Below are 57,671 nucleotides of genomic sequence, written 5' to 3'. Positions count from 1 at the left end.
CTAAAGAGATTGCCGATGTTGCTCACTTACCAGATTATGCTAAAGAGCGTTTTGAGATTGTTACTGTGAGCAAAGAAGAGCTTGACGGTGCAAAAATTAGTTCGACACGGATTCGTGAATTAATGGAAGCTGGCAAGATGGAGGAGGTCACTGAGTTATTAGGTTACGTCTATGAAACAGACGGAACGGTTGTTCACGGTGATGCTAGAGGTCGTTTATTAGGATTTCCTACTGCAAATATCAAGGTGAAAAGTACTGTGCGCCTGCCGCGAATCGGTGTTTATGCTGTGCAAATTCAAATAGGCAATAAATGGTATGTTGGTATGGGATCGATTGGGCATAATGACACGTTTGGTGATGGTCGTGATCTCACAGTTGAAGTATATATTTTAGATTTTCATCAAGATATATATGGGGAACAGGTCACTGTTAGGTGGACTCATTATTTACGCGATCAGGTTAAATTTGATGGAGCAGAAAGTTTGATTGTACAGCTGAAACAAGATGAACAAGATGCAGCAAATTATTTTTTATAAGCTTTTAGAGACTGGTTTAATATTTACCAGTTTTAAATAAAAAGACTAAATAGTCAGCCGATTTTCAAGGCTAACTATTTAGTCTTTTAGTTTACATTAGTGATAATGAGCTGAACAATGTAGAACTTGTTTCTTTTTGTTTTGTTCGTTGACAAGAGATGTTAGTTAGTGATGATAGAATTTTCTGTAAATGAGAAGACATATACGTATTTTAGGAATAAATAGACATGACTCGAAGTGGGAGGCTTTACAAAAGTAACCCCTGATCAAAAAAAAAAAAATCGTTAAAGCGTTGAAAAGAATGAACAAACAGTTGGCTTTATGGGAGACGGAATCAATGATGCTGGAGCGATGAAAGTGTCAGATGTTATTGTATTACAAAAAGACTTGATGGTTTTAAAAAAGGTATTATATCAGGTCGACGAGTCTTCAGCAATACAATGAAATATATCAAAATAACCGCAAGTTCTAATTTTGGTAATGTGTTTTTTGTTATTCCAGCAAGTATCTTTTTACCGTTTCTACCAGTAGCACCAATCCAATCACTCTTTTTAAATTTGGTTCATAATACGTCAGACATGTGTGGTCCGTGGGATATTGCGGGTGCTAAGTATGTAGAAAAAACTAAAAAATGGGAAGCTAAATCGATGGGTTCATTCATGAGATGGTTTGGCCGGACAAGTTCGATTTTTGAAATCGTAACGTATTTATTTTTAGTCAGATTGGTCAAAAAAATCTATATGAAAAAATATCGAAAATTGTTATAGAAAAAATAATGTTTATTTGCAAAATAGTATAACGAATGAATGGCATTTTGAGCTCTTTAAAGAATTAAATTGCCATTTTGTTTGTCTCTAATGGGTAATGAGTGATTATTGACTCAATTTAAACTATTTTATGGCTGAATATGTTAAGATAAGAGGCGTCTTCTATAGAATAGTCTAAAAATTAGAGGACTTGTAAATTGGAGGAATAAAAATTGAAAAACAAAAATACAAAGATTTCAGCTTATATACATATCCCGTTTTGTGAACATATCTGTTTCTACTGCGATTTTAATAAAGTTTTTCTGGAAGGTCAACCAGTTGATGAATATATCCAAAGCCTTTTGAAAGAGATTCGTCTGACCAAAGAGCAATATCCCAGCAAAACGACCGAAACGATTTACATAGGAGGCGGTACGCCAACTTCTTTATCAGCTAAACAGTTAGATGTATTATTAAAAGGTGTTCGTGAATTACTGCCGATCGACCCAGCAAATGAATTTACTATAGAAGCTAATCCAGGTGATCTAACCCAAGAAAAGCTACAAGTGATGAAAGAATATGGGGTAAATCGGTTATCCATGGGGGTTCAAACTTTTGATAATCAGCTGTTGAAAAAAATTGGACGCAAACATACTGCAGAAGATGTCTATGAGACTATGAAATTTTTAGAAAAAGAAGATTTTTTAAATGTGAGTATCGATTTGATCTATGCCTTACCTGGTCAAACGCTAGAAGGTTTTCAAGATACCTTGAAGCGGGCAATCGAACTTGACTTACCACACTATTCACTTTACTCTTTGATTTTGGAAAATAAAACAATGTTTATGAATTGGGTTCGCCAAGGTCGCCTACAGTTGCCAGATCAAGATGTGGAAGCCCAAATGTTTGAAGAAACAATCATTGCTATGGAAAAGGCCGGACGTCATCAATATGAAGTAAGCAATTTTGCTTTGAAAGGCCAGGAAAGTCAGCATAATTTAGTTTATTGGAATAATGATCACTACTATGGTTTTGGCGCAGGAGCAAGCGGCTACTTAGGTCATACTCGTTATCGAAATCATGGACCGATTCAGCATTATTTAAAACCATTAAAAGCAAACCAGCTACCCACTGTTGAAACAGAAATCCTGACATTGAATAATCAAATGGAAGAAGAGCTGTTCTTGGGTTTGCGAAAAATGAATGGTGTGTCAAAGAGAAAATTTGAAGAAAAATTTGGACGAGCGTTAAATCAAGTCTACAAAAAGACGATTCCTGACTTGGTTCAAAAAGGTTTGTTGCTGGAAAGTGACGGACATATCAAATTGACTGAACAAGGGCTTTTCATAGGGAATGACGTATTTGAAGCATTTCTTATTGATAAAGAAGAATAAGCTTAAGCTGTATGTTTAAGAACGAAACTAAGCATTAGTCTGCTTTAGTTTCGTTCTTTTTACGGTTTTTAGCACTCGTATACAAAGAGTGCTAAAAAATGTGTTTTTCTCTTGACAATTCTAACAGAACTTGCTATATTAATAATTGTATTAGCACTTGAATAACATGAGTGCTAATGAAGGGTGGTAACTATGATAACAGATAGACAAAAGAATATTTTGCGACTTATCATCCAAGAATACACGAATACAGGGACACCTGTAGGATCAAAGAAGTTGATGGAAGAAGGAATCAAGTCAAGTTCTGCAACGATCCGCAATGACATGAAAGCCTTGGAAGAACATGGGTTGCTATTAAAAACACATTCTTCTTCAGGTAGAATACCTTCAATGGATGGTTATCGCTACTATGTGGATCATCTACTAAGTCCGACAGAAGTTGAGCATGATGAATTAGAAACGATTCGTCATTCTTTTGGAAGAGAGTTTCATGAGATCAATGATATCATTGAGCAATCTGCTGAAATTCTTTCTAATTTGACTAGTTATACCGCTTTTTCTTTAGGACCAGAAGTGAAAGAACGAAAGCTAACAGGTTTTCGAATTGTTCCGCTGAATGAGCGGCAAATCATTGCGGTGATTGTCACAGATAAAGGCAATGTTGAAAGCCAAGTATTTGCAATTCCAGCATCAGTCTCCAGTCAAGATTTGGAAAAAATGACGCAAATTATCAATGATAAGCTTGTTGGTCAGCCTTTACTGACCGTATATCATCGTTTGCGAACGGAAATCCCGATGATTTTACATCGTTATTTTCAAACACCAGACGGCATGATGCGTTTATTCGATGCAATGTTAGGTCATGCATTTGAAGAAAAAGTATTTGTTAGCGGACGCATGAACGTGCTAGATTTTGGTTTAAAAGAAGACATCAATCAATTAAAGTCAGTTTACTCATTTATGAAAAATACAGATGCGCTTACACATTTGTTAACGACTGAAGATCAAGAGGATTCAGCGATTGCTATTCGAATCGGATCGGAAATCGGAAATGATTTACTGGATAACATGAGTATGATCACGGCGACATATGAAGTATCTGGACACGGTAAAGGAACGATTGCTCTATTAGGTCCAACAAGTATGCCATATTCAAAAATATTTAGTTTAGTGGATGTATTCCGCGATGAGCTAGCTTCAAAACTTGGTGCTTATTATCGTTTCCTTGATGAATAGCCATAAGTTGAAAATATAGAATTCTAATTAATTCTACGAAATTGAGAAGGGAAGTTGCCAGAGTGAGTAATAAAGAAGAAACGAATGAGGAATTACAGGAAGAACACATGGAAGCAATCGATGATTCCGGTGTTTCAGAGGTAGAAGCCGAAATGACAGAGTTAGAGAATGCCAAAGCAGAATTTTCTGAAATGGAAGATAAATTCTTAAGAGCGCGTGCCGAAATTGCTAATATGAGCAATCGTTTCAAAAATGAGCGTGAACTTTTAGTTCGCTATCGTTCACAAGATTTAGGTAAAAAATTATTACCTTCACTTGATAATTTAGAACGTGCGATGGCAATCGAAGTTGATGATGAACAAGGTGCAAGCCTGAAAAAAGGCATCTCGATGGTTTTAGAAAGTGTACAGGCTGCTTTGAAAGAAGAAGGCATCGAAGAAATTCCAACGATGGGTGAAGTTTTCGATCCTAATTTACATCAGGCAGTTCAAACGATTCCAGCGAGTGATGAAACACCAGCTGATACAATCGTTGAAGTCTTACAAAAAGGCTACAAATTACATGACCGCGTTTTACGAGCAAGCATGGTAATTGTTGCGCAGTAAACAACAAGATAAAATGCTTGTATTATATAAATTGAAAAATCAAAAATTAAAATGAAGATAGGAGATCATTAATTATGAGTAAAATTATTGGTATTGACTTAGGAACAACAAACTCAGCAGTTGCAGTATTAGAAGGCGGAGAAGCAAAAATCATTGCAAATCCAGAAGGAAATCGTACGACACCTTCAGTCGTATCATTCAAAAATGGTGAAATCCAAGTTGGTGAAGTCGCAAAACGTCAAGCCGTGACAAATCCACATACAATTGCCTCAATCAAACGTCATATGGGCGAAGCTGGCTATAAGGTAGAAGCTGATGGCAAATCTTATACACCGCAAGAAATTTCTGCAATGATCTTGCAATATTTAAAAGGGTTCGCAGAAGATTATCTTGGTGAAAAAGTGGATAAAGCCGTTATCACAGTTCCAGCTTACTTCAACGATGCACAACGTCAAGCAACAAAAGACGCTGGTAAAATCGCTGGTCTAGAAGTAGAACGTATCGTAAACGAACCAACAGCTGCTGCATTAGCATATGGTTTAGACAAAACAGATAAAGACGAAAAAGTATTAGTATTTGACCTTGGTGGTGGTACATTTGACGTATCGATCCTTGAATTAGGGGATGGCGTATTCGACGTATTATCAACTGCCGGAGATAATGAATTAGGTGGAGATGACTTTGACAACAAAATCATCGACTATATGGTAGCAGAATTCAAAAAAGAAAACGGTGTTGACTTATCTAAAGATAAAATGGCTGTTCAACGTTTGAAAGATGCTGCTGAAAAAGCGAAAAAAGATTTATCAGGTGTAACATCAACACAAATCAGCTTACCATTTATCACAGCAGGAGATGCTGGTCCATTGCACTTAGAAATGAACTTAACTCGTGCGAAATTCGATGAATTAACAAGTGATTTAGTAGAACGTACAAAAACTCCAGTACGCCAAGCGTTGAAAGATGCTGGTTTGAACCCATCTGAAATTGACGAAGTAATCTTGGTTGGTGGATCTACACGTATCCCGGCTGTTGTAGAAGCTGTACGTAAAGAAACAAACAAAGAACCAAACAAATCAGTAAACCCAGATGAAGTAGTTGCAATGGGAGCTGCGATCCAAGGTGGGGTTATTACAGGTGATGTGAAAGACGTTGTATTATTAGACGTAACACCATTATCATTAGGTATCGAAACAATGGGTGGCGTATTTACTAAGTTGATCGATCGTAATACAACGATCCCAACAAGTAAATCACAAGTATTTTCAACAGCAGCGGACAATCAACCAGCTGTAGATATTCATGTATTACAAGGTGAACGTCCAATGGCTGCGGACAATAAAACATTAGGTCGTTTCCAATTGACAGATATTCCAGCGGCTCCTCGTGGTGTGCCTCAAATCGAAGTAAGTTTTGATATCGATAAAAATGGTATCGTAAACGTACGTGCAAAAGATTTAGGAACGCAAAAAGAGCAAACAATCACAATCAAATCTTCTTCAGGTTTATCAGACGATGAAATCGAACGTATGGTGAAAGATGCTGAATCAAATGCTGAAGCTGATAAAGCACGTAAAGAAGAAGTTGATTTACGTAACGACGTTGACGCTTTATTATTCACTGTTGATAAAACATTGAAAGAATTAGAAGGTAAAGTAGACGCAGACGAAGTGAAAAAAGCAGAAGATGCTCGTGATGAGTTAAAAGCAGCTGTTGAAGCAAACGATATCGAACAAATGAAAGAAAAACGTGATTCATTAAACGAGATCGTTCAAAACTTAACTGTAAAACTTTATGAACAAGCAGCGCAACAACAAGCAGAAGAAAATCCAGAAGCTGCACAAGGTGGAGCAGACGATGTTGTAGATGCTGACTTTGAAGAAGTAGAAGGCGACGACAAATAATCCTTGATCGTTAACAAGCTGGCAAAGACCAAAGTCATCGCTTTGGTCTTTGCCTATCTTTATTTCTAGATAAAGATAGGCAAATCAAGGGAAGCTATTTTGCTTTTACTTAATTTGTGGTATGATTACAACGATGTTTTTATACAAATAAGTTGGCGTCGATCCTATTTTAGAATAAATGAAATAATAGTTGGAGGGGAACTAATGGCTACGAAAAGAGATTATTATGAAGTGCTTGGCCTTGCCAAAGGCGCTTCAGATGATGAAATAAAAAAAGCGTATCGTAAGCTTTCAAAACAATATCACCCAGATATCAATAAAGAAGCAGATGCAGAAGAAAAATTCAAAGAAGTTTCAGAAGCCTATGAAGTATTAAGTGATCCACAAAAAAAATCAGCCTACGATCAATATGGACATGCAGGCACTGATCCCAATTATGGCGGTGGCGCTGGTGGTTTTGGTGGTTTTGGCGGCGGCGGATTCAGTGGTGGCGGTGGTTTTGGTGGTTTTGAAGATATCTTCGATTCTTTCTTTGGCGGTGGCTCACGTAGTGTCGATCCAACTGCACCAAGACAAGGGGCTGATTTACAATATACTGTCAACCTTAAGTTTGAAGAAGCGATATTTGGTGTTGAAAAAGAAATCAAATATAACCGTGAAGATAACTGTGAAACCTGTGGAGGAAATGGTGCCAAACCAGGAACTCATCCTGAAACTTGCCACAAGTGTCATGGTTCTGGCTCGATCAATGTGGAACGTCAAACTCCACTTGGCCGAGTGATGAGTCGTCAAACCTGTGATGTGTGTCATGGTACTGGAAAAGAAATCAAAGATCCTTGCCCAACCTGTCACGGAACGGGACATGAGAAAAAAGCGCATAAAGTCAAAGTTAATGTTCCAGCTGGAGTAGAAGATGGACAACAAATGCGTTTAGCTAATCAAGGAGAAGCTGGTGTAAATGGCGGACCTTACGGGGATCTTTATGTTGTATTCAGCGTAGAAGATAGCAACATTTTTGACCGTGAAGGCTCAGAGATTTACTATGATTTACCATTAAGCTTTGTTCAAGCAGCACTTGGTGATGAAATCAAAGTACCAACTGTTCACGGAGATGTAAAATTAAAAATCCCTGCTGGTACTCAAACAGAAACGAATTTCCGTTTACGCGGTAAAGGGGCACCGCGCTTACGTGGCGGAGCTAATGGTGACCAGCATGTCAAGGTTAAAATCATTACGCCGAAAAACTTAAATGAGGAACAAAAAGAAGCCTTACGCACATTTGCTAAAGCTGGCGGTCAAACTGTAAGTGAGCAGCAAGAAGAAGGTTTCTTTGATAAAATGAAAGATGCCTTTGGCGGAAAGAAAAAAAAATAAAATAAAAGACTTCTCAACTTGTACTAGAGTAGTATAGGTTGAGAAGCCTTTTTGCTTATAATGATTATGCTTGATACTGCTCCAGTAACTTTTCAATCCGCCTTTTCAGTTCTGCTCTAACATGAATCGGGGCAAGACACTCACACTGGTTGCCAAAGCCTAAAAGTAAATTGTACCCAAACTCATCTTCCATAAAAGGAAAGTGAACGATTTGTTTATCAGGATCATTTGAAGGAGAAAAGGTCAGCTGCCCAAATTTGTCTATTAATTGTTCTTTGACTTTATGCGTCACTTTTAAAGTTGTAAGTGTAAAGTCACTACCGAAAAACGGCTCTTTCCCTAATGGTTTTGCTTGGAAGGCTCTAGGAATAAACGCTTCAGTCGATAACTGCAAATCAACTATTCTAGAAATCTTAAATATTCTGAAATCATTTTTGTTTAAACAGTAGGCTTGTAAATACCAACTGATCTCTTTTAAAACAAGACGATACGGTTCTACATACCGTTTAGTCTTTCGTCCCAGATTGTCTTCATACTCGAAATAAAGTAATCGTTGTTGATCCATAGCTGTCTTGATGATTTCCAAAAATGGCTGCAAGGTATGATTACTAGTCCAAGGTGTTAAATCAATTACAATTTGATTTGTTTTAAACTGAATCTCTTCTGAAAATTGAGTTGGAACAAGAGTTTTTATTTTTTCAACTGTTTGGCTAATCTGAATCGGAGAGATGGTGTTAGACAAACTTTCTAATGCAATCAACAAAGCAGTAATATCAGATGAAGTAAAAAATTGTTTATCTATTTTATAATTATCCATGATTTGGATGCCACCATTGACACCAGGAGATGAAGTTACGGGTATTCCCGCTTCGCTTAATGAGTTAATGTCTCGATAAATAGTCCGAACAGAGACCTCTAGTATGTTGGCTAATCTTGAAGCGCTAATTTGTTTTCGATCTAATAAGATCATGATGATTGCAAGTAGTCGTTCTGTTTTCATAAAAGCACCTTCTTTGATTTTCATTGGGAGTTAATTATCTTATTATAACGAAAAATGGGATCGCTTTGTGAAAATGAACAAAAATTATGTTGAATAATGTTGTAAAATTCCAAATTTTTGAATGATTGACTTTAGTAATTTTGGTTTATATAATGTTACTGTTGCGTAAAAACGTGCTAATTAATTGAGAGTTTGTACTAATATTTAAAATTGGCAAATGATGATAGCAACTATTTTTATTAATCTAATGTAAAAATTTAGTTGAGAAAGGAAGTCTAATATGCATCCATCTTTTTTTAGACAAACTCATCCGTTTGCTACGTCCAGTTATTATATAGCGGCATTATTAATCGTTATGAGTACAACAAACCCTGTGATCATTACTTGCTTTTTTTTGAGTAATGTATTACTTCGGCTACTTGACTTAAATGGTAAATCGAAAAAGTCGATGTTGTATCCGTTGTTTTTTATAGGAATGATCACTGTGACGAATCCACTATTTGTTCATAGAGGAGCCACAGTTATTTTCTTTTTTCTGAATAAGCCGATTACTGTGGAAGCTTTTATTTATGGTTTTTTTATGGGAATGACGATTGCTACAGTGATTTATTTATTTCAAAATTTTCAAAAGGCTGTTGACTCAGAACAGTTTTTTTACCTTTTTGGTAAACGATTTCCAAAATCTGGGTTGATTTTAGTATTGGTTTTGCGCTTGCTCCCCTTACTACAAAAATACCATCAAGAGTTGAATCAGATACAAAAAAATTTTCAGCAAACACATAGGCGGTATTTTTTTGAGCGCGCTAGGTATGGGTTAGATTTATTTGGTCATTTATTTTCATGGTCGTTGGAAAATGCGATGGACACAGCCGATTCGATGAGAGCACGCGGTTATGGTGTTTCTACTAGAAGCAGTTGTTTAACCTATCGTTGGCAGAAAAAAGATACCTTATTTTTGACAGCGATTGTCCTAGCATGCCTTTTTTTTATGGTTAGTATGATAAAAGGATTTTATCAGTTTAATTATTATCCTTATCACGATAACGTTTATAGACTGATGCAAAAAAATTGGTTGAGTTACTTATTTCTTTTTGGAGTAGCATGGCTCCCCTTATTGAAGCGCTTAAAGGAGGTAATAGTATGGAATATCTTGAAATCAAAGATCTAACATTTCAATATGCCGGAAGCAATAACTTGGTTTTGGACAACCTGTCGTTATCAATCACTCAAGGTGAATTTATTTTGATTTGCGGCACTTCTGGTAGTGGAAAGTCCACGTTATTGAAATTATTAAAGCCACAATTGGCACCAAACGGGAAGCAGACTGGGACGATTTATCTAAATAATAAATCAATCGACGCACTGCCAGCAGACTTTTCGACTGGTAAAATCGGCTATGTTATGCAAAATCCTGAAAACCAGATCGTGACGGAAAGTGTTTGGCAGGAATTAGCTTTTGGGCTAGAAAATCTAGGCACTCCTCCTTCAGAAATCAAGAGTCGGATTGCAGAAATGGTTAATTTTCTAGGTATTGAGGAACTGCTAGAACATCAAACGAGTGAATTATCTGGTGGTCAAATGCAGTTATTAAATCTAACTTCAGTTTTGCTCATGAAACCAGATATCTTGATTTTGGATGAACCGACAACACAGCTTGATCCGATAACTTCACAAAAATTTATCGATCTAATAGTACGATTAAATCGAGAAATGGGTCTCACCATTTTATTAGTTGAACATAGCTTAGAATCAGTATTTGCTTTGGCTGATCAAGTCATTATTTTGGATGATGGACAAGTGATTTTTGCGGGTGAGCCAAGGTCTATTTCTAATGGAATGAAGAAGAACAAAAACGTTGACCGTTTTGTTTATAGTCTACCCAGTGCTGTCCAAATATATCTCAATAGTAGCGTAGATGATGACTGCCCGCTAACTGTGGTTGAAGGGAAACGATTTTTGGCGCGTTATTTTCCATCCAGATCTTTTTTGCAGAAAGAAACCTTAACCAAAAAGAAAATGGTAAAAAGTATTCAGTTAAAAAACTGCTGGTTCCGTTATGAAAAAAAGAGTCGAGATATTTTAGCTGGCATTGATTTTGAGGTGTATACAGGAGAAATTTTTTCTTTAGTTGGAGGAAATGGGTCAGGGAAGACGACATTATTGAAAGTAATCGCTGGTATTTTGGACTGTTACCACGGGAAACTCTCACTTTTTGAGCAATCGTTTAAAAAGAATAAGGGAGTAGTAGGGTATTTACCGCAAGAGTCTCAAATGCTTTTTCTGAAAGACTCGGTAATTGAAGAGTACAAAATGTATTTACAGAGCCAAAATGTGGCTGAGGAAGACCAAAAAATACGCATTAAAAACGTTACAACGCTACTTGATTTAACGAAGATTTTAACGCAACATCCACTAGATTTAAGTGGAGGGGAGTGTCAAAGGGCAGCATTAGGGAAATTACTTTTAACTGATTCAAAAATTTTATTATTAGATGAACCAACAAAAGGCATCGATAATTTTGGGAAGAAGCAACTGATAAAATTATTAAAGGAGCTATCAAAACAAGGGAAAACTATTTTAGTCGTAACCCACGATTTAGATTTTGCTGCAGAATTATCAGACCGCTGCGGGTTATTGTTCCAAAATAAGTTAGTGACGACAGCCGAACCAACAGCATTTTTTAGTCATCATACATTTTACACAACGGCAGCTAGTCGCATATCACGGGATAATTTTGAGGGCTTAGTCACGACTGAGCAAGTTATCAAGGCATGTAGGCTAGTCAAAGGAGCTTCAGATGAACCAAGAAGAGATTAAACGAGTTGTGTTTAGAATAGCGACTATGCTGTTCTTGTTGATTATTGGGCTTGTGCTATTTCAAGCGAGTCAATACCAGATAATTTCTATGCTGTTAGTGATAGCTGCTTGTTTGCCAATTTATTACCGATATGAAAGAAAGCAGATCAATATTAAAGAATTAGTCTTGATCGCTATATTAACAGCGCTTGCTGTGCTAGGTAGGTTTTTATTTTATATGATTCCGGCAGTCACCCCAATGACAGCGATTATCATAATTTCAGGTATTTGTTTAGGTGCTGAAGTCGGTTTTTTAGTAGGTTCATTGTCAGCAATCACCTCAAATATGTTATTTGGTCAAGGTCCGTGGACACCATTTCAAATGTTTTCTTGGGGACTAATTGGTCTGGTGGCTGGATTGCCTTGGATGCAAACCATACTAAAAAAAAGTTATTTGTTTTTAGTCCTTTATGGAATAGCAGCCGGTTTTTTCTTTTCCTTTTTCATGGATCTATGGACGGTCTTTTCCATCGATCGTTTTTTTTCCTGGCAAAGGTATCTGGCACTCCTATTAAGTGCTGCGCCCTATACAATTTCTTATTGTTTTTCAAATGCTTTTTTCTCATGTTTACTTTTTCGATCTATCCAAACAAAACTTCAACGGATTTTAATTAAGTATGATATAAAATAATTCAAATTAAAGGTGGAACTATTAATGAAAAAAATGATAAAAGCATCGCTGATAGTAATACTACTCTTTTTCTTAGGCGCTTGTGGTAAAATAACGGATAAAAAAAATACAACGAACACAAGTGAAGAATCAATTAAGGTGACGATCATTTTAAAAGAAGATGACAAAGAATTTGATAAAAAAGAATTGGACATAAAAAAATCTGAGTCACTTCAAACGGTCATGGAGACAAACTATACAATTGAAATGGAGAAAGATTTTATCAGTGGTATTGATGGTCACTTGCAAGATGCTAAAGACAGTAAATATTGGCTGTATGATGTTAATGGTAAACAACCAGATGTAGGTGCGGTCGAATATTTTCTGAAAAATGGCGATACTGTTACTTGGACATTGAATAAAATATAAACGAATGAAACAAACCCTGACAATCAGTTGTCAGGGTTTGTTTGTTAGAATGAATTTGTCAGATAAATAATTGAAAAATAAAGGAGCAGACAATGATGAAAACAACAGAAGCATTTAAGCAAATCATGAATGAACAAACAGAAATTGCCTTAGCAACAAGTGTAGAGGAAATGCCCAATGTCCGAATCGTTAACTTTATTTACGATGAAGCCAAGAAATGTCTATTTTTCTCAACATTTAAAGGAAACGACAAAATCATTGAGTTTCAAAAGAATTCAAACGTCTCATTTACAACGATTCCAAATAATAATACGAATCATGTTCGTGTTCACTATGCCAAAGTCAAAAAGAGTGACCTCACTGTATATGACGTTGCAGAACAATGGATTAAAAAAATTCCAAGTTATGAGGAAAATATTAGACAAGCAGGTCCAATGCTTGAGCTATACGAAATTCATTTTTCAAAAGTGATTGTGATTTTAGGTATGAATAGTAAAGAAACGCTCGAATTATACTGTTGAAAAGGAGAGGTTAATATGAATTATTGGATTGGTGTTGCATCTAAAGATCATGTAGAGCTTGGAGTAGCTGGAGGCTTTTGTCAGTTATGTCATGGTAAATCGGCACCTTTGAATAAAATGAAAGTAGGAGATTGGCTAATTTATTATGCGCCAAAGCTGAGTTTACAAACAAGAGAAGCATGCCAGGAATTCATTGCAATCGGTCAGGTTTTACCAGGAGATACGTATTCATTTGAAATGGCACCAGGTTTTGTCCCTTTTAGAAAAGACATAGCTTTTTTAAAAAATATCAGATCGGTTCCATTACGTATTGTATCAGAGTTTCCCTTGTGGCAGAAGTATAGATCTCGTTTAAGATTTGGTCATTTTCAAATTCCAAAAGAGTTGTTTGAATTTATTGCTTCCAGTATGAAACAATCAGATTAAATAAAAAATCAGGACTAGAAGAAATGTTCTTTGTCCTGATTTTTTCGTACCCTAATTTGACTAATTACTCGTAACGTAATGCTTCAATAGGATCAAGTTTAGCCGCTTTTCGTGCGGGATAAACACCAAAGAATATCCCAATAGCACTAGAAAATAAGAGAACAGCTAAAATTGAACTTAATGTAAATTGAGCGGAAATATCTAACGCACTAGCAACACCTAGGGCCAAGAGTGCACCCAATGTCAGACCAATCAAGCCGCCGATCAAACATAAAATCACAGATTCTGTTAGGAATTGGAATAAAATATTACTGTCTGTTGCGCCCAAGGCCTTTCTTGTGCCGATTTCCCTTGTTCGTTCTGTAACTGAAACGAGCATAATGTTCATCACGCCTATTCCCCCTACAAGTAGCGCAATTGCGGCAACAGCAGCTATGAAGTTGATAAATAAGCCTAAAACATTATTTACTTGATCAAGTGCTTGTAAAAAGTTTGTTGCGGTATAAACTTTTTCACCAACAGCGTTATGACGTACAGAAAGAATATTGACGATTTGCTTAGAAACAGAGTCGATATCATCTTTTGATTTAGCAATGACGGTCAAACTAGTGATTTTAGTTGCATCCGGATTTAGATTGTTCGCTGTTGTGAGTGGAATCGAGATATACCCCATCATTTCCTCTTCGTCAAAGGAGCCGACCATTTTTTCTACAGTACTTTTGGTAACACCGATGATTCTTACGCTGATTTGCCCTTTTTGCCCACGTAAATTTATCTTCTCGCCAACCACATTTTCACGTCCATTAAAAAAATAACGCGCTGTATCAGCACTGATGACAGCGACTTTACTGCCTTCTGAATATTCAGTTGTATTAAAATAACGCCCATAAACGATCGCTTTATCCATTGTTTGATTCGTATATTGCAAATCTGGAGTTCCAGCCATGATCAAAGTTGCTTTGGATTTTTCATTGGCTGCGCCAACAGCTTGAATCGAAACAACAGGTGAAAGATGATCAATTTGCGGGATACCATCTTTTAAAGCTTTGATATCTTGACTCGTGATTTTTTGGCTATCTGTTGCATCTCGACTGGTTGAAACGGAAATCGTGGAAGCCCCTAAATCACTAAAAGTACCAGTAATTTGGCTCGTTGCACCATTCCCCACAGCTAAAATAGCAATAACGGCGGCAATTCCGATAATGATTCCCAGCATGGTTAGAAATGAACGCATTTTATTGGCTAAAATACTATCGATCGCCATTTTGAAACTTTCAATAATGCCCATAAGAAGGCTCCTTTCTAGACTGTTTTTCGGTCAGTTACAGGCTGATCATTAATGATCTCACCATCTTTAAAAGACACGATTCGTTTTGTATATTGCGCCACATCTGGTTCGTGAGTAACCATTACAACAGTTGTGCCTGCATCATTTAAATCTTGGAAGATTTTCATGATCTCCAAGGTTGTTTTTGAATCTAAATTACCAGTAGGTTCATCTGCCATCAAAACAGCAGGATCATTCACTATGGCGCGAGCAATGGCCACACGTTGTTTTTGTCCGCCCGAAATAGCGTTTGGGCGATGGGTGACACGATCAGCCAAGCCAACTTTTTTTAAGGCTTCTAAAGCTCGCTCCTTCCGATCTTTTGCTGAGATACCAGAATAAACCATAGGCAACGCAACATTATCTAAAAGAGACATCCGCGGCATTAAGTTGAACGATTGAAAAACAAAACCTATTTCTTTATTTCTGACATGAGCACTTTCATTACTAGAAAGGTTAGTGACGTCTTTTCCATTTAAAAAATAAGTCCCTTCATCGAAACGATCCAATAAACCAAGAATATTCATCATTGTTGATTTACCAGAACCGCTAGGACCCATAATAGAAGTAAATTCTCCTTGGGCAATATGTAAAGAAATATTTTTTAAAGCGATCAACTCTTCGCCACCAGTCTGGTAAATTTTTACTACATTTTTTAAATCAATCATTGTTTCACCTTCTATTCTTTGGTTACTGCAGTATTGTTTTTGATATCAGAGCTAGGAGAGAGGATAACTGTTTCGCCTTCTTTTAGACCACTTTTGATTTCAATCAATTTATCCGATTGAATTCCAATAGTGATTTTTGTTTCTTTGGCTTTTCCATCCTTAATAAGATAGACTATGGGATCATTTTTACTATTGTACGTTAGTGCCTCAATTGGTAAAGCAAGTACATTCTCTGCGGTGTTTGTCGTGATATCAACATCAACATCGAATCCCGAAAACAGATTTTCAGGTGCTTGATCAAATGTCACAATTGCACCTAGACTAGTAGAGGTTCCTGCAGTTGACTGAGTGCTTAGTGCTACAGGATCTTTCTCAGCAACTTTCCCTGAAAATGTTTGATTGCCGCTTATAATGTTCGCTTTCTGATCGATCGTTACAGCAGAAGCTTCAGAATTTGTTAAGGATAATTGAACCTTTAAAGTAGAAAGGTCATCTAATTGAATAGAGGGTTTCCCTTGTTGGGCATTTGTATCCGCCTGTTTTGCGACAATATTAACTTGGGTAATGGTCCCGCTAAAAGCCGCCGTTAATTGCAATCCGTTATCATACGTTGCTAAAACTTTATCTTTGTCCACATGATCACCAACAGATACGCTGACTTCGATAACGTTGCCCGTCCCCATTAAAGATTGGGTTTGATTCGGAATCAAGGTGCCAGTTGTAGAAAGGGTCTCGACAATGGTTTCTGTTTTGACTTCACCAGTTCGGACTTTACTTGCATTCGTTTTTCCAGAATTTCCTTGAACGAACAAGAGAATAATGATCACAACAGCAAGAAGTGCAATGATACTAAAAATTGTTTTTTTCTTCATGAGTGTCAACTCTTTTCTATTAATTTTCTGACAAGATGTCATTTATGTAAGCTTACCCTTTTTTTTATGAAAAGTCTAAGATTTATTTCAATTTTTTATAAGCATTATCGAAAAAAACGAATAACTGGTCTTTTTTAACAGTCTTTACTATTTGCGTTATAATAAAGAAAAAAAGACTGTAAGGAGAGCTGATAATGAAAGACTATGTCTATGCAATCAGTGATATTCATGGGGAATATGATCTGTTCCAAGCGTTGACGCGATATTATGATCCAGCGCTGCATCAATTGGTATTGATCGGTGATCTTAATGACCGCGGACCAAAAACGAAAGAGTGTTTTCTATCAGGGAAAGAGCTGACTGAAAAATATGGTGCTGTGTATTTAAGAGGAAATCATGAAGAATACTTTCTGCGATTTTTGCAAAGTCCAGAAGATTGGTTTCCTAGTTATATTCGTAATGGAGGGAAAGAAACGCTTGAAAGTTTATTACATAAGGGGGCATTAGAGGAGTATTCCCCTACTGAAATGAGCATGATGATCCGTAGTCGATACAAAGAGTTGATTGATTTTTTAGTCGAACGTCCATTGTATTTTGAATGGGGGAAATACGTATTTGTTCATGCTGGAGTGGATTTAACCAAGAAGGATTGGCATCAAACAAGTCCTCATGATTTTATTTGGATTAGAGAAGCATTTCATCAAGAAAAAAATAATACAGGCAAAACAATCGTTTTTGGTCATACGATCACACCGATGCTTCATGGTGATATGGAGACAACTAATCTGTGGCTTTCAGATAATAAAATTGGGATTGATGGCGGTGCCGTGTTTGGTGGCTCTGTTCATGGCGTGATTTTTGATCAAAATGGTATTGTACAGGATATTGAATATCAAAATTTAACTGGGCCATGGCAGCCAGATTTTTAAACTGACGTGAATTTTATTTGTATCACAGGAATGTAAAGCCTTGTTTAAGCTTTTCCTCGTCCTATATTTCAAGTCAAAAATATGCTAAAATGAAAAGGTATGTTAATGAAAAGAGGTATCTATATATGGCAGAAGCTTATAGTCAAGAAGTAGTTGATTTACTTCAAAAAGAATTGACGGAATATCGTCCAAAACAACTAACGACAGTGCTGACTTTATTAAATGAAGGAAACACTGTTCCTTTTATTGCACGTTATCGTAAAGAAATGACAGGTAGTTTAGATGAGGTACAAATTCGTGAAATCGAAGAACGGTATACGTATTTAGGCAATCTAGAAAAACGTAAAGAAGAAGTTTTACGTTTGATCGAAGAACAAGATAAACTAACAGAAGACTTAGCCAAATCTATTCAAAAAGCCACCAAAATGCAGCAAGTAGAAGATTTATATCGTCCTTACAAACAAAAACGCCGGACCAAAGCAACCATTGCAAAAGAAAAAGGACTTGAACCTTTGGCAGATTGGCTACAAAGTTTTCCTGTAGAAGCAGATGTTATGTTAGAAGCAGAAAAATATATCGATTTGGAAAAAGAAGTCGCTTCCGCTGAGGCTGCACTCCAAGGGGCACATGAAATCATCGCAGAGCGTGTGAGCGACGAGCCTAAATTTAGAAGTTGGATCCGGGATTTTACGTTCAAGCAAGGACAATACATCAGCACAGTAAAAAATGAAGAAAAAGATGAAAAATCTGTTTATGAAATGTATTATGATTTTTCCGAACCGGTCAGCAAAATGGTTTCCCACAGAGTATTAGCCACAAATCGCGGTGAAAAAGAAGATATTTTAAAGGTAGCAATTTTAGTCGACGAGGAAAAAATCAGCTCTTATTTGGAACGTCAATTGATCGGGAACAATAAACAATCGTCTAGTGCGCCGTATGTTGAAGCTGCCTATTTAGATAGCTATAAACGCTTTATCGGTCCAGCCATCGAACGCGAAATTCGTAATGAATTAACTGAAAAAGCAGATGAACAAGCCATCAATATTTTTGGAGAAAACTTACGTAATCTATTACTGCAACCACCATTGAAAGGCAAAGTGGTTTTAGGATTTGACCCGGCCTATCGTACAGGCTGTAAATTAGCAATCGTTGATGCGACCGGAAAAGTTTTAGCCATCCAAGTGATTTATCCGCATAAACCAGCATCCGGAGAAAAACGTGCCGCAGCAGGACCTACTTTCAATAAATTGATCGAAGAGCATCAAGTTGAAATGGTAGCAATCGGAAATGGAACCGCTAGTCGTGAATCAGAATTATTTGTTGCTGAACAGCTCAAACAAATCAAACGAGAAGTTTTTTATGTGATCGTCAATGAAGCTGGAGCATCTGTTTATTCGGCAAGCGATGTAGCAAGAGCTGAATTTCCAGAACTACAAGTCGAAGAAAGAAGTGCCGTCAGCATCGCTCGCCGTTTGCAAGATCCTTTAGCTGAATTAGTAAAAATCGATCCTAAAGCCGTTGGTGTAGGTCAATACCAACATGATGTGTCACAAAAACGTTTAGCAGAACAATTGGATTTCGTTGTAGAAACGGCTGTGAACCAAGTTGGCGTCAACGTAAATACCGCTAGCCCACAATTATTGCAACACATCTCTGGGTTAAACAAAACGACAGCCCAAAATTTAATGGCTTATCGTGATGAAAATGGCGCTTTTACTGCTCGTAATCAAGTAAAAAAAGTGCCACGTTTAGGACCAAAAGCTTATGAGCAAGCGATCGGTTTCTTACGAATTCCAAATGGAAAGAATATTTTGGACAATACCGGCATTCATCCTGAAAGTTATGACGTAGCAAAAGGAATTTTAGAAAAAGCAAATGTTCAATTAGGAGATCTTGGAACGAATGAAGCAATCCAAAAGATGAAAGCATTACCCTTAACCGAGTTAGAAACTGAGTTTGCCGTCGGTAGTGAAACACTAAAAGATATTATCGCCGCGCTAGTACAGCCAGGAAGAGATATGCGTGATGAGATGCCTGCACCTCTTTTAAGAAAAGATGTTTTATCTATGGAAGACCTTAAATCAGGTATGGAATTACAAGGAACCGTACGTAATGTGATCGATTTTGGCGCGTTTGTTGATATCGGTGTGAAACAAGATGGTTTAGTGCATATCTCAAAACTTAGCACAAAATTTGTGAAACATCCGACAGACATTGTTGCGGTAGGAGACGTTGTGACCGTTTGGGTGGAAGATGTTGATACGAAGAAAGGGCGCATCAGTTTAACGATGCTGCCACAAGCTGAAAGGAAAGAATAGTCTTGAGCAGTTTTTCTAAAGAAGAAAAACCAACCAAACAAGTGTTGACAGATGATCAATTACAAGTATTGGTAGAAGAAATTTCATTGAGCTTTTTCAGGAAAAAGTTTCAGCACAAAGCTTTTTTTAACCGACGTCTGAGAACAACAGGAGGACGTTATCATTTAGGATCTCATAACATTGATTTTAATCCGAAAGTGTTTGAACGTTATGGTGAAATCGAATTGATCAATGTTATCAAACACGAATTGTGTCACTATCACCTTCACTTAGAAGGTAAAGGGTACCAACATAAAGATGCAGAGTTTAAATCGCTGTTAAAGAAAACAGGTGGTAGCCGTTATGTTCGCCCTTTGGTGGACCAAAAAGCGCAATCGTATCATCAATATCAGTGTAAAAAATGTCAAACATTGATTTTACGCAAAAGAAGAATCAACACGCAACGTTATGTTTGCGGAAAATGTAGCGGAAAATTAGTGGAATTGAATTAGAAAATGTAGCTAGACTATACCGTCTTTTCTTTTAGCAGATAAGGCGGTATTACTATAGAAACAAGTAAAAAAGGTAGGGAATTGAGATGATCACACATTGGAATACGGTTATCAACTTTCTGTCAGCTAAAGAAAAAGTAACTGGGAAATATGATTTGGCCATTCTAGCTGGAAATAGTTTACCTTATTTAGCAGATGAGCTGATCCATTTATATAAACAAGAAATGGTGTCTGCTGTTATGTTAGTTGGAGGCATTGGTCATGCTACGCCATTTTTGCGTCACAATTTCCAACGTAAGGGAATTAAGTTAGCGGCTGCTAGTGAAACTGAGATGTACTTAGAATACTTTAAGTTAAAGTACGGTTTAGATAAGATGTTATTTTTAACAGAGCAGACATCAACCAATTCAGGTGAAAATGCTGTTTTTTCACTAAATATAATAAAAGCTGCTGGTTTAAATCCTAAGAAGGTTTTGCTGTTGCAAGATCCATTATTACAAAGAAGAATCAAAGCAACTTTTGAAAAAGAATGGCAAAACACTGATACGCTCTTTACCAATTATGTGCCGATCGTACCATTCATTCAATCATTTTCTGATCCGCTTCTATTCGAAGACGATCAGCTGAACGGATTGTGGAGTAAAGAGTATTTTCTGTCTTTAGTTTTAGGTGAGATTCCTCGACTAAGAAATGACGAATTTGGTTATGGACCTAACGGGGCTAACTATATTCATGCAATTGAAATCCCAGAAAGCGTCAATCAGTCCTACGAAAAATTATGTCAAGTTTATGATTATGAATATCAGAGATAGGCGATCAAAGCTTATTAAGCAGTCATTTAAAAGAAAAAGCATCATCGCCTTATTGAAATATTGACAAAATGAAGGACCTATTTTATCATAGATTGAGATAGCTATTATGAAGTATCGTATGCGGTCATGGCGGAATGGCAGACGCGCCAGCTTGAGGGGCTGGTGGGGGCAACCCCGTGGAAGTTCGAGTCTTCTTGGCCGCATAGTTTAGTGGTAAACCTTGTTATAATAAGGTTTACCACTTTTTTTACAACTGTATAAAAGTTCTGATGCACTTAGTGAAACAATGATTTATAGAAAATATAGGTATGTCAATAACCTTTGATACTGAAACAAAATAAGAAGTTGAGGAGTAAATAGAAGCCAACTGCTAGAAGTCGATAATTTAGTATATGTTAATCAGTAGGCTATTAATAATGTCATTATCGCCTGAAAATAAGCAATTAATAAGCTAGTATAATATTGATGTAAGAGATAGTAAGTTTAAAAGCATACTATCTCTTTTTTATTCATAAATCAGTAACATTATATAAAATTAAATAACGAAAATATCATATATAACTATCTATATATATCTGCTTTTGGTAAAATAAATATTGATTAAGGTTTAAATAAGTTTCATCCTGTTCAGAAGGAGATAATATTTTGAAAAAATTATATTTATTTTTAGGAGAACTAATCATAATGAGTGGATTAACTGGTTGTGAAACAAAAAATAAAGCGGAAATTGAACAAAGTTTTGATAAAATATTAGCAATATATCCAACACCAAATCTAGAAAGTTTTTACGATATGGAAGGCTACCGAGATGATGAGTTTGATAATAATGATAAGGGTGTATGGGTACTACATACTGATATGGCAGTATCTTATGAAATAGATGGAGATTTGTATTCAGAAGGAGCTATTTTAAGATTAAATCGAAATACAAAAAAAGGAACAGGTTTTTATTTTGTAAGAAAATATTACAAAGATGTTAAAAAAGGGGTTGAAGAAAAAAAATACCCAATAACTTTAGATGGAGCAAGAATTCGCTCAATCAAAGAATTGGACGATAAGAAATTATCAGAAAAAATAAAGAATTTTCAGTTTTTTGTTCAATATGGTAATTTCAAATCCTTAAATACTTATGAAAACATTGATAAATTATATAATCCAGAAGTACCTTTATACGAGTTAGAATATCAATTGACCAATAATGACAATAATGTTCAAGCTCTGAGAGAACGTTATGAAATTCCTACAGAAAAATCACCTACATTATTGCTGAAAGGACTTGGAGATTTAGAAGGAAATTCGGTGGGGTATAATCAATTGGAATTTACTTTTGACAAAAAGATAGATGTGTATTTCAGTGATTCCATTGATTTTCAACCTCTTTCATCGGAGGATATCATAAATGAGTGATTATAAATTCAATCAGGAAAAAATAGAAAATTTGAAAAATAACAGTGAATCCACCAGTGCAGTATCAACGATTTCATATGAAGTAGAGAATGCAATGGTAAAGGGGGTTTCTAAAAATAAAATTGGAGCAAAATTAAATAACTTAAAAGATGCTGGGAATTTCCCTGCAAATTTAGACTATATAGATTCGTTCTACGACCCTAAAACAAGTTCAAGTGGTGTAGCATTTCTAGATAACAATACAGGAAAAGTTATCGTTGGTTTTGCTGGAACTAACTTTGAAAATGGTTTTTTTGGAGAAGGTTCTAAAGATGTTGGACAATGGGGGAACATAGCCTTTAAAGGGGATGGCCCGTCCTCTACCTATTTTGATGCTAGTCATATATTTATGGATGATTTAAAAGCAAATGGCTATAACATCGACACTGTTACAGGTCATTCTCTAGGTGGAAGAAATGGAACAATCATGGGCATGGAATACAATATTCCCAATATCATTCTTTACAATTCAGCCCCTCTAATGAATTTATTAGGAAATCTAAAGAAGTCGAATCAACAAGAATTATCTGATTTATTTGGACGATATAGCGGAAATATCATTTATTTTGTTTCTGAAGATGACCCATTGAATAAGGCAGCCAATGGAGTGCCAGGTAGTGTCTATCCTGGGAAGATTATTGTTATAAAAAATGGGAAAGCTCATGATATTACTGGATTCTTAACAAAAAAAGAACAAGAATTTATTCGGCAACATACTCCAGATTTAAATAAAATTTATGCGGCACAACAAAAAGTTCACACAGATACTCGGAGTAAATTAAAAGCATTAGACGTGTTGCGAGCAAAGTTTTTAAAAAGCGGAGGAGGCTTATCTGCTTCAGAAGAAATTTATTTGGATGCGTCTGAAGCACTGATTTTAACACAAGGAATGAGTAAAACCCTTCAAATTGAAATAGATGATATCAAAAAAATGTATCAAGAAGCGAAGAAAGATTCCGATAAGTTATGGACGAATACAGTCAAAATGGGAGATTCTGTAGGGGCCACATTAGTTCAAGGTGAAGTGGTAGATTCTTTAAATGCAGGTGGGGCAACAGAACCATTTGTCCGAATAGAACCAAAAGAAGAATATGCACAAAAAATATCAGAATTATCTTTAATTCAGCAAGAATACTATGATTTAATCAGTCAAGTCCAATCATCAATTAACAAACAGGTCGAAACAGACCAGGACCTGGCTAGACAAATAAGGGGATAAACTCTCATGGAAAGAACATATATAAATCAACTAGCAGATTTAGAATCAGAGTATGAAAAGAACCAAAGAAAGAGTGAAGATGAGTTAGAAGAAGCCTTTTATGAAAAGCAAAAGTTTGGTCGTGAGTTAGAAAATCTTTCAGAAAATTATCGCTATCATTATCAGCAAGCAGAATATAGTGAACCAGTAAATATGAGTAGAGTATACCATCTGTTAGAACAATGCAAAGATGATGGGGATAGGGTTGTTAATCAAACAATGAAAGAATTAGAAGATAAACAAGAAGAAAATACGATTCATTATAAGAAACAAACCCGATTAATAGAAGATGAACTTACTCTTTTAAAAGAGAAGGAGAGAAAAAAAGAAAATGAGTAGTGAAAAAATGAAAATGGAGTTAAAAAGATTAAGAAAAGAATTGGAAAAAGCACTGATACGTGGCATGGTTGCTCCGCCATGTGTTCAAACGGCAGAAACGAAAAAGCAACTAGTTAAAAGCATGGGACAAGCTAGAGTAGAACGATTAAAAAATAGTAGTGCAAACTATATTTCAAACTTTCAATCCTCAGCTAAAGGGGCGTGGGTAACAAAAGTAAAGACAACGTTTGAAAATACCTCAAAAAACTAACAACTATCACAGAAGAAGGAAAACGATGAGCTTCTAAAAGTTCATCATTTTTTTGTATCGTTTAGAAAAGAGTGTGATGTAATACGCAACAACCAGATAATCAAGATCAAGGTTCTTTTTTATCCATTAAGAAATAAGACAAGGTAACATAGTGTGCTACAACTAATACTACACCTGCTCTATCATTCGTCGAATAAAGAAGAATGTTGAAAAAAATATAACCACACAAGAGAAGAAGATTAGTAAAATAATAAAAAACAAATCATTTAATTGAGTTAAATTTAACTCAAGAGTACTCATAAAATCTGAAATAAATTGATTAACGATTATTTTTCCAACAACAGCAGATAGTGGTAAAAGTATACTTAAACAAATGACAGGTTGAATGGCAAATTCAAAACTCAGGATAGAAAAAGGAAGCCCAATAAAACTCATAGTGCGAATATCATCTTTTTGCATGAAGAAAAATGAACGAAAAGCATTTCTGGTATAGAAAATCAAAAAAAGAAATGACGTAAAAAAGATAATAGCAATTAAAAAATGAAAAATATTAACAGGAATCAATGTAATAAAATTATCTTCATTCATCAGCATGTTTTTCCAAGAATTAATAAGACTGAATAAGTAGTAACTTGTAAAAGTAAAAGAACTAATTAAAAAAATGATAAGTATAGTAAAAAGTAATTCTTTTGTTCGAACTAAATTTTTTATAGCATTTTCAATAGAGTAGAGTAAGTGATACATTTCTGATCCTCCAAATACGACGTATAGTTAAAAAACTAAATATTTTTCATCAATTTATTTTAGTATACTCTTTTTTATATAGTAGAAAGATTACACAGTATGTCATTCCAATTAAAATGATTACAGATTAAAATAGTCTTGGCTAAAGAGTATTTTTTATTTTGTCTAATAGTAGCTAAGAACCATTTACAAAAGTATATTTAGCGTTATAATGAGTGTAAATGTTTTTTGACATTTTTAGTTTTATTCTATTTTAGGATTGGAGGATTATTTAATGAGATTAGAAGGCAAAATTGCGTTGATCACTGGTGCTTCAATGGGGATGGGGAAAGAACATGCTACCTTATTCAGCAAGGAAGGTGCGACCGTTTATATTGCAGACATTGATGACGAAAAAGGAAGTAAGACCGCTGCTGCGTTAGGAGACAAGGCCCATTTTCTGCATTTAGTTGTTACCAAAGAAGAGCAATGGCAAGCTGCAATAGAGCAAATTGAAAAAGAAAAAGGTGTTTTAGATATTCTTGTTAATAATGCAGGAATTAGTGTATTTAATGAATTGATCAATACCAGTCAAGAAGAATTTATGAGAACGATAGAGATTAATCAATTATCTGTCTTTTTAGGAATGAAGACAGCTGTATCACTTATGGAAAAAAGTCGTTCTGCTTCGATTATTAATATATCTTCGATTGAAGGATTTGAAGGGAGTATTGGCGGTTACGGTTACGTCAGTTCGAAATTTGCAGTTAGGGGACTAACAAAATGTGCTGCGTTAGAATTTGCAGATAAGAATATTCGAGTAAATTCTGTTCATCCAGGCGGCGTTATCACACCAATGGTGACCCAAGCGACTGGAGAACAAAAAAAAGCTATTGAACAATTCGAACAAACAATTCCTATGAAAAGAATGGCAGAGCCAAAGGAAATTTCAAAATTAGTTTTATTTTTAGCTTCGGATGATTCTTCCTATTCAACAGGCAGTGAATTTATAGCAGATGGTGGGATTTTAGCTTAATCATTAGATTTTATTCAATTGTAACTTAAGGCTTAGACAGAAGTGTTTAACTCCAAGAAATAAGAGGAAATTTACGAAAATGACAAGAACACGGAATTTTCAATTTCGATGTGAGCTGATTCCTAATTGTTGTTCTTCAAATGTTTGTGACCAAGTAAGTACTGTACAATATCAACTTATTTCCGAAGGAGTTGCTTCCTGCTCCCACCGGTTATTCGGATTCCTTGAGTCTGAGAGATAACTCGTAGAGTTATTTCCCAGACTCAAGTTTTTTCTTTAAAAGAGTGAACTATAAATTTATCTAAAGGCGTTGCCGTTGTGTGCATTTCAGATACGTTTTTTCTATACATCTTATATAATGAAGAAAATATAGTTAGGAGGGTATGATATGGTAATCAAACGAACATGGTGGAAGGAAGCTGTTGGATATCAGATCTATCCGGCTAGTTTTATGGATACAAATAACGATGGGATCGGTGATTTAAATGGGATTCGTTCAAAACTAGATTATCTCAAGGATTTGGGCATTGGTTTTATCTGGATTACCCCTATTTACGAATCTCCTAATGTGGACAATGGCTATGATATCAGTGACTATCAAAACATTATGGGACTATTTGGTACAATGGAAGAATTTGATTTATTGTTATCAGAAGCCCACGAATATGGAATCAAGGTAATCATGGATTTAGTGATTAATCATACTTCTAATCAACACTCTTGGTTTATTGAATCAAGATCTTCTGTAAAAGATGATTATCGAGACTACTATATTTGGGCAGATGGTACAATAGATGGACCGCCAAATGATTGGTTATCTATTTTTGGAGGATCTGCTTGGGAATATGATGAAACAACTAAGCAGTATTATCTCCATGTTTTTGCCAAGGAACAGCCCGATCTGAATTGGGAAAATCCTCGTGTCAAAAGAGATTTATTTACTATGGTCAATTGGTGGTTGGATAAAGGAATCGATGGATTTCGTGTCGATGCCATTTCTCATATTAAAAAGGCGCCATTTACAACAAGCTTAACGGAAGATCCTTTTGCGGTATTTAAAAATGTTCCAGGAATTGAAACACATTTAGAAGAGTTAAGGGATATTTTTAAAAAAAGGGACATTCTAACAGTAGGAGAAGCCAATGGCGTAAGTGCGGCTGAAGCGCATAACTGGGTAGGCGAGTCAGAAGGGTATTTCAATATGCTTTTTGAATTTGACCACATTTCTCTCTGGAACAAAGAGGAACAGGAAGGCTTAGATGTTATCCAGTTTAAACAAGCGCTCACTGCTTGGCAAAATGCCTTAGCAGATGGAAAAGGCTGGAACGCTCTTTATATGGAAAATCATGATATTCCACGCTCAGTATCTAGTTTTGGCAGTGAGGAGGCCGTTTTCTGGCAAGCGTCTGCTAAAGCGTTAGCTTTAACGTTTCTTTTGTTGCAGGGAACCCCGTTTATTTATCAAGGGCAAGAAATTGGAATGACCAATATGCCATTTGCTTCGATCGATGATATCGATGCAGTTGATACTAAAAACTTTTATCATGAAATGATCCAAGCTGGGGTTACACCGCAAAAAGCGATGAATGTGATTCGTAAAACGGCTAGAGATAATGCAAGAACACCCATGCAGTGGACAGCAGAAGAATACGCTGGTTTCTCAAAAAGAGAGCCATGGATGGTGATCAACCCAAATAAGCAAGTGATCAATGTGTTGGATGAATTAACAGATCCAGCATCTGTTATAAATTTTTATAAAGAAGTAATTCAGCTGAGAAATCATAGCGACGCATTAATTTATGGTGGATATACATTATATTTGCCTGACCACCCTCAACTTTTTGTGTATGGTCGTTATTTAGCTGATGAACGATATGTTGTCATCATCAATTTATCCAATGAATTTGCTTCGGCTGATTTACCAGACAATGTTCAGATTGAAGACTGGGTGCTGCAATTGTGTAATTTAGATGATCATCCGATTCACCAACACACAATGTTTGCTCCATATGAAGCAAGGGTATATAAACACAAATAAAAAGCGAGTGTAAAACAAAAGTGAATTTTATTTTTGTTTTACACTCGCTTTTATTCAGTTGCTTCAAGAAACGTAAACATTTGTTCAAGTAATTCCTCTAAAGAAACGTCCTTAGCACTTTGCATTGTGATGTTGATTTCATATGAACCTAACTTTAAGTTTGCTTGGGTGGCTTTTCGTACGATTGGACTTAACGACGCTAAGAATGCTTCTCTATTATTAAGTCTAATCGTGATGAAATTTTGACCAGAAATAGTAAAAATACCGATATCAGAGACGTCGTCCCAAGGAATCAAATGATCTTTTGTAGCCATAGCACTAGAATAATCATAAAAACCTTGTTTTGTTAAGACGACAACTGGCTTTTCCGAAAATAATTGCTTTATAGAATAGATAGAAAAAAAACCAAATAAAGTAACGCCGATTATGCCAATCAACGTAATAATATAAGTAGAACTTGAGCCTAAAAAATCGATTTCAAAATCCTTAGTAAAAATCAAGAAAATAGATACAATAGTCATCATAATCGCTAACATAACCAATAAAAACTGTTTTCCTTTACTTCGATACACAACAAATTCTTCTTTCATAGTACGCTCCTTTAATAACTTTTTCCTATTTATCATAGCATAAATTTCAGTCGAAAAATCGAGCTGAAAGAAAATGGGAAAAAATTTTTAGAAAATTGCTAATTTTTCATTGCTTTTTTTTTCTACGTAGCGTAACTTTAAAGATATAAATTTTGAAAATGAGGGATACTGTATGAGAAATTTTGAGAAATCTAATAAACTTGATGGTGTCAGTTATGATGTGCGTGGTCCGGTTTTAGAAGAAGCGGACAGAATGCATGAAGAGGGCATTCGTATTTTGAAACTTAATACCGGTAATCCCGCTCCGTTTGGTTTTGATGCACCAAATGAAGTAGTCCGCGATATGATCATGAATGTTCGTAATTCAGAAGGGTATTCGGATTCAAAAGGAATTTTCTCGGCCCGTAAAGCAATTGAGCAGTATTGCCAAGTCAAAGGATTTCCTAATGTGACAATCAATGATATTTATACAGGCAACGGCGTAAGTGAACTAATTTCAATGTGCATGCAAGGACTGTTGAACAATGGGGATGAAGTGCTAGTACCAATGCCAGATTACCCTTTATGGACGGCTTCGGTGTCATTAGCTGGTGGAAATCCTGTTCATTATATTTGTGATGAACAATCAGAATGGTATCCAGATATCGCAGATATCAAAGAGAAAGTGACAACTAATACAAAAGCAATTGTTTTGATTAATCCAAATAATCCAACAGGAGCATTGTATCCGAAAGAAATCTTGGAACAAATCGTTGAAGTGGCAAGACAAAATGATTTGATCATCTTCTCAGATGAAATTTATGATCGTTTAGTGATGGATGGCTTAACACATATTCCAATTGCTACACTCGCTCCTGATTTGTTTGTAGTTACACTAAATGGGTTATCTAAATCACATAGAGTTGCTGGGTTCCGTTGTGGTTGGATGGTACTGAGCGGCAATAAGAAACATGTCAAAGGATATATCGAAGGATTGAATATGTTAGCTTCGATGCGTTTATGTTCTAATGTATTGTCACAACAAATTATTCAAACAGCTTTAGGCGGTTACCAAAGTGTCGATGATCTATTACTGCCAGGTGGAAGGATTTATGAGCAACGGGAGTATATCTACAATGCGATCAATGATATTCCAGGACTTTCAGCTGTAAAACCAAAAGCCGCTTTTTATATATTTCCTAAAATCGATACCGCTCGATTTAATATCTATGACGATGAAAAATTTGTTTTAGATTTTCTTCATGAGCATCATATCTTGCTGGTACATGGTGGTGGATTTAACTGGACACAGCCAGATCATTTTAGAATCGTCTATTTACCAAAAATGGAAGACTTGAAATTTACAACGAAAAAAATGCGAGAGTTTTTAAGTACGTATAAGCAAAAATAAAACGGATGACATTTGAATAGAAAAAGAGTGACTCAAAACTGGAAAGCTTTGAGTCACTTTTTTTGTAAGAATGCAATAATCAAAATAAGTCTAAAAAATTAGATTATTCTGTCGTTTGACAATCTTTTTTACTAATTACCATACGATTTGTATATTTTTCTTCCATATCCGGACTGGGGTCCGAAACAACAACCAAATAAGCATTTTCATATTCTTTTTCGACATAGCCCATGTAACTATTTTTATCCCAACTAAAGCTAATTCGTTTCTCCTGTGTCATGAGTAACACCCCTTATTTGTAAAGTAAAATTATTTTAAATCGTTTCGGTCTAGTAGTAGGTAATGTTCTTGCAGTATATTATGCATTAAAGTACAATAAATGCATAATGCGAATTCGCATATTTTGATTTTTTCATAGAACACGACTTTTTACTATTGAAAGATAAATGAAATCGGTTTAGGAGTGAAGGCATGGATTCTTTTGGAGCAGTTATTAAGGAAATTCGTAAGAATAGAAAATTAACACAAAAAATGTTATCAGAAGACATTTGTTCACAAAGTGTATTGAGCAGAATCGAAAATAATGAAGAGTTACCAAATGTAGTAGTGATGCAGCAGATTTGTCAGCGCTTAGGTGTGACGATGGATCAAATTATGCAGTTCAAATCGGATGAAGTTCGATTGATCACGCAGATATTTGAAAAGATAGCTGATTATTTTCGCCATAAAGAATATAAAAAAATCATGACGTATATGAAAGACACTCAAATCGAAGAGCGATTACATTTAGATACAGATTGGCAACGCTACTATTATTATTTAGGTAGCTGCAAATTTTATCTTTGTAATGATTATGAGCAGGCAATCATCGACTTGAAAAAAGGACTTTCTTATACTTATCAAGCCAATAAAGTTAATTTATCAGATTTTGAAATTCAAGTGATTAGCTGTATTGGCAGTACCTATAGCAGTATTGGGAAAATCACCGAAGCAGAAAAATACTTAAAATTGAGCATTCATTATTTTCATAAATTACCTAACGGACGCGTAACAGCTGAATTGACAAAGATATTTTATAACTATTCCAAATTTCTAACTGATCAAAATCGTTTAGAAGAAGCGCAAATTTATATCGATCAAGGAATTGTTTGGTCGAGGCATAAAAATAGTTACTACTATTTAAGTGAGTTATTTCAGCTGAAAAGTCAGTTGATGCATGTTAAAGGAAGTACAGAAAAAGCAGAAGAATACCAAACTTTATCCGAACAAATCCGTCGCATTGAAACGATTAGAATCTAAAGAAAGTTAAGTAAATTTTTTTAGAAAAGGTCTACACCATTCTTGACTTTGACTGATTTTAAGAGTACGTTTAAAGTAGAAAATTAAAGAAAGAAGGATGAAGATGAGAACGTTTATCTTTGCTGAAAAGTTCTTTTTAAAAAGTGATGTAAAAGGACCTGGCTATTTAGAAATCACAGATGGTCTATTTGGGGATTTTTATAAAGAGGTTCCCGACAATGAGGCTAAAATAATTAAAGAAGAAGGAAAATGGATTGCACCTGGTTTAGTAGATACGCATATTCATGGTTATATGAATCATGATGTGATGGACAGTGATGCAGACGGATTAAAAGTTATGTCTGAAGGGCTGCTCTCTTGTGGTGTTACCTCATTTTTACCTACGACTTTAACTTCAAGTAAGGAACGTTTGAAGGATGTTGCTAAGACCATTGGTGGTGTGTATCAAGAAGTTCCAGGAGCAAAAGTCCAAGGAATTTATTTTGAAGGACCATTTTTTACAGAAGAGCATAAAGGTGCACAAAATCCAAGTTATTTTGGTGATCCAGATTTGGCGACTTTTAACGAATGGCAAGAAGCATCCGGCGGCTTGATCAAAAAAATAGCCTTAGCGCCAGAACGTAATGGAGTAAAAGAATTTGTAAAAGCTGTCACAGATGAAGGCGTTGTTGTTGCTTTAGGACATAGTGATGCAACTTTAGAGCAAGCAACGGATGCTGTTGAAGCAGGGGCTAGTGTCTTTGTTCATGCTTACAATGGAATGCGCGGATTAAATCATCGTGAGCCGGGCATGGTTGGTGCTTTGATGTCATTAAAGCATGTTTTTTCTGAATTGATTTGTGATGGTCATCATGTTCATCCAAACGCAGCAGATATTTTAATGGAAAAAGCAGGCCATGATCATGTAGCATTGATCACTGATTGTATGATGGCTGGTGGTATGCCAGACGGTGATTATAACTTGGGTGAATTTCCGGTGGTCGTAAAAGATGGGACTGCTCGCTTAGAGTCTGGCAATCTAGCTGGTAGTATTCTAAAATTAAAAGAAGCTATCAAAAATGTTGTGGATTGGGAAATTGCGACACCTGAACAAGCAATCATGATGGCAACTTTGGTTCCTGCTATTAGCTGTAAAATCGATGATAAGTGTGGGCTGATAGCGAATGGACGAGATGCTGATTTTATCGTATTGAATCCAAATATGGACTTAGAAGCAACTTATTTAGATGGCGTAGAACGTTATCGTGTTTAATAAAAAAGATTTCAGCAAACTTTGCTGAAATCTTTTTTATTCTGCTTATTTTGGTAACAGTGCCGAGTTCAACGTATTATTAGTGTATTCAATGAAAAAATCAGGCAATTTTAAATCGAAAACTTCTATATCCGTTTTATAAAGGGACGCCGGGATGACTAATGTTTGGTGAATAGTTCCTGCAATATAATCACCATCGATTGTTTGTGCTATGACTAAGAATTCGGATTTTTTCCAAGTAGCGACATCCTCTGAAGAAATTGTTTCTTCAGAGGCAAGGTATTGAATATTTTGCTCAAACTGTTTTTCTAATTGTTGACTGAAAATTATTGAACTATCTTCATCTTGCTCATTCGTTAACACGGCTGTTAAAAACTTTTGCGGAGTAAACATAGTTAGTTGATTTTTCACTTTTTGAAAATCCATCATTTTGCCTCCTTCATAGCCAATTGCTATTTTTCATTTAAAATTGTCACGCGAAAATCAACTGTTGTATTTTTGTTCAAACCCTTTGCTTCTATGTCAATTTGCTTACATAACAATTCTGTTCCCTCATAAACCGGTGTAACGCGATAACGAATTGTTTCACCTTTGTCGAGAGCTTGACGAACTTGATTTTCATATTTTGTCATGAAAGGTGTATTGACCGGTGTTTGATAAAGGGTGGTAAGATTTCTGGCATCATCACCTGAACCACCTAATTGGCGTCCAATCAAATGTCCTCGAGAATGGTTCGTCGGATCTAAGCCGGAAATAAAACCAGGTGGCCGAATATCCTTATTTGCAGAGGTACCAGTATTCACCATTGCGGGTTTTAATAGAGCTTCAGCGCCTGTTGCTCGGCCAAGTGAGTCTAGAGAGTGGTAGTCAATCCAGCCTGATTTGCTATCTGTCAATTCATTTGTTGAAAAAGTAGCTGGTCCCAATTCTTTTGGACCTGGATTCGTTGAAGAGACAGACGTTGTTGTGGTCGGTTTTGATTGCTGTTGGGTATGAACACCAAACATTTCTTGAATAGTGTCTGGAACTTGAACACCAAATACACCTAAAACTAAAATAAGTAAAACCGCCACAAGCATAATTGCCGGACTAAAAGGCGGTTTTTGTTTTTTTCTTGCCATATTTTTTCTCCTAACTAGTAACTATGGTAGAGGAATCAATTTAATCAAAACAATTTAGTATTTATTTTGCGCCTCTTTAAGATTACGCTCATTTCTCTATTATACGAAAAAAAAAGCAAAAATCAAAACGCTTTTGACTTTTAAGAGGACTTGTTTGTCTTCTTATGATAAAATTCTTTTGAGAGGGGATTGAAAAAAATGGCTTATATAGATGTAATAAATGAATATAAACGATATCATATGGGAGATACCACAATCGCTGCAAATGATGGGATCAGTTTTTCAGTAGAAAAAGGCGAAGTTGCCGTTATTCTAGGACCAAGTGGTGCAGGGAAATCCACTGTGTTGAATATTTTAGGTGGAATGGATTCTTGTGACGAAGGACAAATCGTAATCGATGGAACTGATATTGCAAAATTCAACGAAAAACAATTGACTACCTATCGTAGAAATGACGTTGGCTTTGTTTTTCAATTCTACAACTTAGTACCTAATCTAACGACTAAAGAAAATGTTGAACTAGCATCTCAAATCGTTTCTAATGCCTTGAATCCAGAAGAAGTACTGCAATCAGTTGGTTTAGGAGCTCGACTAGATAACTTTCCAGCACAATTATCTGGAGGTGAACAGCAACGAGTAACGATTGCTAGAGCGATTGCTAAACGACCTAAATTATTATTGTGTGATGAACCTACGGGAGCATTAGACTATGAAACAGGGAAACAAATCCTAACGATCTTACAAGATACTGCTCGTAAAACAGGAACAACTGTCATCATAATCACACATAATTCAGCCATTGCCCCAATGGCTGACCGCGTAATCCGTATCAATGATGCCAAAGTTCGAAGTGTGACGATCAACGATGAACCAAAACCTGTATCTGAGATAGAATGGTAGGTGGCTACATTGAAAAAAACAGCGTTACTTAAAACAAGTTTTCGTGAAATCAAACAATCAAAAACCCGGTTTATATCAATTATGGGGATCATTTTTCTTGGTGTCATGGTTTTTGTCGGACTAAAAGCAACAGGACCGGACATGACCCAAACTGCATCAAACTATTATCAAAACCAAAAACTACCGGATGCACGAATTGTCTCTACACAGGGTTTAACGGAAAAAGATGTTGAACAAGCTAAACAGGATAAAGAGGTGGCGACCGTTTTTCCTAGATACACAAAGGATATTGCCATCAGTGAGCGAAATGTAGCAGTAAAATTTGTTAGTTATGACTTAGATGAAAAGCAGCCAATGATTGATTATCGAGTGATTGAAGGTCGGATGCCTAAAAAGAGTGGCGAAATCGTTCTAGATGATTTAGCTCAATCGCGAGGACACTATAAACTAGGTGAAACACTGACCCTTTCAAAGGAAGATGACAAAGACAAGTCACTAAAAAAACAAACCTTTAAAATCGTTGGCTTTGTGCAATCACCGGAATATATCGAGAATACCTCTCGAGGAAATACGACAATTGGCAAAGGATCACTAGATTTTTTTGCTGTAGTGCCTAAAGAAGATATGGCTCTTTCCGCCTATACAGAGATTCTTTTATCGTTTAAAGGTCTAAATGATTTAGACAGCTATTCCAAAGAGTACAAAGACAAACGACAAAAAGCACTCACGTCAGTCAAACAAACACTAAAAAATCGTCCAGAGCAACGAGCAGAAGAAATTCGTCAAGAATCAAAAGCGTCATTTGAAAAAGCGCAAAAAGAGATTTCAGATGGGGAAAACGCGCTGAAAGATGCTGAAAATAACCTTAACACGAGCGAACAGGAATTAGCAGCAGGCAAGCAAGAACTAACACAAGCACAAGCGACCTACACGGAACAAATCGCAGCGGCAGAGAACGAACTCGTAGCAAATCAAGCAACAATCATAATGGGTGAAAATGAACTTGCTGCACAAAAAAGTGTACTTGAACAAAAGCAAAATGAATTAACGCAAGCCCAAACTCAAGTTGCGCAAGGTCAAAATGCTTTACCAGGATTACAACAACAACGGAATGAGTTAGCAGGATCGAGCGAATCATTAAATCAGTTAGTCAATGGTTACCAAAGTTTAGCCGCCACTGTTGCTCTTTTAGATCGAGTACCAGATGATACATTAGCAGAAAGTATTGCAGATGCAGCACCACAAATACAAGCAGCTGTACAAGCTTTAGGATCGCCAGGAGAGATCACTGCCGCGACTAATCAGTTAATCTCTCAACCTGAAAGAGCCAATATTGCTGTTGTTATGGGAACAATCAATGGTGCTTTAGCCAATCTAGCGTCGCAACAAGCTCAGGTTGCTCAAGGTCTACAAACCCTTGATCAAAATATCAATACGATCAATCAATCGATTGCACAATATACAGAAGGGCAACAACAACTTGCAGTGGCTGAAACGCAAATCAATCAAGCCGAAGCGCAGTTAACTTCTGGGAAAGAACAACTAGCAGCTGGGCGGGCGCAATTGGAACAGTCCAAAATTGACGGTCAAGCAAAATTAAACGAGGCGCAAGCAAAAATAGATGAAGGGCAAAAAGCCTACGAAGAAGGGTTGGCAGAGTTTCAAAAGAAAAAGGCAGAAACGTCAACAAAACTAAATGACGCAAAAACAGAATTAGAAAAAAAACAAAAAGAATTAGCAGACCTAAAAGCGGCTGATTATTATTATTTTACAAGAGATGACAATCCTGGTTATTCTGAATATGAAGATAATGCCAATCGAATTTCTTCCTTATCAACTGTTTTCCCAATTTTCTTTTTCTTGATTGCAGCATTAGTGAGTTTAACAACAATGACGCGAATGGTTGAGGAAAAACGGATGGAAATCGGTAGCCTCAAAGCATTAGGGTATAGAAATGGAGAAATTGCGTTTAAATTTTTAGTTTATGCAGCATTCGCAAGTCTATGTGGTGCCGTTTTAGGATTATTCGTTGGCTATTATTTATTCCCAACGATCATCTTTGATGCGTACGGACAATTATACAATGTGCCAGATTTTGTTACGCCATGGTATTTAAGTTATAGTCTGATCGGAATAGTCGTGTCGGTTATCTGTACGGCAGGCGCTGCGATGGTGGTTTTACGAATTGACTTATTCAGTACACCTGCGATCTTACTCCGTCCTAAGGCACCTAAAGCCGGACAAAGAATCTGGCTGGAGCGGATTAAACCGATATGGAATCGATTAAGTTTTATACAAAAAGTTACGGCGCGAAATTTGTTCCGTTATAAACAACGAATGTTAATGACCGTTTTAGGTATAGCAGGCTGTATGGCTTTGATCATCACAGGTTTTGGTTTAAAAGATTCTATTTCAGATATCGTAGATGTCCAATTTAATAAAATTTGGCACTATCAGGCAATCGTGACGTTTAAAGAAGATAAATCCGAAAAAAATGAGCAAAACTACCAAGCTGTATTGGATAAAGTCGATGGTTTGAAAGAGACGATGCCGTTATACACTGAATCTTTAAAAACTACGAGAAAGTCTAATGCTAAACAAGATGTTTCTATCTATGTACCTGAAAAGCCAAAAGAAATCGACCAATTTATTTTATTCAATGATCGACAATCAGGTGAAAAGTACCAGCTAACCAATGATGGTGTGATCATTAACGAAAAATTAGCGAATCTATTCCACTATAAAACGGGTGACACACTTGTTTTGAAAAATAGTGACAATCAGGAATACAAGCTTAAAATCAATGCTATTGCTGAAAATTATACAGGACACTTTGCGTACATGTCTCCGGATTATTATGAAAAAATCTTTAAAAAAGCCCCTAGCTACAATACAGACTTTTTACTTTTTGACAAAGCGCCTAGTGAAAAAGTAGAAAACAAAATTGGAAAAGAATTGATGGAAAACCAAAACGTTTTAAATGTTTCGTTTCTATCTCTATCGAGTGATGCTTTAGATGATACGATTCATAGTTTGAATATTGTGGTGTGGGTCTTGATCACGGTTTCTGGTTTATTGGCTTTTATTGTGTTATATAATTTAACAAATATCAATATTTCAGAACGGATCAGAGAACTTTCAACAATCAAAGTTTTAGGCTTTTATGATAAAGAGGTTACAATGTATGTGTATCGTGAAAATATAATTTTGACAATAATTGGTATCTTTTTTGGTTGTTTCTTTGGAAAAATTGTTCACAGCTATGTGCTGACAACAGTGGAAGTAGATATGCTGATGTTTTCACCAACGATCCATTGGCTAAGTTATCTTTATTCAGCTTTGATCACATTGTTCTTTACTTTGCTGGTGATGATCTTTATGCATCGAAAACTGATGAAGGTTGATATGATCGAAGCGTTGAAATCCAATGAATAAATAGTTTGAAAAATAAAACGAACAAGCCTTTTACTTTGTGGCTGTTTCGTTTTATTTTTTTGCGAGAACAGAGCTATCATTCGGTTAATATTTTAAGATTTGCTGTCATTTTGTACAAAGTATTGGTAAAATATAAGTACGTTCAAAAAAAATTCGGGAGATAGTGGAATAAGTTGGGAAGTGACACTAAATCTAGATACAAAGTGATGTAGAAATAGCGAACGCTACACGAATGTTTCGATCGTAACAAATTCTAAGTGCTAAAGCACTAAGAGTTGAAGGACGGACCTATAAGTGAAAGGAAGTGAGAACATGATCCAAGGTATTCCAATTGAAACGATTTATCTTTATGTTTTGATTGTTTGTGCTGTAATTGCTGTTTTACTTGTCATTTTTGGAGATATATTTGATTTTGATGGACCAATCGATCCTATGTTGTTGATTCCTTGGTTGGCTTTTACTTCGCTATTTGGTTATCTAGGAGAACGATTGTTTGAGTGGGATCATTTGCTATTATTTTTAGCAAGTGGTGTGATTGCTTCAATACTAGTTTTTTTCTTGAATTTTTATGTGCTGATGCCGATGAAAAATGCCGAAGCAACAATTTCGATTTCTGAAAAAGATATGGAAGGCAATACAGCAACTGTTATCACTCCGATTCCAGTTGGTGGAATGGGTGAGATTCAATTAAAGAGTGTCACAGGTTCGATAAGTCGACCAGCGGCTTTCTATTCGGCTCAAGATCAACCGATTGAACAAGGGGGACAAGTGCTGATCATCGAAATCAGAGAGCGTGTGTGTTATGTGGTTCCTTACAAGGGAAGTTTACAATTATAAAAAAGAAGGGGTAGAAGAGAATGGAGTTAGGAATTTTGGGACCAATTGCTCTGGTTGTATTTATCTTATTGATGTTATTGATCGTTTTTATTTCAAAATATCAAACAGCTAAACCAGATGAAGCATTGATTATTAGTGGGAGTTACTTAGGCAGTAAAAATGTTCATGCAGATGAGAGTGGTAATAAAATTAAGATTGTTCGTGGCGGAGGGGCTTTTGTACTTCCTGTTTTCCAGCGATCAAACCGGATCAGCCTACTATCAAGTAAGTTGGATGTATCAACTCCCGAGGTGTACACAGAACAAGGGGTTCCTGTAATGTGTGATGGAACATCGATCATTAAAATCGGTTCTTCAGTAGAAGAAATAGCAACAGCTGCAGAACAATTCTTAGGTAAAACACGTGAAGAATTGGAGAATGAGGCCCGTGAAGTACTAGAGGGTCATTTACGTTCGATCTTAGGTTCAATGACTGTAGAAGAAATTTATCAAAATCGTGATAAATTTAGCCAAAGCGTCCAAGAAGTTGCTAGTGTAGATTTAGCGAAAATGGGTTTGATCATCGTATCGTTCACTATCAAAGAAGTTCGCGATAAAAATGGTTATTTGGATTCTTTAGGTAAACCTAGAATTGCACAAGTAAAACGTGATGCAGATATTGCTGAAGCCGAGGCTTGGAAGGAAACACGTATCAAGAAAGCTGAAGCAGAAAAAGAATCGCAACAAGCTGAATTACAACGTCAAACAGAAATTGCTGAAGCGTCTAAAGAAAAAGAATTGAAGTTGGCTACGTATAAAGAAGCGCAAGATATCGCTAAAGCCAAAGCCGACCAAGCTTACAATCTAGAAACGGCTAAAGCCCAACAAGAAGTTATTGCCCAAGAGATGGAAGTTAAAGTCATCGAGCGTCAAAAACAAATTGAATTAGAAGAAAAAGAAATCGTTCGTCGTGAGAAACAATACGATTCGGAAGTGAAGAAAAAAGCCGATGCTGATCGTTATGCGAAAGAACAAGAAGCGTTAGCACAAAAAGCTCGCGAAGTAGCCGAAGCCGAAGCCGAACGTTTCCGTGTGGAATCCTTAGCAGAAGCGGAAGCAAACCAAACTCGACTAGCAGGTCAAGCCGAAGCTGAATCAATTTTAGCTCGCGGTGCAGCAGAAGCGGAAGCGAAACAAAAAATTGCGGACGCCTTCAAGGAATATGGCGAAGCGGCTGTCTTAAGCATGGTGATGGAAATGTTACCGCAATTGATGAAAGAAGCTGCCCAACCACTTAGCAACATTGATAAAATCTCTGTTGTCGATACAGGAGGCGGCGGTGAAAATGCAGGAGCGAACCGCATTACCAATTACGCAACGAATTTATTAGCGGGAACACAAGAAACTTTAAAAGAAACAACCGGCTTAGATGTGAAAGAATTGATTGAAAACTTCTCTAAAAAAGGAACGAACAGCAATGTGAATTTCTATGGCGAAGATTCATCTAGCGAAAAAGAATAATAAAAAGCGAGGTTGGGACAGGAGTGTTTAATCCCGAGAAATAAGAAGGAATTCACGAAAATTGCTCTTCAAATTTTTGTGAATTTCAACTTATTTCCGAAGCCTTCAAATCTTAGTGCTTTAGCACTTAGAATTTGATGTGATCGAAGCGAAGCGTAGTGATTGCTTCTGCTCCCACCGTTTATACGAATTCCTTGAGTCTGAGAGATAACTCGTAGAGTTATGTCCCAGACTCGCTTTTTCTATTTTTTATTTCCATCAGTTTTTTTTTCGACTTTAACACGTTCCTGGACTTTCTTTTTAAGCTCTTCTAATTCTTTTTCCTTCTTTGCCAGCTCAGCAAGATCTTCCTCGATTTCATGTTTTTCTTCGATTGGTTTTGGTTTGAAAAAGAAATTTAGGCCAATACCAATAAACGTACCAATGAACGTATCGATCACTCTAGATAGAGCAAAATAAAAGGACTCACCCTGTGGTATACTTAAAGAAATCAATAACAATGTTGCAATCGCAGAAATGATTCCAGAATTATTGTTCATACCATCAGAGACGACGATCACGATTATCACCAAAAAAGGCAGAAAAAATAATTCTACCATAAAATCATTAGAAAAAAGATCCTTCACTAAAAAATACACAATAGCTAAACCGCCACCTAGGGTATTTCCTAGAATCCTGGATTTACCAAAAGTCAGACTAGTTGTTAAATCTTGCCGAAGCGAAAAAACAGCGGCTAGAGCTGCAATCATCGGTGCCCCTCTATCCAATACTTTAAATAAAATAATACATATCATAACAGCTAATGCCGTTTTCAATGTCCGCATACCCAAACGAAAAGGACCGACTTCCATGAGCTTTCTCTCCTATAATCAAGATTTAATCAGTTTTCTATTTCATGATAACCGAAATAGAGGTAAAATTACTAGTATTAATACAAAGAATTAAACATTTTATGAGGAGCAAACAAATGAAAATTGGATTACGAACAGTAAAAACCGCGGTAAGTGCGACGTTGTCCATGATCGTGGCAAGTAGCTTGGGGTTATTATACCCTGCTTCAGCGGGAATCATTTCTGTATTGAGTGTGACAAATACAAAAAAAACTTCTTTATTAACAGGATTTTATCGTCTGCTTTCTTTAGCTTTGGCTACAATTATTGCGTTTCTTTGTTTTTCGATTTTAGGTTTTAATGCGATTGCATTTGGGGTTTACTTACTGTTATTTATCCCTGGAGCCGTTTACTTCAAGCTTTCAGACGGGATCGTTGTAAGTTCAGTTTTAGTGACCCAGTATTTAGTAGAAAAGGATTTATCTTGGTCGATCATTGGCAATGAGTTTTTATTGATGGCGATCGGAGTTGGTTTTGCTTTATTGATGAATCTTTATATGCCGGATACTGAAAAGCGTTTAAAAGAAGATCAAGAAGTCATTGAAACCATGTTTCGTAAAATTTTAAACAATATGGCTGCCTATCTAAATCAGCATGGTAAAGAGCGCAATCTGTTTGAAAAATGTGATGATTTAAAAGCGTTTATTCAAACAGGAGAAAATTGGGCAAAAAATCATGCGGAAAACCAATTGATTGCATCTAATCACTACTATATTGAATACTTTACCATGAGACGACTACAAAGCAATCGTTTAAAAGATATGCTGCGAATTTTAGAAAATATTACCGTTGAACCAGAACAAGTAGGCAATATTCAAGAACTATTGCAATATACTGCTGAAACATTTGCTGAAAATAACGATGGTAATGATATCTTAGATAAAATCACACAAGTGTATGAAATTTATCGCAACAAAGAACTACCTAAAACAAGAGATGAGTTTGAAAATCGAGCACAGTTATTTCAGTTTTTACAAGTATTTCAAACATTCATAGAGATTAAAGCAGAATTTGCTAAGCATCAAAATGAAAAATAGCAATGAAGAACGGAACAGTCTATTCGTCATTTATAAAGCAAATATTAAAGTTTAGTTACGGAATTTAAAAATCCTAGTATTTATAAAATCAAGGTGCTATACTTTCTTCAAGTTCAAAAAAAAGACTTTTCTCAAAATAAACACTAACAAACATTAAGTCTCTAAAAAGGTGGAACCAGAATTAATGACTGAAAAATGGCGTGAAGATCAAGAATATATGTCTTATGTGGAAGATTTGTTGGAAACCGAAGAAGTACAGCGTTTAGGTAACTATACACAGCATGTTCACTCAACTCGTTTAGATCATTCAATCAGCGTTTCTTACTTTAGTTATAAGTTAGCTAAAAAGTGGAATGGTGATGCTAGAGCAACGGCTCGTGCTGGGCTTTTACATGATTTATTCTATTACGATTGGCGGACAACGAAATTCGATGAAGGGTCGCATGCGTATATGCATCCGAGAATTGCTGTGAAAAATGCTGAAAAACTAACAGAACTTTCAGACTTAGAACGTGATATTATCATTAAACATATGTGGGGTGCAACAATTGCTCCGCCCAAATACAAAGAAAGCTATATTGTGACAATGGTTGACAAATATTGTGCCGTTAAAGAAGCATCTGAACCGATGACGAATTCGGTGAAAGCAAAATGGCGTCAATATTTTCCAAGAAAACAATCTGTATAAAAAAACGATCGATTTTCTTTTTGAAAATCGGTCGTTTTTTTGTATTTAAGTTAATGGGAAAGTTGTTGTGTTTCAATTATCTGTTCGTGCTCTAATTTTTTCAATCGCTTGATTGACTTAAAATAAGAAGCCAATAAAACGATAACAGAACCAGCCCAAGCAAGTGGTGAAGCCAATGCAGCACCGACAAATCCTAAAGAAGCGGTCAAAATAATTGCCGCAAATGAACGCATGATCAATTCCATGATTCCAGCGAGTGTTGGAATCATACTTTGACCAAGACCTTGCAAGGTATAACGCAAAATAAATAAGATTGCTAATAACCAGTACATACTACCGTTCACATTAAAGTAAGTTTGAGACAAATTAAGCACTTCCGTTTCTTTTCCACTAACGAAAAGAGTAACCAGATTCTGACCAAAAAGAATCACGATTCCTCCGGCTAATAAGCTAAAACCAATGCTCATCCCAAGACATTGATTTACACCTTGAAGAATTCGTTTGTATTTTTTTGCCCCATAATTTTGAGCAGTAAAAGTTGCCATAGCAATCCCAAAGGACATCATAGGTTGTGTTGCAAACTGTTCAATTTTTCCAGAAGCCGCTTGCGCCGCAACAACATCCGTTCCCAAACTATTTAAAGCCGCTTGTAAGATAATCGCACCAATTGCAATAATTGACGATTGAAAGGCCATGGGCAGTGCGATATTAAGATGGACACGAAATTCATCTTTATCAATTAAAAAATCTTTTTTACACAATTGAAGATTAGGAATCTTTAAGCGAATGTATATCACACACAATAGACTGGATACGATTTGCGCTGTAACAGTCGCAATACCAGCTCCGGCAACCCCCATATGAAAGTTGATGATCAAAATTAAATCAAGTACAACATTGATAATACTTGCAATGATCAAAAACAACAAAGGCGTCCGACTATCTCCTAGTGCGCGGATGACATTGGATAACAGATTAAAAGCCATAGCTGCAAAAATACCGATAAAGATAATTGAGATAAACGTCTGAGCATCGTCAATGATTTCTGGTGGTGTTTGCATAAGTTTCAACATCGGACGAACAAATAATAAGCTTACGGCCGTTAAGATAATCGTCACACCACCACTGATGAGAATGCCTGTCGCAAAACTTTTCTTGACACCACGATAATCTTGTCCACCAAAGCGTTGGGATGTTAGAATCGAAAGACCAGCCGTCAAACCTTGAGCAAAACCAATGATTAAAAAGGTAATACTTCCAGTAGAACCAACAGCTGCTAGTGCATCCTTTCCTAAAGTTTGTCCAACGATGATCATATCAGCCATATTATAAAATTGTTGAAAAATATTGCCGATTAATAAAGGGATCGTAAAGAAAAAAATCAATTTTGCGGGATTGCCATGTGTTAATTCTTTCAATGAAAACATCCTTTGATTAGGAGAGAATAATCGATAGGCAGATTTTCTCTAAAATTTAACGTCAAATGGAATAAATAGAGCAATTATAATAAAAATTTCCTATTTATAGTAGCACAATATTAGGGTTTTGCAAGTGCTTTACTACGATAGAATTATTTTTATTTCTCGTTTCTTTTAGGAAAAATTGATATAATGGAGCAACATGGTTTTGAGAAGTGGTATTATGGAATAGTTGAGATGTTTATAAGGAGTTGACTAAATGGAGAGTAAACTAAATAGGCCAGTGAAAATCAGCATTTATATGATCAAATGGCTGTTGATTACTTCATTGATTGGATTAGTCATGGGAGTGCTCTCTGCTTTTTTTCTAAAAAGTTTGGACGCTGTGACACGAATTAGATTGGAACACTCATGGTTGCTCTTTTTATTACCGATTAGTGGAGCTGTTTTTGCTTTTTTATATAAAAAATATGGGAAGAACGCAATCCGAGGTAATAATCTTGTGATCGAGCAGGCCAATGGAGAGCAGGAAAATATTCCATTTCGTTTGATTCCGTTGACCTTGTTTGGGACTATCACGACACATTTGTTCGGTGGTTCAGTTGGTCGTGAAGGAACAGCGGTTCAGATGGGTGGAACAGTTGCAAATGCAATTGGTCGCCTCTTCCGATTAGACAAAATCGAACGAGAAATCGTGATCATTAGTGGAATCAGTGCTGGGTTTAGTTCTGTTTTTGGCACACCTTTGGCAGGTACGATTTTCGGATTGGAAGTGCTTATAGTCGGTCGACTAAGATCAGAGGGGCTTTTTCCAAGTTTCTTTGCCGCTTTTTTTGCTAATAGTGTAACGGAGTTACTTGGTGTGACACATACACATTATAATATGGGGTCCATCCCAAATTGGAGCCTGTCATTATTTGCTAAATTACTGTTGGCTGGCATTTGTTTTGGTTTAGTTGGCTGGCTTTTTAGTCGTTCAATTGTGTTGCTTAAGAAAATATATGCGCGTTGGTTTGAAAATGTTGTCTTACGTAATTTTATTGGTGGAGTAGTTGTAGTAGCTGCCGTATTTATTTTGCAAACACAACGTTATTTAGGCTTAAGCCTGCCGCTATTAAAGGATGCCTTTAATGGCGATAGCTATAGGTTTGATTTTATTGGAAAACTTTTTTTTACGGTGTTATCATTAGGCGCAGGCTTTCAAGGTGGGGAAGTAACGCCTCTATTTGAAATTGGTGCAACGCTGGGAAGTAGTTTAGCCGTGATTCTTCAGCTGTCTGTTCCGTTTTTAGCTGGATTAGGCTTTATTGGTGTATTTTCTGGTGCGACGAATACACCGATTGCCTGCTTCATTATGGGCATCGAATTATTTGGTAGTGAAGCAGCTTTATTTTTCTTTATGATTTGTTTGATCAGCTATATGTGCTCGGGAAATGCTGGTATTTATTCTGCTCAAAAAGTAGAGATAGAAAAAGGGGTGTTATTTTTACCGATTTGGAATAAGTGGCAAAAAGAACATAAGGAATAACGTTTTATAGAACAATATTCTTAACCTATGATAAACTAATTAAATGAGGTGAAGACATGAAAGAGTATCAGTATCCGTTGGATTTAGATTGGACAACAGATGAAATGGTGATCGTTACCGATATGTGGTCTGCCGTTGAAGAAGCATACGAATCAGGAATCGATACCGTACGTTTTTTAAATACCTATAAAGAGTTTAAAACGGTAGTGAAAAGTATTGGGGAAGAAAAACGTTTAGGAAATGAGTTCGAAAAGGCGTCAGGTTATTCACTATACCGCACTGTTCAGCAAGCCAAAAAACAAGGCTCAGGTAAATTAAAACTAGGAGTTGTCTAAAGTGACTTCAGAAAAAATGATTATTGAAATCAAAGAATGGCTTAAAGAAGCCGCTGGATTTATACAAGTAAGCCTAACGCAGAAACTTAGAGTTTCACAAAAGTCAGGCCGAACTGATTTAGTCACAAATATCGATGAAGAAACGCAATCATTTCTTGTTAAAAAAATTAAGCAAAACTATCCAGATGATCGAATTTTAGCAGAAGAAAGAGGCTTTGACAAGATTGAGTCTTTAAACGGCCGGGTCTGGATCATTGACCCAATCGACGGTACGATGAATTTTGTACTTGAGCAAGAGAATTTTTGTATTATGCTAGCTGTTTTTGAAGATGGAATCGGTCAACTTGGCTTTATTTATGATGTAATGAAAGAGGAGTTATATTGGGGCGGTAAAAATCGGGGTGTTTTTCTTAATGATCAACCGATGGTGCGGCCAAAAGATGCTTCTTTATCTGAAGGGTTACTAGGAATGAATGCTTATATGTACGGAAAAAATATTCATTCTGCAGGAGAAATTGGTCACGCCAGTATGGGGATTAGAGTGAGCGGCTGTGCCGGGGTAGAACTAATTGCGATGCTCAAAGGCAATCATATTGGCTATATTTCGAATTTAAGTCCTTGGGACTACGCCGCAGGCTTAGTCTTAATGGATGAGTTTGGTTTTAGATATTCTAATATAGAAGGAAAACCCTTAGCATTTTCCAAGCGCGAATATTTTTTAGCAGCCACCCCAAAAGCATATACTGAAATTCAAGAACATTTTATCCAAAACAGCAAGTAGTGGTTCTTTATAGTAGTGTAGGAAGCTAAAATTTACCTAATAAAATGAACAATGGCTAAAAGAAACCATTGCTTTTTTTCTGTAAATATGTTATTTTTTCAAAAAAAGGCAATAAAATATGAAGTTTTCACAACTTTTGAAAGCTTTAGACTATATTTCATGAAAAAAATTTGTTATAATAAAAAGTCGGATTTAATGAACAAGTGACGTAAGGCAAAAGGATAAGGAGCAATTACATTGAAATACAGAGAAGATATTAGAAACGTGGCAATCATCGCCCACGTCGATCACGGTAAAACAACATTAGTAGATGAACTTTTAAAACAATCAGATACTTTAGATGGCCACACACAATTACAAGAACGTGCGATGGATTCAAATGCGATTGAAAGCGAACGTGGAATCACGATCTTAGCTAAAAATACAGCAGTTGATTACAAGGGCACTCGTATCAATATTTTAGATACACCTGGACATGCCGATTTCGGTGGTGAAGTTGAGCGTATCATGAAAATGGTAGACGGTGTCGTTTTAGTTGTGGATGCGTATGAAGGAACAATGCCTCAAACACGTTTCGTACTGAAAAAAGCATTGGAACAAAAAGTAACACCGATTGTTGTTGTAAATAAAATTGATAAACCATCAGCACGTCCTGAGCACGTTGTTGATGAAGTATTAGAATTATTTATCGAATTAGGTGCAGATGATGATCAATTAGACTTCCCAGTTATTTATGCATCAGCATTAAACGGAACGTCAAGTGATTCAGATAACCCTGAAGATCAAGAACCAACAATGGCACCTATTTTTGATCAAATCATTGAACATGTACCAGCACCAGTTGATAACTCAGACGAACCATTACAATTCCAAGTATCATTGTTAGATTACAATGATTACGTTGGCCGTATTGGTATTGGCCGTGTGTTCCGCGGAACAATGAAAGTCGGCGACCAAGTTGCCTTAATGAAATTAGATGGCAGCGTGAAGAATTTCCGTGTCACGAAAATCTTTGGTTTCTTTGGCTTACAACGTGTTGAAATCAATGAAGCAAAAGCAGGCGATTTGATTGCTGTTTCCGGTATGGAAGATATCTTCGTTGGTGAAACTGTTGCTGACGTGGCAAACCAAGAAGCTTTGCCGATTTTGCACATCGATGAACCAACATTACAAATGACATTTTTAGTAAATAACTCTCCATTTGCTGGTCGTGAAGGGAAATATGTCACTTCTCGTAAAATCGAAGAGCGTTTGATGTCTGAATTACAAACCGATGTCTCCTTACGGGTTGAACCAATTGGTCCGGATTCTTGGACGGTATCTGGTCGTGGCGAATTACATTTATCAATCTTGATTGAAAATATGCGTCGTGAAGGGTACGAATTACAAGTTTCTCGTCCTGAAGTTATCGAACGTGAGATAGAAGGTGTAAAATGTGAACCGTTTGAACGTGTTCAAATTGATACGCCAGAAGAATATATGGGTAGCGTGATCGAATCATTAAGCTTGCGCAAAGGTGAAATGCAAGATATGATCCACACTGGTAATGGTCAAATCCGTTTGATCTTCTTAGCACCCGCTCGTGGTTTGATCGGTTATACAACTGAATTCTTATCAATGACTCGCGGATATGGTATCATGCACCATACCTTTGACCAATATCTACCAATGATCCAAGGAACAATCGGCGGACGTCATCAAGGTGCGTTGGTTTCAATCGATACAGGTAAAGCCACAACTTACAGTATCATGAGTATTGAAGAACGTGGAACTGTCTTTGTAGAACCTACAACTGACGTTTATGAAGGCATGATCATCGGTGAAAATAACCGGGATAATGATTTAACTGTAAATATCACAAGAGCAAAACAAATGACTAACGTTCGTTCTGCTAACAAAGATCAAACTTCAGTAATCAAAAAAGCAAAAATCCTTACATTAGAAGAATCCTTAGAATTCTTGAATGATGATGAATATTGTGAAGTAACACCGGAAAGCATTCGTTTAAGAAAGCAAATTCTTAATAAAAACGAACGTGAAAAAGCAAGTAAAAAGAGAAAAGTAGCCGAATAAACAATTAAACTGGGATGTAACTCACAGAGTTATGTGCCAGTTTTTTTATTTAATGTGGATAACTTTTGCAGAATCTGTTAAAAAAATGCGTATCTTATTATAGAAACCTTGGTAAATAGAGTTTTTAATTATTAATATAAAGAGTTGTATGTTTCACATAAATCAAATTGTTTCACGGACAGGAAAAAATCCTCCCTTGAATTGCCCTATGACGCATGCTAAAATAACAAGCATACACAAAGAACGGAGAGAATTTCATGATTGACATCAAAGGTTTACTAAAAGAAAAATTTGGATACGATGAATTTCGTCAAGGACAAGAAGAAATTATCAATCATGTTTTACATAAAGAAAATGTTTTAGGTATCATGCCGACAGGTGGAGGTAAGTCGATTTGTTATCAGTTACCAGCCCTTCTGTTAGAAAATCTGACTTTAGTGATTTCTCCTTTGATTTCTTTAATGAAAGATCAGGTTGATGCACTTAATATGATGGGGATTCCAGCTACATTCATCAATAGTACAATTTCACAGTTGGAAATGAATAAACGTGTTCAAATGGCTGTTAATCGTGAGGTAAAGCTACTGTACATTGCACCAGAACGCTTGGAATCTTTTGATTTTCAGCAATTGCTATTACATGTACCGATTGATTTATTAGCAGTTGATGAAGCCCACTGTATTTCTCAATGGGGGCACGATTTTCGCCCAAGTTATTTACGTTTAGCTGAGATTATTGAACACTTTCAGCAGCAGCCTTCAGTTATTGCGCTTACAGCCACTGCGACTCCACAAGTAGCAGAAGACATCCTGAAACAGTTGCATATCCCAAAAGAAAATCAAGTACAGACTGGTTTTGCTCGGGAGAATTTGTCTTTTCAAGTTGTTAAAGACCAAAATCGAGATGTTTTCCTTCTAGAGTATTTAAAGTTGAATCAAGGACAATCTGGTATTGTTTATGCCAGTACTAGAAAAGAAGTTGAGCGGATTTATCATTTATTACAGAGTAAAAAAATCACTGTCGGTATGTATCATGGCGGCATGAATGAGAAGGATCGCAATCATAATCAAGAAGAGTTTTTATTCGATAAGCTTCAAGTAATGGTTGCGACCAATGCATTTGGCATGGGCATTAATAAAAGTAATGTTCGATTTGTTATCCATGCGCAGATTCCTGGGAATATTGAGTCGTATTATCAAGAAGCAGGACGTGCGGGACGAGATGGACTGCCAAGTGATGCTGTTTTACTATATGCACCTCAAGATCTTCAAATTCAACAATTTTTTATTGATCAGTCAGAAATGACGATTGATTACAAGCAAAAAGAATATATGAAATTAAGAGAAATGTCACAATATGCAAGTGCCCAAATGTGTTTACAAAAATTTATTTTGCGCTATTTTGGTGAAAACGGTTCTGAGTGTGGACGATGTTCTAATTGTTTAGATGAGCGGGAACTGGTAGATATCACAGTAGATGTTCAGAAAGTTTTATCGTGTGTCAAACGGATGGGAGAAAAATTTGGTAAAGGCTTAGTTGGTAAAGTATTAACAGGTTCAAAAGATCAAAAGATTGATCAATGGCATTTCCATCGCTTGCCGACCTACGGCTTGATGAAAGATCGCACACAAAAGGAAGTCAATCAATTGATTGATTACCTAACGGCTGAAAGATATTTAAATCCTTCAGATGGACAATATCCATTGTTATCTGTTTCGCCCACGGGTGTTCAAGTGTTATTAGGGAAACAGACGGTATTTAGAAAAGAAGATCAACGAGTTCGTAAAGTTGTTGTCAATGATATTCTTTTTGAAACATTGCGAGAACTACGAATGGACTTAGCTCAAGAAGCAGGTGTACCGCCATACTTGATTTTCTCAGATAGTACTTTAAAGGAAATGTGTGAAAAACTTCCGAAAAATTCTATTCAATTATTACAAGTGAAAGGTGTCGGACAAAACAAATTAGATAAGTATGGTGAAAAATTCTTAGCAGCCATTGAAAAATTTGAATACAATGAAGAAGAAAAAAAGGCTATTACTTAGAAGGTATTCAATACAGATGGATTTAAGGGGCTGGGATATAACTCAAAGAGTTATATCCCAGCCCCTTAAATCCGAATAAACGGTAGTGATAAAGCAGTTACTTTGGAATAAGCCTAAAATTCTCGAAGCAAGGTACTTTTGTCAGGATTACTTTATTTAGGATAAACGGCAAAACGTCCATCCTTCAATGGAATGATTTGAATTGGTTCAGCATAAAAATCTGCAAATGTCTCTTCGTTAAAAAGTTTAGACTGTGTTCCTTTCGCGAAAATTTCACCCTCTTTTAGCAGCATCAAATGATTGAAACACGGCAGAATTTCCTCAGTATGATGAGTAACATAAAGCAATGTTGGGTGATTGTCTTGTTCGGCAATCTGCTGGATTTGAGTCAATAATTTTTCTCTAGCAAATAAATCCAAACCGTTGCAAGGTTCATCTAAAATTAATAGTTCTGGATTCGCCATCAAAGCTCTAGAAATCAAAACCAATTGACGTTCCCCTTGAGATAAAACTTCATATTTTTTACCGATCAAGGATTCGCCGCCAGCATTTTTTAGAATTGCTTTGGCTTGATCTAGTTCTTCTTGGGTATAGTGTTGATAGATGCCGATACTTGCAAATTTTCCTGAAAGAACAATTTTTTCTGCCGATTCCCAATTTTTCATACGGTACTGTAAAGCAGTACTGACCCAACCGATTCGTTTTTGCAACTCTGGAATAGAAGCCTGACCAAACACTTGGTCTAAAACTGCCAAACGACCTTTCGATGGCCAAAGATAGCCACAAATCAATTGTAAAAGTAATGTTTTCCCAGCACCATTTAATCCAAGAATTGCCCAGTTTTCAGAAGATTCTACTGTCCAACTTACGTTATTTAACAGGCTTTTTTTATCTCGAATAAAAGAAACATTATTAAATTCAAAAGCTTTCATACTAACTCCTCCTTTGCTTTATTTTACCATTAATAAACAAGAATAGAATAGTGAGGCTTAAAAAAATGAAAGAAGAAAACACTGTCAAGAAAATTTCATTGACAAAGCTTTCAAAGCCTTGTATAATTGCTTTTGTTGCGTTATGAGGTGATGAATATGAAATGGTCTTTACTAGAGTTAAACAAATACAAAGATGAACCATGTGAATTTTCAGAGACACTGGATTTAAAAGCGTCCTTGATGAAAAGAGATAATCTGATTCTAGATGTTAGTCCTGTAAAAGCAACAGGGATTTTAACAGTTGGTAAAGAAGAGTATTTGCTTCATTATAGAATTGATGTTATTGTAACAGTCCCATCTTCACGTTCCTTAACACCTGTTCCATTAAAGCTAATGATTGATGTTGATGAAGTTTTCATGACTCCTGAACAGTATCAGCAAAAAGATGGACGTTTGGCGGATGAAGAGATCATCTTGTTGGAAAAACCAACAATTGATTTAGATGAGTCAGTCGAAGATAACATTCTTTTGTCAATTCCGATCCAAGTACTGTCAGACGAAGAACAAGCCAATCAAGATATGCCAAAAGGGCATGATTGGGAAGTTTTATCAGAAGAAGAATACGAACAGAAAAGACAAATAGAAGCACAACAAACAACGGATCCTCGTCTTGCTAAACTATCTGAATTATTCGGTGAAACGACTGAAGAGGAAGATAAGCAGTAAGATTGGAATATATCGTGCATTTTATGCACACATCTTTACAAGGAGGTGGAACACCAATGGCAGTACCAGCTAGAAGAACTTCAAAAGCTAAAAAGGGCAAACGCCGTACTCATTACAAATTAACAATCAAAGGTTTGAATGCATGTTCAAATTGTGGTGAAATGAGAAAGAGCCATCACGTATGTCCAGCATGTGGACATTACGATGGAAAAGACGTAATCTCTAAAGAAGCATAAAACATTTTTTGAAAATGTTAAAATCCCCTAGGCTAACCATGGAGCCTAGGGGATTTATTTTTTGTTAGGATTCTCTAATTAGAGTGACAACTATCTGTAATTGTCTAAATTCAATCAAATAAACAAGAATAAATAAAATTAATGGAACTATTTTGTTTTCATATCAAGCATTCTACGTTATAATGATGTAGATTATAAGGAATTTCTAATGAACTTCTTTTCAAAGTTAGTGGGAGGATACAAGATGACAAAACAACAATTTGGCGTAGTCGGAATGGCCGTAATGGGAAAAAATTTAGCCTTAAATATCGAAAGCAGAGGGTACACAGTAGCTTTATTCAATCGTACGGGTTCAAAAACAACGGATGTTGTTGAAGAACATCCAAATAAAAATTTTAAAGCGACTTATACAATTGAAGAGTTTGTAGCCTCTATTGAAAAACCACGCCGCATTATGCTGATGGTTCAAGCTGGTTTTGCTACAGATGCAACGATTCAAGAGTTATTGCCTCATTTAGATAAAGGAGATATCTTGATCGATGGTGGGAATACTTTCTTTAAAGATACGATTCGTAGAAATGAAGAGTTAGCTAACTCAGGCATCAACTTTATTGGAACAGGTGTTTCCGGTGGTGAAGAAGGCGCATTAAAAGGACCTTCAATCATGCCTGGTGGTCAAAAAGAAGCCTATGAATTAGTTGCGCCAATTTTAGAGAAAATTTCAGCTAAGGCCGAGGATGGCGAATCTTGTGTTACCTATATTGGTCCAAATGGTGCGGGTCACTATGTTAAAATGGTGCATAATGGAATCGAATATGGAGACATGCAACTAATTGCTGAGTCGTATGACTTAATGAAAAATATTCTAGGCGTTTCAGTTGATGAAATGGCTGAAATTTTCAAAGAATGGAATCATGGCGAACTTGATAGTTATCTTGTAGAAATTACAGCGGATATCTTAACTCGTAAAGATGATGAAGGAACGGGGAAACCCATCGTTGATGTTATTATGGACGCTGCTGGTAATAAAGGAACAGGTAAATGGACAAGTCAAAGTGCTTTGGATTTAGGTGTACCATTACCATTGATCACAGAATCTGTATTTGCTCGTTTTATTTCTGCGTATAAGGATGAACGTGTGAAAGCAAGCAAAGTTTTAGCGAAACCTGAAGCACCAGCCTATCAAGGGGATAAAAAAGAATTGATCGAAAAAATTCGAGAAGCCCTTTACTTCAGTAAAATCATGAGTTATGCGCAAGGATTCGCTCAACTACGTGTCGCTTCAGAAGATTATGAGTGGGACTTACCGTTTGGTCAAATCGCTAAAATTTGGCGTGCAGGTTGTATCATTCGTGCTCAGTTCTTACAAAAAATCACAGACGCATACGATAAAAATCCAACCATCGAGAACTTACTATTAGATGAGTACTTCATTGATATTACAAAAAAATATCAACAATCTGTCCGTGATGTTGTATCGATTGCTGTTCAAGCAGGTGTTCCAGTTCCAACATTTGCTTCAGCGATTGCTTATTATGATTCATACCGTTCAGAGCGTTTGCCAGCAAATCTAATTCAGGCTCAAAGAGATTACTTTGGCGCCCACACATATCAACGTGTTGATAAAGAAGGAACTTACCACTATAGTTGGTATAACGAAGAATAATATGTTGGAAAACCATGGGATTCAAATAAATTCTCATGGTTTTCTCTCTGCTATTGTGAAATATAGGTTGTTACTAGCTTTTTGGAGTGAAAGTGGGTATAATAGGTAAGCTTTAAGATAGCTTTTAAAGAGAAAGGACAAATAACCAATGAGTAATATTCTAATTATTGAAGATGAAAAAAACTTAGCGCGTTTTGTAGAACTGGAACTGAAACATGAGGGCTATACTACGGAAGTTCATTACAACGGACGCACTGGTTTGGAAGCGGCTTTAAATAATGATTGGGATGCTATCCTTTTAGATTTGATGTTGCCTGAGTTGAATGGGCTTGAAGTTTGTCGACGTGTACGTCAAGTGAAAAACACACCAATCATTATGATGACTGCACGTGATTCTGTGATCGATCGAGTTTCTGGCTTGGATCATGGGGCAGACGATTATATTGTTAAACCATTTGCAATAGAAGAGTTACTAGCACGTTTGCGTGCATTACTTCGTCGAATTGATATCGAAGGGGATAAAAATGTAGCGAAACAAACAACTATTACATATCGTGATTTAACGATTGAGAAAGAAAATCGAGTTGTTCGTCGTAATTCTGAGATGATTGAACTAACGAAACGTGAATATGAATTATTATTAACGTTAATGGAAAATGTAAATGTTGTGTTGGCTCGTGATGTGTTACTTAATAAAGTTTGGGGTTATGAGACAGAAGTTGAAACCAACGTTGTTGATGTTTATATCCGCTACTTACGTAATAAAATCGATGTTCCAGGTGAAGAGAGCTACATCCAAACTGTTCGTGGAACAGGTTATGTGATGCGCTCGTGAAAACAATAAAAATGAAAAAAGTAGCACAAAAAGAACTGAAGGGGCCTTCCTTGACAATCAAGTGGGCCTCTGCAAGTTCTTTCTTCATATTTGTGGTATTCACAATTTTTGCAGTGATTACATATAAATCCTCCGTTAATCTTATTGTTGAAAAAGAACGTGAGAATGCAGAACGAACCGTTGCTGAAGTTGGTAATCGTTTAGCTAATGCAAAAGAGAATTTAACAGTTTCAGATGTCTATGACAAATTGAAATCACCTAGTGTGGACGAAAATGATTTGAACAGTAAAAAACTTACTGTAGAAGGTTCGTTGATGGAAATGGATAGTATGATTTCTGAATTAGGACAGCCGGCTTTATTTTTATCCATTTATGATACAAAAGGAACGTTGATCTTCGAGACGCAAAGGGTACAAAGTCAACTAATAAAAAAGGAAAAGCAAGATGCTGAAATCAGAACACTTGATGATAAGACAGGTTTTTTGATTATTCAACCGGTCTACTCGAAAGAAAATAGAGAAAAGGTCGGATATATACAAGGCTTTTATGAATTGTCATCATTTTATGAAATTAGAAATCGACTTTTACTCACACTAATTGTTTTAGAGGTCATTTCATTGATCTTAAGTAGTATATTAGGCTTTATTTTGTCATCATACTTTTTAAAACCATTAAAAGTTTTACGTGATACAATGGATACGATTAGAAAAGATCCGCAGTCCGACATTCATATGCCGAATATTCATTCTAATGATGAGTTAGCAGATCTTGCGGAAATCTTTAATGAAATGTTGGATCGGATGAGACGATATATTGAGCAGCAAGAGCAATTTGTGGAAGATGTTTCTCATGAACTTCGTACGCCAGTTGCGATTATAGAAGGACACTTGAACTTGCTGAATCGCTGGGGGAAAGAAGATCCAGAAGTACTAGATGAATCTTTGGAAGCAAGTTTACAAGAGATTGTACGTATGAAGAGCCTTGTTCAAGAAATGCTGGACCTCTCTCGAGCAGAACAGGTAGATGTTCAATATTCAAATCATACAACAAATGCGAAGCAAGTTGTTTATCAAGTATTTAATAACTTTAAAATCTTATATCCAGATTTTGTTATTACATTAGATGATGATCTTTTACATGAAGTAACGCTTGGAATTTATCGCAATCACTTTGAGCAACTATTGATCGTTATCTTAGATAATGCAGTAAAATATTCAACCAGTCGAAAAGAAGTTCATATTTCTATTTCAAAAACATTAAATGAATTTGAAATTGCTATTCAAGACTTCGGTGAAGGAATTCCAGAAGAAGATTTAGATAAAATTTTTAATCGTTTTTATCGAGTAGATAAAGCACGTGCCCGCAATAAAGGCGGAAATGGTTTAGGGTTATCGATTGCTAAACAATTAGTAGAAAACTATAAAGGAAGAATAGATGCTGAAAGTGTTGTTCATCAGGGGACGATTTTTAGAATTTATATCCCAATAGTAGAAAAAAATGAAATAGTAGAGTAGGAGCAAAAGACTCCTATTCTTTTTTCTATATTTAAACGAATAATCTGTGTGCTATAGCGAAAAATGATATAGAAAAAACGAATACTAAAATGAAGTATAAGTAATTTGTTCGCAATGAAAAAAAAGAATCAAAATTAGTTATTTTATAGTTGCATTTTATGATAAGTATTGTTATATTTATAAATGTTCTGATGATTGTTTTTTGGTGAAATGAACTAACAAAAAAATATCTTATTTTTCTTCTTGACGAATGGATTGCAATCATGATAGAATAACAAAGTTGTTAATTCAAAACAGCTAAAATATCTTGAGAAATCAGGAAAATACTTGTTGACAAATAACAACAAACCTGATAAACTAATGAAGTTGTCGGCGAAACATTCGATAACATCAAGCAGAAAAAACTTTGAAACTTTTGAAGAAAAGTGTTGACATCAAATCAAAGATTTGATATGATATAAAAGTTGCTGCGAGGTAACACAGTAGACCTTTGAAAACTG

At 36.1% G+C, this 57,671-nt stretch carries 53 protein-coding genes, 1 tRNA gene and 1 pseudogene (1 of these 55 running past the window's edge); 43 read left to right on the top strand and 12 right to left on the bottom strand.

The features are described from left to right. The 7 genes and pseudogenes from ribF to dnaJ form a co-directional block, all read left to right on the top strand. Window positions 1-536, top strand: partial view of a riboflavin biosynthesis protein RibF gene (ribF, locus tag BCR24_RS00270; protein WP_069638561.1) — the 3' portion only. Its footprint begins 400 nt before the window's first position; the window shows 536 of its 936 coding nt (coding positions 401-936); its start codon lies beyond the left edge, outside the window; its stop codon occupies window positions 534-536. 246 nt (window positions 537-782) lie between these two features. Beyond that, window positions 783-1,264 (top strand): annotated as a pseudogene (locus BCR24_RS16315) (magnesium-translocating P-type ATPase); the annotation flags it as partial. 251 nt (window positions 1,265-1,515) lie between these two features. After that, window positions 1,516-2,676, top strand: coding sequence for a radical SAM family heme chaperone HemW (gene hemW, locus BCR24_RS00260; protein WP_069638559.1), 1,161 nt, complete (start codon window positions 1,516-1,518; stop codon window positions 2,674-2,676). 192 nt (window positions 2,677-2,868) lie between these two features. Next, complete coding sequence (gene hrcA / locus BCR24_RS00255; protein WP_069638558.1) at window positions 2,869-3,912, top strand: heat-inducible transcriptional repressor HrcA; 1,044 nt, start codon at window positions 2,869-2,871, stop codon at window positions 3,910-3,912. A gap of 62 nt (window positions 3,913-3,974) precedes the next feature. After that, window positions 3,975-4,517, top strand: a complete 543-nt coding sequence (gene grpE, locus BCR24_RS00250; RefSeq protein WP_069638557.1) for a nucleotide exchange factor GrpE — start codon at window positions 3,975-3,977, stop codon at window positions 4,515-4,517. A gap of 74 nt (window positions 4,518-4,591) precedes the next feature. Continuing rightward, window positions 4,592-6,421 carry a molecular chaperone DnaK gene (gene dnaK, locus BCR24_RS00245; RefSeq protein ID WP_069638556.1) on the top strand — a complete coding sequence of 610 codons (1,830 nt, stop codon included), beginning with the start codon at window positions 4,592-4,594 and terminating at the stop codon, window positions 6,419-6,421. A 204-nt stretch (window positions 6,422-6,625) separates the two neighbouring features. Next, window positions 6,626-7,795 (top strand): molecular chaperone DnaJ, encoded by a 1,170-nt coding sequence (gene dnaJ, locus BCR24_RS00240; protein ID WP_069638555.1) that lies wholly within the window; start codon window positions 6,626-6,628, stop codon window positions 7,793-7,795. A gap of 64 nt (window positions 7,796-7,859) precedes the next feature. On the opposite strand, the gene BCR24_RS00235 is transcribed toward dnaJ, so the two are convergent. Continuing rightward, entirely contained in the window at window positions 7,860-8,795 is a 936-nt protein-coding gene (locus tag BCR24_RS00235; protein ID WP_069638554.1) for a helix-turn-helix transcriptional regulator, read from the bottom strand. 280 nt (window positions 8,796-9,075) lie between these two features. On the opposite strand from BCR24_RS00235, the gene BCR24_RS00230 reads away from it, so the two are divergent. The 6 genes from BCR24_RS00230 (at window position 9,076) to BCR24_RS00205 (ending at window position 13,637) form a co-directional block, all read left to right on the top strand. Beyond that, on the top strand, window positions 9,076-9,963 hold the full coding sequence (locus tag BCR24_RS00230; protein ID WP_069638553.1) for an energy-coupling factor transporter transmembrane component T: 888 nt from the start codon (window positions 9,076-9,078) through the stop codon (window positions 9,961-9,963). Continuing rightward, window positions 9,936-11,612 (top strand): ABC transporter ATP-binding protein, encoded by a 1,677-nt coding sequence (locus tag BCR24_RS00225; RefSeq protein ID WP_069638552.1) that lies wholly within the window; start codon window positions 9,936-9,938, stop codon window positions 11,610-11,612. Before BCR24_RS00230 ends, BCR24_RS00225 begins: the two co-directional genes overlap by 28 nt. Continuing rightward, window positions 11,593-12,282 (top strand): ECF transporter S component, encoded by a 690-nt coding sequence (locus BCR24_RS00220; protein ID WP_083244266.1) that lies wholly within the window; start codon window positions 11,593-11,595, stop codon window positions 12,280-12,282. The genes BCR24_RS00225 and BCR24_RS00220 overlap by 20 nt, the downstream gene beginning before the upstream one ends. A gap of 24 nt (window positions 12,283-12,306) precedes the next feature. Then, the gene (locus BCR24_RS00215) at window positions 12,307-12,690 is read left to right on the top strand and encodes a DUF4430 domain-containing protein (RefSeq protein WP_069638551.1); all 384 of its coding nucleotides are present in this window, start codon (window positions 12,307-12,309) and stop codon (window positions 12,688-12,690) included. A 92-nt stretch (window positions 12,691-12,782) separates the two neighbouring features. Further along, window positions 12,783-13,211 carry a pyridoxamine 5'-phosphate oxidase family protein gene (locus BCR24_RS00210; protein ID WP_239574076.1) on the top strand — a complete coding sequence of 143 codons (429 nt, stop codon included), beginning with the start codon at window positions 12,783-12,785 and terminating at the stop codon, window positions 13,209-13,211. Window positions 13,212-13,226: 15 nt separating this feature from the next. Then, complete coding sequence (locus tag BCR24_RS00205; RefSeq protein ID WP_069638549.1) at window positions 13,227-13,637, top strand: EVE domain-containing protein; 411 nt, start codon at window positions 13,227-13,229, stop codon at window positions 13,635-13,637. A 64-nt stretch (window positions 13,638-13,701) separates the two neighbouring features. Here BCR24_RS00205 and BCR24_RS00200 read toward each other — a convergent pair whose 3' ends face one another. From BCR24_RS00200 to BCR24_RS00190, 3 genes are read right to left on the bottom strand one after another with little or no spacing between them, the layout of a single operon-like run. Continuing rightward, a complete protein-coding gene (locus tag BCR24_RS00200; RefSeq protein ID WP_069638548.1) occupies window positions 13,702-14,925 on the bottom strand; it encodes an ABC transporter permease in 1,224 nt (407 codons plus the stop codon). Between the two features lie 14 nt (window positions 14,926-14,939). Continuing rightward, complete coding sequence (locus tag BCR24_RS00195; RefSeq protein ID WP_069638547.1) at window positions 14,940-15,632, bottom strand: ABC transporter ATP-binding protein; 693 nt, start codon at window positions 15,630-15,632, stop codon at window positions 14,940-14,942. An 11-nt stretch (window positions 15,633-15,643) separates the two neighbouring features. Then, window positions 15,644-16,504 (bottom strand): efflux RND transporter periplasmic adaptor subunit, encoded by an 861-nt coding sequence (locus BCR24_RS00190; RefSeq protein ID WP_069638546.1) that lies wholly within the window; start codon window positions 16,502-16,504, stop codon window positions 15,644-15,646. A 194-nt stretch (window positions 16,505-16,698) separates the two neighbouring features. Between BCR24_RS00190 and BCR24_RS00185 the strand changes: the two genes are divergently transcribed. The 9 genes from BCR24_RS00185 (at window position 16,699) to BCR24_RS00145 (ending at window position 24,347) form a co-directional block, all read left to right on the top strand. Then, window positions 16,699-17,433 (top strand): metallophosphoesterase, encoded by a 735-nt coding sequence (locus BCR24_RS00185; protein WP_069638545.1) that lies wholly within the window; start codon window positions 16,699-16,701, stop codon window positions 17,431-17,433. A 125-nt stretch (window positions 17,434-17,558) separates the two neighbouring features. Beyond that, a complete protein-coding gene (locus BCR24_RS00180; protein WP_069638544.1) occupies window positions 17,559-19,751 on the top strand; it encodes a Tex family protein in 2,193 nt (730 codons plus the stop codon). 2 nt (window positions 19,752-19,753) lie between these two features. Next, entirely contained in the window at window positions 19,754-20,242 is a 489-nt protein-coding gene (locus BCR24_RS00175; protein ID WP_069638543.1) for a SprT family protein, read from the top strand. An 86-nt stretch (window positions 20,243-20,328) separates the two neighbouring features. After that, on the top strand, window positions 20,329-21,054 hold the full coding sequence (locus BCR24_RS00170; RefSeq protein WP_069638542.1) for an ElyC/SanA/YdcF family protein: 726 nt from the start codon (window positions 20,329-20,331) through the stop codon (window positions 21,052-21,054). 120 nt (window positions 21,055-21,174) lie between these two features. Further along, window positions 21,175-21,257: transfer RNA gene (locus BCR24_RS00165), tRNA-Leu, on the top strand. A gap of 442 nt (window positions 21,258-21,699) precedes the next feature. After that, a complete protein-coding gene (locus tag BCR24_RS00160) occupies window positions 21,700-22,461 on the top strand; it encodes a tandem-type lipoprotein (RefSeq protein ID WP_069638541.1) in 762 nt (253 codons plus the stop codon). Then, entirely contained in the window at window positions 22,454-23,719 is a 1,266-nt protein-coding gene (locus BCR24_RS00155; RefSeq protein WP_069638540.1) for a hypothetical protein, read from the top strand. The genes BCR24_RS00160 and BCR24_RS00155 overlap by 8 nt, the downstream gene beginning before the upstream one ends. 6 nt (window positions 23,720-23,725) lie before the next feature. Beyond that, the gene (locus tag BCR24_RS00150; RefSeq protein WP_069638539.1) at window positions 23,726-24,097 is read left to right on the top strand and encodes a hypothetical protein; all 372 of its coding nucleotides are present in this window, start codon (window positions 23,726-23,728) and stop codon (window positions 24,095-24,097) included. Further along, window positions 24,090-24,347: a hypothetical protein gene (locus tag BCR24_RS00145; RefSeq protein WP_069638538.1), complete on the top strand. Its 258-nt coding sequence runs from the start codon at window positions 24,090-24,092 to the stop codon at window positions 24,345-24,347. The genes BCR24_RS00150 and BCR24_RS00145 overlap by 8 nt, the downstream gene beginning before the upstream one ends. A 168-nt stretch (window positions 24,348-24,515) precedes the next feature. Here BCR24_RS00145 and BCR24_RS00140 read toward each other — a convergent pair whose 3' ends face one another. Further along, entirely contained in the window at window positions 24,516-25,091 is a 576-nt protein-coding gene (locus tag BCR24_RS00140) for a hypothetical protein (protein WP_069638537.1), read from the bottom strand. Window positions 25,092-25,365: 274 nt separating this feature from the next. On the opposite strand from BCR24_RS00140, the gene BCR24_RS00135 reads away from it, so the two are divergent. Then, on the top strand, window positions 25,366-26,106 hold the full coding sequence (locus tag BCR24_RS00135) for a glucose 1-dehydrogenase (RefSeq protein WP_069638536.1): 741 nt from the start codon (window positions 25,366-25,368) through the stop codon (window positions 26,104-26,106). A gap of 388 nt (window positions 26,107-26,494) precedes the next feature. Next, window positions 26,495-28,144 carry a glycoside hydrolase family 13 protein gene (locus BCR24_RS00130; protein ID WP_069638535.1) on the top strand — a complete coding sequence of 550 codons (1,650 nt, stop codon included), beginning with the start codon at window positions 26,495-26,497 and terminating at the stop codon, window positions 28,142-28,144. Window positions 28,145-28,194: 50 nt separating this feature from the next. Here BCR24_RS00130 and BCR24_RS00125 read toward each other — a convergent pair whose 3' ends face one another. Further along, window positions 28,195-28,734 (bottom strand): STM3941 family protein, encoded by a 540-nt coding sequence (locus BCR24_RS00125; protein ID WP_069638534.1) that lies wholly within the window; start codon window positions 28,732-28,734, stop codon window positions 28,195-28,197. A gap of 172 nt (window positions 28,735-28,906) precedes the next feature. Between BCR24_RS00125 and BCR24_RS00120 the strand changes: the two genes are divergently transcribed. After that, complete coding sequence (locus BCR24_RS00120; protein ID WP_069638533.1) at window positions 28,907-30,124, top strand: pyridoxal phosphate-dependent aminotransferase; 1,218 nt, start codon at window positions 28,907-28,909, stop codon at window positions 30,122-30,124. A gap of 103 nt (window positions 30,125-30,227) precedes the next feature. Here the strand turns inward: BCR24_RS00120 and BCR24_RS16780 are convergent, their stop codons facing one another. Continuing rightward, entirely contained in the window at window positions 30,228-30,404 is a 177-nt protein-coding gene (locus tag BCR24_RS16780; RefSeq protein WP_167351657.1) for a hypothetical protein, read from the bottom strand. A 191-nt stretch (window positions 30,405-30,595) separates the two neighbouring features. Between BCR24_RS16780 and BCR24_RS00115 the strand changes: the two genes are divergently transcribed. Together BCR24_RS00115 and nagA are read left to right on the top strand one after the other, a co-directional pair. Then, on the top strand, window positions 30,596-31,423 hold the full coding sequence (locus BCR24_RS00115; protein WP_069638532.1) for a helix-turn-helix domain-containing protein: 828 nt from the start codon (window positions 30,596-30,598) through the stop codon (window positions 31,421-31,423). Between the two features lie 103 nt (window positions 31,424-31,526). Next, a complete protein-coding gene (gene nagA / locus BCR24_RS00110) occupies window positions 31,527-32,675 on the top strand; it encodes an N-acetylglucosamine-6-phosphate deacetylase (protein ID WP_069638531.1) in 1,149 nt (382 codons plus the stop codon). A gap of 45 nt (window positions 32,676-32,720) precedes the next feature. Here the strand turns inward: nagA and BCR24_RS00105 are convergent, their stop codons facing one another. Together BCR24_RS00105 and BCR24_RS00100 are read right to left on the bottom strand one after the other, a co-directional pair. Next, window positions 32,721-33,104, bottom strand: a complete 384-nt coding sequence (locus tag BCR24_RS00105; RefSeq protein WP_239574078.1) for a hypothetical protein — start codon at window positions 33,102-33,104, stop codon at window positions 32,721-32,723. Window positions 33,105-33,127: 23 nt separating this feature from the next. After that, window positions 33,128-33,796 carry a DNA/RNA non-specific endonuclease gene (locus BCR24_RS00100; RefSeq protein WP_069638529.1) on the bottom strand — a complete coding sequence of 223 codons (669 nt, stop codon included), beginning with the start codon at window positions 33,794-33,796 and terminating at the stop codon, window positions 33,128-33,130. A gap of 198 nt (window positions 33,797-33,994) precedes the next feature. Between BCR24_RS00100 and BCR24_RS00095 the strand changes: the two genes are divergently transcribed. The 4 genes from BCR24_RS00095 (at window position 33,995) to BCR24_RS00080 (ending at window position 40,467) form a co-directional block, all read left to right on the top strand. After that, window positions 33,995-34,696, top strand: a complete 702-nt coding sequence (locus BCR24_RS00095) for an ABC transporter ATP-binding protein (protein ID WP_069638528.1) — start codon at window positions 33,995-33,997, stop codon at window positions 34,694-34,696. Then, a complete protein-coding gene (locus tag BCR24_RS00090) occupies window positions 34,697-38,131 on the top strand; it encodes an FtsX-like permease family protein (RefSeq protein WP_100630341.1) in 3,435 nt (1,144 codons plus the stop codon). 312 nt (window positions 38,132-38,443) lie between these two features. Beyond that, on the top strand, window positions 38,444-38,968 hold the full coding sequence (locus tag BCR24_RS00085) for an NfeD family membrane protein (protein ID WP_069638526.1): 525 nt from the start codon (window positions 38,444-38,446) through the stop codon (window positions 38,966-38,968). 20 nt (window positions 38,969-38,988) lie between these two features. Then, entirely contained in the window at window positions 38,989-40,467 is a 1,479-nt protein-coding gene (locus BCR24_RS00080; RefSeq protein ID WP_069638525.1) for a flotillin lipid rafts scaffold protein FloT, read from the top strand. 242 nt (window positions 40,468-40,709) lie between these two features. Here BCR24_RS00080 and BCR24_RS00075 read toward each other — a convergent pair whose 3' ends face one another. Then, window positions 40,710-41,318 (bottom strand): FUSC family protein, encoded by a 609-nt coding sequence (locus BCR24_RS00075; RefSeq protein ID WP_069638524.1) that lies wholly within the window; start codon window positions 41,316-41,318, stop codon window positions 40,710-40,712. Between the two features lie 116 nt (window positions 41,319-41,434). Between BCR24_RS00075 and BCR24_RS00070 the strand changes: the two genes are divergently transcribed. Beyond that, on the top strand, window positions 41,435-42,394 hold the full coding sequence (locus tag BCR24_RS00070) for an aromatic acid exporter family protein (protein WP_069638523.1): 960 nt from the start codon (window positions 41,435-41,437) through the stop codon (window positions 42,392-42,394). A 184-nt stretch (window positions 42,395-42,578) separates the two neighbouring features. Beyond that, window positions 42,579-43,082, top strand: a complete 504-nt coding sequence (locus tag BCR24_RS00065) for an HD domain-containing protein (RefSeq protein WP_069638522.1) — start codon at window positions 42,579-42,581, stop codon at window positions 43,080-43,082. A 50-nt stretch (window positions 43,083-43,132) separates the two neighbouring features. On the opposite strand, the gene BCR24_RS00060 is transcribed toward BCR24_RS00065, so the two are convergent. Next, the gene (locus tag BCR24_RS00060) at window positions 43,133-44,500 is read right to left on the bottom strand and encodes an MATE family efflux transporter (protein WP_069638521.1); all 1,368 of its coding nucleotides are present in this window, start codon (window positions 44,498-44,500) and stop codon (window positions 43,133-43,135) included. A gap of 259 nt (window positions 44,501-44,759) precedes the next feature. Between BCR24_RS00060 and BCR24_RS00055 the strand changes: the two genes are divergently transcribed. The 5 genes from BCR24_RS00055 (at window position 44,760) to recQ (ending at window position 51,262) form a co-directional block, all read left to right on the top strand. Continuing rightward, the gene (locus tag BCR24_RS00055) at window positions 44,760-46,028 is read left to right on the top strand and encodes a voltage-gated chloride channel family protein (protein WP_069638520.1); all 1,269 of its coding nucleotides are present in this window, start codon (window positions 44,760-44,762) and stop codon (window positions 46,026-46,028) included. Between the two features lie 56 nt (window positions 46,029-46,084). Next, a complete protein-coding gene (locus BCR24_RS00050; protein ID WP_069638519.1) occupies window positions 46,085-46,363 on the top strand; it encodes a UPF0223 family protein in 279 nt (92 codons plus the stop codon). Between the two features lie 16 nt (window positions 46,364-46,379). Further along, window positions 46,380-47,144: an inositol monophosphatase family protein gene (locus tag BCR24_RS00045; RefSeq protein ID WP_069638821.1), complete on the top strand. Its 765-nt coding sequence runs from the start codon at window positions 46,380-46,382 to the stop codon at window positions 47,142-47,144. A gap of 237 nt (window positions 47,145-47,381) precedes the next feature. After that, a complete protein-coding gene (gene typA, locus BCR24_RS00040; protein WP_069638518.1) occupies window positions 47,382-49,217 on the top strand; it encodes a translational GTPase TypA in 1,836 nt (611 codons plus the stop codon). Between the two features lie 257 nt (window positions 49,218-49,474). Beyond that, entirely contained in the window at window positions 49,475-51,262 is a 1,788-nt protein-coding gene (gene recQ / locus BCR24_RS00035) for a DNA helicase RecQ (RefSeq protein ID WP_069638517.1), read from the top strand. A 152-nt stretch (window positions 51,263-51,414) separates the two neighbouring features. On the opposite strand, the gene BCR24_RS00030 is transcribed toward recQ, so the two are convergent. Continuing rightward, a complete protein-coding gene (locus BCR24_RS00030) occupies window positions 51,415-52,194 on the bottom strand; it encodes an ABC transporter ATP-binding protein (RefSeq protein WP_069638516.1) in 780 nt (259 codons plus the stop codon). 156 nt (window positions 52,195-52,350) lie between these two features. Between BCR24_RS00030 and BCR24_RS00025 the strand changes: the two genes are divergently transcribed. The 5 genes from BCR24_RS00025 to BCR24_RS00005 all read left to right on the top strand — a co-directional run bounded on the left by BCR24_RS00025 (window position 52,351) and on the right by BCR24_RS00005 (window position 57,171). Next, window positions 52,351-52,920, top strand: a complete 570-nt coding sequence (locus tag BCR24_RS00025) for a YceD family protein (RefSeq protein WP_069638515.1) — start codon at window positions 52,351-52,353, stop codon at window positions 52,918-52,920. A 56-nt stretch (window positions 52,921-52,976) separates the two neighbouring features. After that, window positions 52,977-53,156 carry a 50S ribosomal protein L32 gene (rpmF, locus tag BCR24_RS00020; RefSeq protein WP_010763436.1) on the top strand — a complete coding sequence of 60 codons (180 nt, stop codon included), beginning with the start codon at window positions 52,977-52,979 and terminating at the stop codon, window positions 53,154-53,156. A gap of 244 nt (window positions 53,157-53,400) precedes the next feature. Further along, complete coding sequence (gndA, locus tag BCR24_RS00015; protein WP_069638514.1) at window positions 53,401-54,822, top strand: NADP-dependent phosphogluconate dehydrogenase; 1,422 nt, start codon at window positions 53,401-53,403, stop codon at window positions 54,820-54,822. A gap of 148 nt (window positions 54,823-54,970) precedes the next feature. After that, entirely contained in the window at window positions 54,971-55,657 is a 687-nt protein-coding gene (locus BCR24_RS00010) for a response regulator transcription factor (protein WP_010765234.1), read from the top strand. Between the two features lie 11 nt (window positions 55,658-55,668). Beyond that, window positions 55,669-57,171: a sensor histidine kinase gene (locus BCR24_RS00005; protein WP_069638820.1), complete on the top strand. Its 1,503-nt coding sequence runs from the start codon at window positions 55,669-55,671 to the stop codon at window positions 57,169-57,171. The last annotated feature ends 500 nt before the right edge of the window (window positions 57,172-57,671 follow it).

The sequence above is a fragment of the Enterococcus ureilyticus genome, from assembly GCF_001730315.1.
GTDB classification, from domain to species: Bacteria; Bacillota; Bacilli; order Lactobacillales; family Enterococcaceae; genus Enterococcus_L; species Enterococcus_L ureilyticus.
The sequence above is the reverse complement of the archived record's forward strand: the minus strand, read 5'-3'. Positions and strand labels throughout refer to the sequence as shown.

Bases quoted from the DNA above. Each gene is read 5' to 3' on its own strand.
- hrcA (WP_069638558.1), top strand. From the start codon at position 2,869: ATGATAACAGATAGACAAAAGAATATTTTGCGACTTATCATCCAAGAA.
- dnaK (WP_069638556.1), top strand. From the start codon at position 4,592: ATGAGTAAAATTATTGGTATTGACTTAGGAACAACAAACTCAGCAGTT.
- dnaJ (WP_069638555.1), top strand. From the start codon at position 6,626: ATGGCTACGAAAAGAGATTATTATGAAGTGCTTGGCCTTGCCAAAGGC.
- BCR24_RS00235 (WP_069638554.1), bottom strand. From the start codon at position 8,795: ATGAAAACAGAACGACTACTTGCAATCATCATGATCTTATTAGATCGA.
- BCR24_RS00230 (WP_069638553.1), top strand. From the start codon at position 9,076: ATGCATCCATCTTTTTTTAGACAAACTCATCCGTTTGCTACGTCCAGT.
- BCR24_RS00225 (WP_069638552.1), top strand. From the start codon at position 9,936: ATGGAATATCTTGAAATCAAAGATCTAACATTTCAATATGCCGGAAGC.
- BCR24_RS00220 (WP_083244266.1), top strand. From the start codon at position 11,593: ATGAACCAAGAAGAGATTAAACGAGTTGTGTTTAGAATAGCGACTATG.
- BCR24_RS00215 (WP_069638551.1), top strand. From the start codon at position 12,307: ATGAAAAAAATGATAAAAGCATCGCTGATAGTAATACTACTCTTTTTC.
- BCR24_RS00210 (WP_239574076.1), top strand. From the start codon at position 12,783: ATGATGAAAACAACAGAAGCATTTAAGCAAATCATGAATGAACAAACA.
- BCR24_RS00205 (WP_069638549.1), top strand. From the start codon at position 13,227: ATGAATTATTGGATTGGTGTTGCATCTAAAGATCATGTAGAGCTTGGA.
- BCR24_RS00200 (WP_069638548.1), bottom strand. From the start codon at position 14,925: ATGGGCATTATTGAAAGTTTCAAAATGGCGATCGATAGTATTTTAGCC.
- BCR24_RS00195 (WP_069638547.1), bottom strand. From the start codon at position 15,632: ATGATTGATTTAAAAAATGTAGTAAAAATTTACCAGACTGGTGGCGAA.
- BCR24_RS00190 (WP_069638546.1), bottom strand. From the start codon at position 16,504: ATGAAGAAAAAAACAATTTTTAGTATCATTGCACTTCTTGCTGTTGTG.
- BCR24_RS00185 (WP_069638545.1), top strand. From the start codon at position 16,699: ATGAAAGACTATGTCTATGCAATCAGTGATATTCATGGGGAATATGAT.
- BCR24_RS00180 (WP_069638544.1), top strand. From the start codon at position 17,559: ATGGCAGAAGCTTATAGTCAAGAAGTAGTTGATTTACTTCAAAAAGAA.
- BCR24_RS00170 (WP_069638542.1), top strand. From the start codon at position 20,329: ATGATCACACATTGGAATACGGTTATCAACTTTCTGTCAGCTAAAGAA.
- BCR24_RS00155 (WP_069638540.1), top strand. From the start codon at position 22,454: ATGAGTGATTATAAATTCAATCAGGAAAAAATAGAAAATTTGAAAAAT.
- BCR24_RS00150 (WP_069638539.1), top strand. From the start codon at position 23,726: ATGGAAAGAACATATATAAATCAACTAGCAGATTTAGAATCAGAGTAT.
- BCR24_RS00145 (WP_069638538.1), top strand. From the start codon at position 24,090: ATGAGTAGTGAAAAAATGAAAATGGAGTTAAAAAGATTAAGAAAAGAA.
- BCR24_RS00140 (WP_069638537.1), bottom strand. From the start codon at position 25,091: ATGTATCACTTACTCTACTCTATTGAAAATGCTATAAAAAATTTAGTT.
- BCR24_RS00135 (WP_069638536.1), top strand. From the start codon at position 25,366: ATGAGATTAGAAGGCAAAATTGCGTTGATCACTGGTGCTTCAATGGGG.
- BCR24_RS00130 (WP_069638535.1), top strand. From the start codon at position 26,495: ATGGTAATCAAACGAACATGGTGGAAGGAAGCTGTTGGATATCAGATC.
- BCR24_RS00125 (WP_069638534.1), bottom strand. From the start codon at position 28,734: ATGAAAGAAGAATTTGTTGTGTATCGAAGTAAAGGAAAACAGTTTTTA.
- BCR24_RS00120 (WP_069638533.1), top strand. From the start codon at position 28,907: ATGAGAAATTTTGAGAAATCTAATAAACTTGATGGTGTCAGTTATGAT.
- BCR24_RS16780 (WP_167351657.1), bottom strand. From the start codon at position 30,404: ATGACACAGGAGAAACGAATTAGCTTTAGTTGGGATAAAAATAGTTAC.
- BCR24_RS00115 (WP_069638532.1), top strand. From the start codon at position 30,596: ATGGATTCTTTTGGAGCAGTTATTAAGGAAATTCGTAAGAATAGAAAA.
- nagA (WP_069638531.1), top strand. From the start codon at position 31,527: ATGAGAACGTTTATCTTTGCTGAAAAGTTCTTTTTAAAAAGTGATGTA.
- BCR24_RS00105 (WP_239574078.1), bottom strand. From the start codon at position 33,104: ATGATGGATTTTCAAAAAGTGAAAAATCAACTAACTATGTTTACTCCG.
- BCR24_RS00100 (WP_069638529.1), bottom strand. From the start codon at position 33,796: ATGGCAAGAAAAAAACAAAAACCGCCTTTTAGTCCGGCAATTATGCTT.
- BCR24_RS00095 (WP_069638528.1), top strand. From the start codon at position 33,995: ATGGCTTATATAGATGTAATAAATGAATATAAACGATATCATATGGGA.
- BCR24_RS00085 (WP_069638526.1), top strand. From the start codon at position 38,444: ATGATCCAAGGTATTCCAATTGAAACGATTTATCTTTATGTTTTGATT.
- BCR24_RS00080 (WP_069638525.1), top strand. From the start codon at position 38,989: ATGGAGTTAGGAATTTTGGGACCAATTGCTCTGGTTGTATTTATCTTA.
- BCR24_RS00075 (WP_069638524.1), bottom strand. From the start codon at position 41,318: ATGGAAGTCGGTCCTTTTCGTTTGGGTATGCGGACATTGAAAACGGCA.
- BCR24_RS00070 (WP_069638523.1), top strand. From the start codon at position 41,435: ATGAAAATTGGATTACGAACAGTAAAAACCGCGGTAAGTGCGACGTTG.
- BCR24_RS00065 (WP_069638522.1), top strand. From the start codon at position 42,579: ATGACTGAAAAATGGCGTGAAGATCAAGAATATATGTCTTATGTGGAA.
- BCR24_RS00055 (WP_069638520.1), top strand. From the start codon at position 44,760: ATGGAGAGTAAACTAAATAGGCCAGTGAAAATCAGCATTTATATGATC.
- BCR24_RS00050 (WP_069638519.1), top strand. From the start codon at position 46,085: ATGAAAGAGTATCAGTATCCGTTGGATTTAGATTGGACAACAGATGAA.
- BCR24_RS00045 (WP_069638821.1), top strand. From the start codon at position 46,380: ATGATTATTGAAATCAAAGAATGGCTTAAAGAAGCCGCTGGATTTATA.
- recQ (WP_069638517.1), top strand. From the start codon at position 49,475: ATGATTGACATCAAAGGTTTACTAAAAGAAAAATTTGGATACGATGAA.
- BCR24_RS00030 (WP_069638516.1), bottom strand. From the start codon at position 52,194: ATGAAAGCTTTTGAATTTAATAATGTTTCTTTTATTCGAGATAAAAAA.
- BCR24_RS00025 (WP_069638515.1), top strand. From the start codon at position 52,351: ATGAAATGGTCTTTACTAGAGTTAAACAAATACAAAGATGAACCATGT.
- rpmF (WP_010763436.1), top strand. From the start codon at position 52,977: ATGGCAGTACCAGCTAGAAGAACTTCAAAAGCTAAAAAGGGCAAACGC.
- gndA (WP_069638514.1), top strand. From the start codon at position 53,401: ATGACAAAACAACAATTTGGCGTAGTCGGAATGGCCGTAATGGGAAAA.
- BCR24_RS00010 (WP_010765234.1), top strand. From the start codon at position 54,971: ATGAGTAATATTCTAATTATTGAAGATGAAAAAAACTTAGCGCGTTTT.
- BCR24_RS00005 (WP_069638820.1), top strand. From the start codon at position 55,669: ATGAAAAAAGTAGCACAAAAAGAACTGAAGGGGCCTTCCTTGACAATC.